51 protein-coding genes and 3 pseudogenes (2 of these 54 cut by a window edge) are annotated in these 57671 nt (G+C 40.7%); 21 read left to right on the top strand and 33 right to left on the bottom strand.

The annotated features are described in order from the left end of the window. Together glgP and malQ are read right to left on the bottom strand one after the other, a co-directional pair. Positions 1-1541 carry the 5' portion of a glycogen/starch/alpha-glucan family phosphorylase gene (gene glgP / locus D8791_RS00560; protein WP_125445910.1) on the bottom strand. It extends 721 nt beyond the left edge of the window, so 1541 of the gene's 2262 nt are visible here — the first part of the coding sequence; the start codon lies at positions 1539-1541; its stop codon lies beyond the left edge, outside the window. Positions 1542-1579: 38 nt separating this feature from the next. Next, positions 1580-3097 carry a 4-alpha-glucanotransferase gene (malQ, locus tag D8791_RS00555; protein ID WP_260470224.1) on the bottom strand — a complete coding sequence of 506 codons (1518 nt, stop codon included), beginning with the start codon at positions 3095-3097 and terminating at the stop codon, positions 1580-1582. A 319-nt stretch (positions 3098-3416) separates the two neighbouring features. On the opposite strand from malQ, the gene D8791_RS00550 reads away from it, so the two are divergent. The 6 genes from D8791_RS00550 (at position 3417) to pulA (ending at position 10956) form a co-directional block, all read left to right on the top strand. Beyond that, positions 3417-4676 (top strand): extracellular solute-binding protein, encoded by a 1260-nt coding sequence (locus D8791_RS00550; protein WP_005591470.1) that lies wholly within the window; start codon positions 3417-3419, stop codon positions 4674-4676. Positions 4677-4821: 145 nt separating this feature from the next. After that, entirely contained in the window at positions 4822-6111 is a 1290-nt protein-coding gene (locus tag D8791_RS00545) for a carbohydrate ABC transporter permease (protein ID WP_125445909.1), read from the top strand. 1 nt (position 6112) lies between these two features. Further along, complete coding sequence (locus D8791_RS00540; RefSeq protein WP_005592080.1) at positions 6113-6955, top strand: sugar ABC transporter permease; 843 nt, start codon at positions 6113-6115, stop codon at positions 6953-6955. 104 nt (positions 6956-7059) lie between these two features. Next, positions 7060-7872, top strand: a complete 813-nt coding sequence (locus D8791_RS00535; RefSeq protein WP_125445908.1) for a DUF1189 family protein — start codon at positions 7060-7062, stop codon at positions 7870-7872. 9 nt (positions 7873-7881) lie between these two features. Then, positions 7882-8865, top strand: coding sequence for a LacI family DNA-binding transcriptional regulator (locus D8791_RS00530; protein WP_125445907.1), 984 nt, complete (start codon positions 7882-7884; stop codon positions 8863-8865). Positions 8866-8880: 15 nt separating this feature from the next. Beyond that, positions 8881-10956: a type I pullulanase gene (gene pulA / locus D8791_RS00525; protein WP_125445906.1), complete on the top strand. Its 2076-nt coding sequence runs from the start codon at positions 8881-8883 to the stop codon at positions 10954-10956. Positions 10957-11086: 130 nt separating this feature from the next. Here pulA and D8791_RS00520 read toward each other — a convergent pair whose 3' ends face one another. The 4 genes from D8791_RS00520 to hisS all read right to left on the bottom strand — a co-directional run bounded on the left by D8791_RS00520 (position 11087) and on the right by hisS (position 15855). Further along, positions 11087-12022 carry a YitT family protein gene (locus tag D8791_RS00520; protein ID WP_125370803.1) on the bottom strand — a complete coding sequence of 312 codons (936 nt, stop codon included), beginning with the start codon at positions 12020-12022 and terminating at the stop codon, positions 11087-11089. Beyond that, positions 12009-13763 carry an aspartate--tRNA ligase gene (aspS, locus tag D8791_RS00515; protein ID WP_125445905.1) on the bottom strand — a complete coding sequence of 585 codons (1755 nt, stop codon included), beginning with the start codon at positions 13761-13763 and terminating at the stop codon, positions 12009-12011. The genes D8791_RS00520 and aspS overlap by 14 nt, the downstream gene beginning before the upstream one ends. A gap of 166 nt (positions 13764-13929) precedes the next feature. Then, positions 13930-14142: a hypothetical protein gene (locus D8791_RS00510; protein WP_125445904.1), complete on the bottom strand. Its 213-nt coding sequence runs from the start codon at positions 14140-14142 to the stop codon at positions 13930-13932. Positions 14143-14574: 432 nt separating this feature from the next. Next, positions 14575-15855, bottom strand: coding sequence for a histidine--tRNA ligase (hisS, locus tag D8791_RS00505; protein WP_125445903.1), 1281 nt, complete (start codon positions 15853-15855; stop codon positions 14575-14577). A gap of 184 nt (positions 15856-16039) precedes the next feature. Between hisS and D8791_RS00500 the strand changes: the two genes are divergently transcribed. Continuing rightward, positions 16040-16381: a metal-sulfur cluster assembly factor gene (locus tag D8791_RS00500; RefSeq protein WP_125445902.1), complete on the top strand. Its 342-nt coding sequence runs from the start codon at positions 16040-16042 to the stop codon at positions 16379-16381. 82 nt (positions 16382-16463) lie between these two features. Here D8791_RS00500 and ilvD read toward each other — a convergent pair whose 3' ends face one another. Then, on the bottom strand, positions 16464-18185 hold the full coding sequence (ilvD, locus tag D8791_RS00495; protein WP_376739476.1) for a dihydroxy-acid dehydratase: 1722 nt from the start codon (positions 18183-18185) through the stop codon (positions 16464-16466). 252 nt (positions 18186-18437) lie between these two features. Between ilvD and rpmF the strand changes: the two genes are divergently transcribed. Continuing rightward, the gene (gene rpmF, locus D8791_RS00490) at positions 18438-18620 is read left to right on the top strand and encodes a 50S ribosomal protein L32 (protein WP_008809991.1); all 183 of its coding nucleotides are present in this window, start codon (positions 18438-18440) and stop codon (positions 18618-18620) included. A gap of 15 nt (positions 18621-18635) precedes the next feature. After that, complete coding sequence (gene rpmG, locus D8791_RS00485; RefSeq protein WP_001265622.1) at positions 18636-18785, top strand: 50S ribosomal protein L33; 150 nt, start codon at positions 18636-18638, stop codon at positions 18783-18785. Between the two features lie 285 nt (positions 18786-19070). Here the strand turns inward: rpmG and D8791_RS00480 are convergent, their stop codons facing one another. Together D8791_RS00480 and D8791_RS10555 are read right to left on the bottom strand one after the other, a co-directional pair. Then, entirely contained in the window at positions 19071-19688 is a 618-nt protein-coding gene (locus tag D8791_RS00480) for an SAP domain-containing protein (protein ID WP_125445901.1), read from the bottom strand. A gap of 27 nt (positions 19689-19715) precedes the next feature. Then, positions 19716-19989 (bottom strand): annotated as a pseudogene (locus D8791_RS10555) (phosphomethylpyrimidine kinase); the annotation flags it as partial. Positions 19990-20248: 259 nt separating this feature from the next. Between D8791_RS10555 and D8791_RS00470 the strand changes: the two are divergent. Continuing rightward, the gene (locus tag D8791_RS00470) at positions 20249-22855 is read left to right on the top strand and encodes a serine-rich family protein (RefSeq protein WP_260473495.1); all 2607 of its coding nucleotides are present in this window, start codon (positions 20249-20251) and stop codon (positions 22853-22855) included. Positions 22856-22895: 40 nt separating this feature from the next. Beyond that, positions 22896-24068: a family 1 glycosylhydrolase gene (locus D8791_RS00465; RefSeq protein ID WP_125445899.1), complete on the top strand. Its 1173-nt coding sequence runs from the start codon at positions 22896-22898 to the stop codon at positions 24066-24068. 99 nt (positions 24069-24167) lie between these two features. Here the strand turns inward: D8791_RS00465 and D8791_RS00460 are convergent, their stop codons facing one another. The 4 genes from D8791_RS00460 to D8791_RS00445 form a co-directional block, all read right to left on the bottom strand. Then, positions 24168-24815, bottom strand: a complete 648-nt coding sequence (locus D8791_RS00460) for a Maf family protein (protein WP_125445898.1) — start codon at positions 24813-24815, stop codon at positions 24168-24170. After that, the gene (locus D8791_RS00455) at positions 24812-25039 is read right to left on the bottom strand and encodes a helix-turn-helix transcriptional regulator (RefSeq protein WP_125373146.1); all 228 of its coding nucleotides are present in this window, start codon (positions 25037-25039) and stop codon (positions 24812-24814) included. The genes D8791_RS00460 and D8791_RS00455 overlap by 4 nt, the downstream gene beginning before the upstream one ends. Positions 25040-25041: 2 nt before the next feature. Further along, complete coding sequence (locus D8791_RS00450) at positions 25042-25641, bottom strand: DUF3796 domain-containing protein (RefSeq protein WP_125445897.1); 600 nt, start codon at positions 25639-25641, stop codon at positions 25042-25044. A gap of 146 nt (positions 25642-25787) precedes the next feature. Beyond that, positions 25788-26648, bottom strand: coding sequence for a cation diffusion facilitator family transporter (locus D8791_RS00445; RefSeq protein ID WP_125445896.1), 861 nt, complete (start codon positions 26646-26648; stop codon positions 25788-25790). Between the two features lie 169 nt (positions 26649-26817). On the opposite strand from D8791_RS00445, the gene D8791_RS00440 reads away from it, so the two are divergent. The 5 genes and pseudogenes from D8791_RS00440 to D8791_RS00420 all read left to right on the top strand — a co-directional run bounded on the left by D8791_RS00440 (position 26818) and on the right by D8791_RS00420 (position 31824). Beyond that, positions 26818-27339, top strand: coding sequence for a TetR/AcrR family transcriptional regulator (locus tag D8791_RS00440; RefSeq protein ID WP_125406478.1), 522 nt, complete (start codon positions 26818-26820; stop codon positions 27337-27339). A 76-nt stretch (positions 27340-27415) separates the two neighbouring features. Beyond that, positions 27416-28588 (top strand): CynX/NimT family MFS transporter, encoded by a 1173-nt coding sequence (locus tag D8791_RS00435; protein WP_125445895.1) that lies wholly within the window; start codon positions 27416-27418, stop codon positions 28586-28588. 232 nt (positions 28589-28820) lie between these two features. Beyond that, the gene (locus D8791_RS00430) at positions 28821-29567 is read left to right on the top strand and encodes a DeoR/GlpR family DNA-binding transcription regulator (RefSeq protein WP_125445894.1); all 747 of its coding nucleotides are present in this window, start codon (positions 28821-28823) and stop codon (positions 29565-29567) included. 41 nt (positions 29568-29608) lie between these two features. Beyond that, positions 29609-30436: pseudogene (locus tag D8791_RS00425) on the top strand (Cof-type HAD-IIB family hydrolase). A 133-nt stretch (positions 30437-30569) separates the two neighbouring features. Further along, positions 30570-31824: pseudogene (locus D8791_RS00420) on the top strand (ISL3 family transposase). 172 nt (positions 31825-31996) lie between these two features. Here D8791_RS00420 and esaA read toward each other — a convergent pair. The 18 genes from esaA to D8791_RS00330 form a co-directional block, all read right to left on the bottom strand. Beyond that, positions 31997-34840 (bottom strand): type VII secretion protein EsaA, encoded by a 2844-nt coding sequence (gene esaA / locus D8791_RS00415; RefSeq protein WP_125445893.1) that lies wholly within the window; start codon positions 34838-34840, stop codon positions 31997-31999. Positions 34841-34992: 152 nt separating this feature from the next. Continuing rightward, a complete protein-coding gene (locus tag D8791_RS00410) occupies positions 34993-35304 on the bottom strand; it encodes a DUF4176 domain-containing protein (protein ID WP_125445892.1) in 312 nt (103 codons plus the stop codon). Continuing rightward, positions 35304-36119, bottom strand: coding sequence for a hypothetical protein (locus D8791_RS00405; protein ID WP_223368135.1), 816 nt, complete (start codon positions 36117-36119; stop codon positions 35304-35306). Before D8791_RS00405 ends, D8791_RS00410 begins: the two co-directional genes overlap by 1 nt. A 3-nt stretch (positions 36120-36122) precedes the next feature. Then, positions 36123-37598: a hypothetical protein gene (locus tag D8791_RS00400; RefSeq protein WP_125445891.1), complete on the bottom strand. Its 1476-nt coding sequence runs from the start codon at positions 37596-37598 to the stop codon at positions 36123-36125. Next, positions 37595-38245, bottom strand: coding sequence for a DUF4176 domain-containing protein (locus D8791_RS00395; RefSeq protein WP_125445890.1), 651 nt, complete (start codon positions 38243-38245; stop codon positions 37595-37597). The genes D8791_RS00400 and D8791_RS00395 overlap by 4 nt, the downstream gene beginning before the upstream one ends. A gap of 1 nt (position 38246) precedes the next feature. Then, entirely contained in the window at positions 38247-38522 is a 276-nt protein-coding gene (locus D8791_RS00390; RefSeq protein WP_125445889.1) for a hypothetical protein, read from the bottom strand. 11 nt (positions 38523-38533) lie between these two features. Beyond that, positions 38534-38941: a YwqH-like family protein gene (locus tag D8791_RS00385; protein WP_125445888.1), complete on the bottom strand. Its 408-nt coding sequence runs from the start codon at positions 38939-38941 to the stop codon at positions 38534-38536. A gap of 46 nt (positions 38942-38987) precedes the next feature. Beyond that, positions 38988-43436 carry a type VII secretion protein EssC gene (gene essC / locus D8791_RS00380; protein ID WP_125445887.1) on the bottom strand — a complete coding sequence of 1483 codons (4449 nt, stop codon included), beginning with the start codon at positions 43434-43436 and terminating at the stop codon, positions 38988-38990. Positions 43437-43439: 3 nt separating this feature from the next. Further along, on the bottom strand, positions 43440-44615 hold the full coding sequence (gene essB / locus D8791_RS00375) for a type VII secretion protein EssB (protein WP_125445886.1): 1176 nt from the start codon (positions 44613-44615) through the stop codon (positions 43440-43442). Positions 44616-44643: 28 nt separating this feature from the next. Beyond that, positions 44644-44895 (bottom strand): EsaB/YukD family protein, encoded by a 252-nt coding sequence (locus tag D8791_RS00370; RefSeq protein ID WP_061421942.1) that lies wholly within the window; start codon positions 44893-44895, stop codon positions 44644-44646. Further along, complete coding sequence (locus D8791_RS00365) at positions 44858-45349, bottom strand: type VII secretion EssA family protein (protein ID WP_125445885.1); 492 nt, start codon at positions 45347-45349, stop codon at positions 44858-44860. The genes D8791_RS00370 and D8791_RS00365 overlap by 38 nt, the downstream gene beginning before the upstream one ends. Before the next feature lie 44 nt (positions 45350-45393). Continuing rightward, a complete protein-coding gene (locus D8791_RS00360; RefSeq protein ID WP_061421940.1) occupies positions 45394-45684 on the bottom strand; it encodes a WXG100 family type VII secretion target in 291 nt (96 codons plus the stop codon). A 705-nt stretch (positions 45685-46389) separates the two neighbouring features. Continuing rightward, positions 46390-46869: a GNAT family N-acetyltransferase gene (locus D8791_RS00355; RefSeq protein WP_125445884.1), complete on the bottom strand. Its 480-nt coding sequence runs from the start codon at positions 46867-46869 to the stop codon at positions 46390-46392. A gap of 24 nt (positions 46870-46893) precedes the next feature. Further along, on the bottom strand, positions 46894-48165 hold the full coding sequence (gene dltD / locus D8791_RS00350; protein WP_125445883.1) for a D-alanyl-lipoteichoic acid biosynthesis protein DltD: 1272 nt from the start codon (positions 48163-48165) through the stop codon (positions 46894-46896). Then, complete coding sequence (dltC, locus tag D8791_RS00345) at positions 48158-48397, bottom strand: D-alanine--poly(phosphoribitol) ligase subunit DltC (RefSeq protein ID WP_005591431.1); 240 nt, start codon at positions 48395-48397, stop codon at positions 48158-48160. The genes dltD and dltC overlap by 8 nt, the downstream gene beginning before the upstream one ends. A gap of 21 nt (positions 48398-48418) precedes the next feature. After that, positions 48419-49663 (bottom strand): D-alanyl-lipoteichoic acid biosynthesis protein DltB, encoded by a 1245-nt coding sequence (gene dltB, locus D8791_RS00340; RefSeq protein WP_125445882.1) that lies wholly within the window; start codon positions 49661-49663, stop codon positions 48419-48421. Next, positions 49660-51210 carry a D-alanine--poly(phosphoribitol) ligase subunit DltA gene (dltA, locus tag D8791_RS00335; RefSeq protein ID WP_125445881.1) on the bottom strand — a complete coding sequence of 517 codons (1551 nt, stop codon included), beginning with the start codon at positions 51208-51210 and terminating at the stop codon, positions 49660-49662. The genes dltB and dltA overlap by 4 nt, the downstream gene beginning before the upstream one ends. 20 nt (positions 51211-51230) lie before the next feature. Continuing rightward, positions 51231-51362 (bottom strand): teichoic acid D-Ala incorporation-associated protein DltX, encoded by a 132-nt coding sequence (locus tag D8791_RS00330; protein ID WP_005591428.1) that lies wholly within the window; start codon positions 51360-51362, stop codon positions 51231-51233. A gap of 265 nt (positions 51363-51627) precedes the next feature. Between D8791_RS00330 and D8791_RS00325 the strand changes: the two genes are divergently transcribed. From D8791_RS00325 to D8791_RS00305, 5 genes are all read left to right on the top strand, one after another. Further along, the gene (locus D8791_RS00325) at positions 51628-51954 is read left to right on the top strand and encodes a PadR family transcriptional regulator (RefSeq protein WP_125445880.1); all 327 of its coding nucleotides are present in this window, start codon (positions 51628-51630) and stop codon (positions 51952-51954) included. Then, positions 51941-52540, top strand: coding sequence for a DUF1700 domain-containing protein (locus tag D8791_RS00320; RefSeq protein ID WP_125445879.1), 600 nt, complete (start codon positions 51941-51943; stop codon positions 52538-52540). Before D8791_RS00325 ends, D8791_RS00320 begins: the two co-directional genes overlap by 14 nt. Then, the gene (locus D8791_RS00315; protein WP_125445878.1) at positions 52533-53432 is read left to right on the top strand and encodes a DUF4097 family beta strand repeat-containing protein; all 900 of its coding nucleotides are present in this window, start codon (positions 52533-52535) and stop codon (positions 53430-53432) included. The genes D8791_RS00320 and D8791_RS00315 overlap by 8 nt, the downstream gene beginning before the upstream one ends. A 73-nt stretch (positions 53433-53505) precedes the next feature. Further along, positions 53506-54120: an HAD family hydrolase gene (locus D8791_RS00310; RefSeq protein ID WP_125445877.1), complete on the top strand. Its 615-nt coding sequence runs from the start codon at positions 53506-53508 to the stop codon at positions 54118-54120. Positions 54121-54188: 68 nt separating this feature from the next. Beyond that, positions 54189-55142, top strand: coding sequence for a S66 family peptidase (locus D8791_RS00305; RefSeq protein WP_125445876.1), 954 nt, complete (start codon positions 54189-54191; stop codon positions 55140-55142). A 39-nt stretch (positions 55143-55181) separates the two neighbouring features. Here D8791_RS00305 and D8791_RS00300 read toward each other — a convergent pair whose 3' ends face one another. Together D8791_RS00300 and D8791_RS00295 are read right to left on the bottom strand one after the other, a co-directional pair. After that, on the bottom strand, positions 55182-56432 hold the full coding sequence (locus tag D8791_RS00300; protein WP_125445875.1) for a S41 family peptidase: 1251 nt from the start codon (positions 56430-56432) through the stop codon (positions 55182-55184). Between the two features lie 105 nt (positions 56433-56537). Continuing rightward, on the bottom strand, positions 56538-57671 hold the 3' portion of the coding sequence (locus tag D8791_RS00295; RefSeq protein ID WP_125445874.1) for a carbohydrate-binding domain-containing protein. 117 nt of this gene lie beyond the right edge of the window; only the last 1134 of its 1251 coding nucleotides appear in the window; its start codon lies beyond the right edge, outside the window; the stop codon is at positions 56538-56540.

Raw genomic sequence — 57671 nt, 5'->3', positions numbered from 1 at the left:
ATGTCCAAGTATTTGTGGATCACATACAAAGCGTTCATTTGTTGGCGTTTGTACTCGTGTAGACGCTTGATTTGGATATCAAAGATAGAATCTGGATTGATTTCCACACCTTGAGCTTCCTTCAAGTGACGAGCCAATTTACGCTTATTGTGAGACTTAATGCCTTCCAACTTTTCTTTCACTTCTTGCTTACCAGCAAAGTCAAGTAGGCCTTCCAACTTAGCAGCATCATGGTGCCAGTCGCGACCAAGAAGTTCATCTAAGTAGCTAGACAAACGTGGGTTAGCGTGCATAAGCCAACGACGGAATGTAATACCGTTTGTCTTGTTGTTGAATTTCTCTGGATAAATATCGTAGAAAGCTTTCAACTCAGAGTTCTTCAAGATTTCAGTGTGGAGTGCTGCAACCCCGTTAACGCTGTATCCATAGTGGATATCCATGTGTGCCATGTGAACACGGCCGCTCTCGTCAATGATTTGAACAGCTGGATCTTTGTATTCTGCTTTGACACGACGATCCAATTCTTTGATGATTGGTACCAAGTGAGGAACCACTTCTTGCAAGAATTCAAGAGGCCATTTTTCAAGGGCTTCAGCAAGGATAGTGTGGTTTGTGTAGGCAGTCATGCTACGAACGATTGAGATCGCTTCATCAAGCTCGATACCACGCGCAGTCAAGAGACGGATCAATTCAGGAATAACCAGTGATGGGTGAGTGTCGTTGATTTGTACAACTGCATAGTCTGCAAGGTCATGCAAGTTGCTTCCTTTTTCGATCGCTTCGTCGATGATCAATTGTGCACCGTTTGAAACCATGAAGTATTGTTGGAAAATACGGAGCAATTCACCTTGCTTGTCGCTATCATCTGGATAAAGGAAAAGAGTCAAGTTGTGAGCGATATCTGTCTTGTCAAATTCGATTCCCTCTTTGATGATGGAAGAATCAACTGAATCCAAGTCAAACAAACGCAAACGGTTTTTAGTAGCTGTCTTGTAACCAGGAACATCAATATCGTAAAGAGTTGATGTCAAGGTGAAGTGTGCAAATGGCACTTGGTAGCTACGGCTTGAGCGAACCAACCAGTTTTGCTCAGTCAACCAGAAATTTGGAATAGTTGTTTGTTCATTGTTTTTAAGGACTTGTTGGAAAAGACCAAAGTGGTAGTTTAGTCCAACACCGTCACCATTAAGACCCAAGGTTGCGATAGAGTCCAAGAAGCAGGCTGCCAAACGGCCCAAACCACCATTACCAAGAGATGGTTCCAATTCTACTTCTTCAACTTCGATCAAGTCTTTACCGGCAGTGGCAAGTTCTTTTTTCACATCGTCATAAAGACCCAAGTTAATCAAGTTGTTTGACAAGAGTTTTCCGATAAGAAACTCAGCTGAGATGTAGTAGAGCTTCTTTTTACCAGTATTGACTGGTTTTTGAGCACTAGCCAATTTTGTGTAGTTCAAGAGAGCCAAGTAAAGCTCTTCATTGCTACAATCAGCAATTTGCTTTTGATAAGTATTTTGGATATATGTTTGTAAGTTTGACATGATTTCTCCTAGTTTAGAAAGTATTGAAATTTATTGTCTTATGAAAGTAAGTCCGTATTCAGACGACGATAGACCTTAGTCAAATGATAAAGCTGACCTTCTACAATCGGGTTAAGCTCTTCAGCCGTCATCCGCCATGCCCAGTTACCACCAATTGTAGAAGGCAGGTTCATGCGGGCAGAGCCATCTAGCTCTAGCAAATCTTGCATCGTTGCGATAGCCATGTAGCTAACGGAAGCAAAGATTGTACGAAGCATTGCATGTGGCACCGTTTCGTATTCTTTGCGGTTAGTGTACTGAGCCATGTATTCACGGGTTGGATCATCGATCTCATCCTTATACCAGCCCAACACAGTATTATTGTCGTGAGTACCAGTGTACATCACAGAATTATGTGGCGCCAAGTGTGGACTATCGATGCTTTCATCATCTGGATTGAAAGCGAATTGCAGAATCTTCATACCTGGGAAGCCAGTTCGTTCACGCAATTCAATGACTTCATCCGTCATGAAGCCAAGGTCCTCTGCAATGATGTTCAAATCACCTAAAGCTTCTTTCACTGCGGCAAACAACTTATAACCTGGACCTTTGACCCAGTGACCAGTAGCTGCTGTGTCAGACTCAGCTGGCACTTCCCAATAAGACTCAAAGCCACGGAAGTGGTCGATCCGAACAATGTCGTAAATCTTAAAGCTTTCGCGCAGGCGCTCAATCCACCAAGCATAGCCATCTTGATCCATGGCATCCCAATTATAAATTGGGTTACCCCACAATTGGCCAGTCTCTGAAAATTCATCTGGTGGGCAGCCAGCAACCTTGACTGGGCGACCTTGCTTATCTGTCTTGAAGAAGTGAGGCTGAGCCCAGACATCTGCACTGTCAGCAGCTACATAGATTGGCATGTCTCCAACGATTTCGATGTGATGGTCATTGGCATATTTCTTGAGTTCTAGCCATTGTTTAAAGAAGAGATATTGAGTTACACGATGGTACTCCAGCTTGTCTGCCAATTTCTCACGATAGCTAGCCAAGCTTTCTGGTTGGCGACGACGAATTGCTTCATCTGGCCATTCTGTCCAAGCTTTCAGATCAAAATGCTCTTTAACAGCCATGTATTCCGCAAAAAGCTCCAACCAAGCTGCATTTTCCGCAACAAAGTGACGGAATTTGTCAAGATCGCCAACTTTAAGGAAACGAGCAACCGCTTTTTCCAAAAGAGGACGACGTGCTTCAAATACTTTTGCATAATCCACAGCTTTTGGATCATCACCAAAATCAACACCTTTTAGATCTTCTTCTGCCAACAGGCCTTCGTCAATCAAGAAATCCAAATCAATAAAGTGAGTATTCCCTGCAAAGGCTGAGAAAGACTGGTAAGGAGAGTCCCCGTAACTAGTCGTTCCCAAAGGCAAGATTTGCCAATAACGTTGCTTCGTTCTAACTAAGAAATCCACAAAATCATAAGCAGACTGACCAAAAGAACCAATCCCGTACTTGCCTGGCAAAGAGGAAATGTGCATCAATACACCACTTTGTCTCGCTTTCATATGTAACACCTCAAAAATTTTTTCATGCTTGTTTCCTACTTTATTTAGCGAAAACGTTTGCGTTGCTTGAATTATAACCTATTTTTTTTTCAAGTGCAAGCTTTTTAAAAAACTTTTTTTATTTATTATACCATAGATTTCCATTTTCTTTCCTTATATATCATCTAAATTAACACTCTTTCCTTAAAAATTTTTTAAAATTTTCTTAAAAACGCTTGCAAGCGTTTACCTTTTGTGCTAAAATTATTTTAAGTTCAAGAAAACGTTTGCGCTATGCAAGCGTGTTCTTAGATGGTATTATATTTTTTATTCTTTAGGAGGAATAATCATGAAAAACAAAATGTTGAAGAGCGTTGCTGTTCTCGGTACTGTTGCTTTAGCAGGTTTTATTTTGACAGCCTGCGGTAGCAAATCTTCTAAAAAAGAAACTGCTGCAAGCAACGAATTGACTGCTTATGTAGACCCAGGCTACAAGAGCTACATGGAAGAAGCTGCCAAAGCTTACGAAAAAGAAACCGGAACAAAGGTCACTATCAAAACTGGTGATGCTCTTACAGGTCTTGATAACCTTTCACTTGACAACCAATCTGGTAAATCTCCAGATGTCATGATGGCACCATACGACCGCGTAGGAAGCCTAGGTGCTGACGGACAACTTTCAGAAGTTGAGTTAGGTAAAGATGCAAAAGCTGACGATACTACTAAATCTTTGGTATCAATCGACGGTACTACTTACGGTGCTCCTGCTGTTATCGAGACCTTAGTAATGTACTATAACAAAGACCTGATCCAAAAAGCTCCTACAACATTTGCTGAACTTGAAGAATTGGCTAAAGATAGCAAGTACGCTTTTGAAGGAGAAGACGGTAAAACAACTGCTTTCCTTGCTGACTGGACAAACTTCTACTATGCTTACGGTCTCCTTTCTGGAAACGGCGCTTATGTCTTCGGTAAAGACGGTACAGATCCTAAAGATGTAGGTTTGGCTAACGAAGGTGCTATCAAAGGAATTGAGTACGCTAAAACTTGGTATGCAAAATGGCCTAAAGGTATGCAAGATACAGAAGGTGCTCCTAACTTGATCCAAACTCAATTCCAAGGTGGAAAAACTGCAGCAATCATCGACGGTCCTTGGAAAGCTGCATCTCTTAAAGAAGCTAAAGTAAACTACGGTGTAGCAACTATCCCAACACTTCCAAACGGCAAAGAATACAAAGCCTTTGGTGGTGGTAAAGCTTGGGTCATCCCTGCTGGTTCTAAGAACGTTGACGGCGCACAAAAATTCGTTAACTTCCTTGCATCAACTGCACAACAAAAAGCTCTTTACGATGCAACAAACGAAGTTCCTGCTAACACAGAAGCACGTGAATACGCTGTAAGCAAGAAAGATGAATTGACAGATGCGGTTGTTAAACAGTTCAAATCTGCAGAACCAATGCCAAACATCTCTGAAATGAGTACTGTTTGGGATCCAGCTAAGAACATGCTCTTCGATGCTGTAAGCGGCAAGAAAGATGCTAAAACTTCAGCTGAAGATGCTGTTAAATTGATCAAAGAAACTATCGATCAAAAATTCGGCAACAAATAAGCAAGTTTAAATAAAGGGGTGGGAATTTTCCCTACCCCTTGTTTGATAGAATGAGGATTTATTCTATCTTCTAATAAGAAAAACTCAGATTAGGACTTGTACTTACTGCAATTCCTCAATCTTTCTCGTATCTAAGGAGACTACAATGACAAAAAAAGATCCCAAACAAGCCATGTTGCGCTCCCTCATTCCAGGGTTGGGGCAAATCTATAATGATCAAAAAGCCAAAGGATACATCTTTCTTGGGGTTACAGTTGCATTTTTAGCTTATTTCGCAGCTATTGCCCTACCAGAAATTGAAAATCTCATCACTCTTGGTGAAGTCCGTGGGGACAACTCACTCTTCATGCTGATCCGTGGTGCCTTCCACCTCATCCTTGTAGCTTTTTTCCTGATTTTCTATGGATTTAACTTGAAGGATGCTCGGACGGTTGCTAAACAGTGGAACAATGATTATCCTGTTCACACTACCTTGAAGGAAATGTTTGATGGAATCTATGAAAATGGCTTCCCTTACTTACTCATCATCCCTTCTTATCTGGCAATGACCTTTGCTATCATTTTCCCCGTATTGGTAACGCTCTTGATCGCCTTTACCAACTATGATTTCAAACACTTGCCACCAAATAAACTCTTGGATTGGGTTGGCTTTACCAACTTTGCCAATATTTGGCAATTGAGTACCTTCCGTGCGGCCTTTGGTTCTGTCTTGACTTGGACTATCATCTGGGCACTAGCAGCCTCTACTTTGCAAATCGTAATCGGTATTTTCACTGCTATTATTGCCAACCAACCATTCATCAAAGGAAAACGCATCTTCGGTGTTATCTTCCTGCTTCCTTGGGCAGTTCCAGCCTTTATCACTATCCTGACTTTCTCAAATATGTTCAACGATAGTATCGGTGCCATCAACACTCAAGTCATCCCGCTTCTCAGCAAGGTTCTTCCCTTCCTAGATGGACAGCTGATTCCGTGGAAGACTGATCCGACTTGGACTAAGATTGCTCTGATTATGATGCAAGGTTGGCTTGGATTCCCTTATATCTATGTCCTGACCTTAGGTATCTTGCAGTCTATTCCAAATGACCTTTACGAAGCTGCCTACATCGACGGAGCCAATGCTTGGCAGAAATTCCGCAGCATCACTTTCCCAATGATCTTGGCAGTTGCGGCACCAACTTTGATCAGTCAATACACCTTTAACTTTAATAACTTCTCAATCATCTACCTCTTCAATGCAGGTGGTCCTGGTAGTGTCGGTGGAGGAGCCGGCTCAACTGATATCCTGATCTCTTGGATTTATCGTTTGACCACAGGTACAGCACCGCAATATTCAATGGCGGCGGCCGTTACCCTCATCATCTCCATCATCGTCATCTCTATCTCTATGATTGCCTTCAAGAAACTACACGCATTTGATATGGAGGATGTATAAGATGAATAGTTCTGTTAAATTTAAACGTTTTATCAACCACAGTTTGACCTATCTCTACCTTGTAGTGCTTTCTATTATCATTCTCTACCCACTCTTGATCACGATCATGTCTGCTTTCAAGACGGGGAATGTCGTGGCCTTCAAGCTAGACACAGACATCAACTTCAGTCTGGAAAACTTCTCTCGTCTCTTCTCAGAGACTCTATATGGTACTTGGTACTTTAACACCATTATCATTGCCGTCTTGACAATGATTGTCCAAACCAGTATAGTGGTACTTGCAGGTTATGCATACAGCCGTTACAATTTCATCGCAAGAAAGCAAAGTTTGGTTTTCTTCTTGATTATCCAAATGGTGCCAACTATTGCAGCTCTGACCGCCTTCTTCGTTATGGCGCTGATGCTCAATGCCCTCAACCAAAGCTGGTTCCTCATCTTCCTTTATGTGGGTGGTGGTATTCCAATGAATGCTTGGTTGATGAAAGGATACTTCGATACCGTTCCTATGTCTCTAGATGAGTCAGCTAAATTAGACGGTGCTGGTCATTTCAGACGTTTCTGGCAGATTGTCCTGCCCCTCGTTCGTCCAATGATTGCTGTGCAAGCTCTCTGGGCCTTCATGGGACCTTTCGGAGACTATATCCTCTCCAGCTTCCTTCTTCGTGAAAAAGAATTTTATACGGTTGCAGTTGGTCTTCGTACCTTCGTCAGCGATGTCAAGAATCAAAAAATTGCCTTCTTTGCTGCCGGTGCGATTCTCACTGCCCTTCCAATCTGTATTCTCTTCTTCTTCCTGCAAAAGAATTTTGTATCTGGTTTAACAAGTGGTGGAGACAAGGGATAATCTTGTCCCACCCTGTTTTTGATTTAAAGACAATTATAGTTATATGGCAGCCAATAAGTTCTTTATTGGCCACCACCTGATTATAATTTTAGAAAGAGGCAGCTATGTTACCTTATCCTTTTAATTATTTTTCGAGCTTGATTGGTTTTAGAAAAACTTTCGCCAATCGTCGGATGCTTAGCTGGTTCCAGCTCATCTTTACCAGCATCTTTTTGATTTCTCTGTCTTTGATTCCCGTGGCCGTTCAAACAGCATCTTTGACGAGCTATGCTCTGGATACTTTTGTTGATAAGGCATTTGACACTCTGGATGAAGACGTGATGATTGACTTTGACCATCATGCCCAGATAAAAGACCATATACTGACCACTGAAAATCCTGAAGGCATTCATCACAATGCCGCTGGGACTGTCATTATCGGCCATCATGAGGAGCTCAAATTAGGCAAGGAGTTGACGCTTTACTTCAACAAAGAAAATCTCAAAATCACTAAAGAAGGAAAAGAACTGGCCAATATCCGCTACCAAGCCATTGACCAGAAGGCTCTGAAAAGTAAAGAAGCCCTTACCAAAGCTATTTCTAAAGACTGGTTCCAACAAAACCGCTTGGTGATCAGCCTCTTTCTAGTCCTCTCCGCAGGCTTCCTCTTTAGCATCAACTTTGCCTTTCTAGCACTCGGTGCTTCCTTCCTGCTCTATCTGACCAAGAAATCACGGTTATTTTCTTTTAAAACCTTTAAAGAATGCTATCATTTTATCCTCAACTGCCTAGGATTACCAACGATTATCGGCCTTATCTGCGGCTTATTTGGGCAAAGCCTGCCTACGATTATCACCGTTCAAAATATCTTGTTTGTTCTTTATTTGGTGATTATTTTCTACAAAACACATTTTCGTGATGAGGATTTCAGAAATTAGGAGGTTATTATGCGCGTTACGATTAAAGAAGTAGCGAAACTAGCGGGTGTGTCTCCCTCAACTGTGACACGCGTCGTACAAAACAAGTCAACTATCAGCGATGAAACTAAAAAACGGGTTCGTGCTGCCATGAAAGAGCTGGACTATCATCCAAATCTCAACGCCAGAAGTCTGGTCAGCCAATCAACCCAAGTCATCGGTCTAGTTCTACCCGATGATTCGGATCTTTTTTACCAAAACCCATTCTTCCCAACTGTCTTGCGGGGGATTTCGCGCATCGCATCTGAACATGACTATGCCATTCAGATTAGCACCGGACAGGACGAAGAGCGTCGTTTAGAAAATATTAAACAAATGATTTTCGGAAAACGCGTCGATGGTTTGATTTTTCTCTATTCTAAGCCAAACGATCCGCTGGTTGACTTTGCGATTAAAAACCAGTTTCCTTTCTTGATTTTAGGGAAAGCAGTGTCACCATTTGTTTCTTTGGTCGATAATGATAATATCAAGGCTGGCTACGATGCAACCAAATATTTCCTAGATCAAGGTTATAAAAAAATCGCCTTTCTGGCTGGGAATAAAGAGCTTGTCGTATCCCAAGACCGCTTTACCGGCTACAAACAAGCCTTGGAAGAGGCAGGCATCCCTCTCGATGAAAACATCGTCAAATTTTCTTTCGGTTTCCTCTTGGAAGATAGCAGTTATAAGATTATGGAAAAGATGCCTATTCAGGAAATTGAAGCCTTTGTGACATCGGATAGTATGGTTGCCGAAGGGGCTCTCCACTATCTCAAAGACATTGACTACCGCTTCCCGATTATCACTTTTGACTCTATCAAGCCACGCATCGACGTAGATGCCTATATTAATATCAACACCCTCGAGTTGGGGAGGGAATCTTTCCGTACCTTGCTCCAAATCATTAAAGATAATAAGGATGACAAGCATACTTGCTATCGCCAAGTCATCCCACACAGTATTCTTACTCGTTAGTTAAGGAGAAATTTCATGGTTTATCGTATTTTCCAAGCCTACTTAGATGATGAAAATAGCATCACTATCGAATTGGAAAAGTCCTTTAATGCTTATTCTATCCATTTCACTCTAGAGGACAAACATAGCTCTAGTCCTTTGACCATCAAAAAAATTGAGAATCAAGAACATCAGATTGTCTACACCCTTTCAGTCAATGACCCGATTGATTTGACTGAATCCTACACAGTCTATGATCAGGATCGCAACCACACCATTCTCCAGTATCGTCACATTGTCCAAAAGCCAATTTTTGATGAATTATTTAGCTACCAAGAAAGAGATTTGGGAGCTAGCTATAGCCCTCAGGCAACAGATTTCAAACTTTGGGCGCCTATTTCGGAAAAAGTCTTGCTGCATCTGGAAGATCAGGTCATCTCCCTCCAAAGGCAAGATAGGGGCGTCTGGCATACGCAGGTCCTTGGAGACTTAGAAGGCAAGGCCTACTACTATATCCATAAGGTGAACGGAAAATGGGTAGAAGTACATGACCCCTACGCCCTCTCTTCAGATGCCAACTCTGGTCATAGTTATGTCATTGATCGCAAAAAGATTAGCAAACCTATTCATCGGGCTGCCAGCCAAGTAAAACCAACAGAAGCCGTTATCTATGAAATGAGCGTGCGTGATTTCTCCATGCAAAAGGAAGCTGGTTTTTCACAACCTGGTAAATTTGCTTCTCTGTCCGAATCTCCAACCGTACACGGCCAGACCTTTGGTCTAAAATACTTGCAGGATTTAGGCATTACACACGTTCAGCTTATGCCAGTCTATGACTTTGGTAGCGTTGACGAAAAACACCCCGAGCTCGTTTATAATTGGGGCTATGATCCCGTCCAGTATAATGTTCCTGAAGGCAGCTTCTCAAGCGACCCACACGATCCCTATAGCCGTATCTTTGAACTACAAGACGCGATTGCAGCTTATCACAAGGCTAATATGAGCGTCATCATGGATGTTGTCTACAATCACGTCTATGAGGCAGATGCCTATGCTTTTGAAAAGATTGTCCCAGGCTACTTCTATCGTCTCGATGAGCAAGGCCTACGGACAAATGGTACCTTCTGCGGAAATGATGTAGCTAGTGAAAAAGCTATGGTGCGCCATTATATCCAACAATCCGTCCAGCAATGGGTTAGCCTCTACGGCTTTGATGGTTTTCGCTTTGACCTGATGGGCATTCTCGATATAACCACCATGAAGCAAATCGCTCAGGAACTAAAAGCCATTCATCCCAACATCTACCTTTACGGAGAAGGTTGGCAGATGCCTACTGGTCTTGATAGTGACCTTCTAGCTCATCAGTTCAACGCTGAACAACTACCTGAATATGGATTCTTCAGCGATCATTTCCGTGATACGATCAAGCAAACCATCGTCCAAGGTAGCAGACTGGACAAAGAGCATGCGACCAGCTGGCTAGAAAATGTCCTGACAGCCAATGTCGGCTTGACAGGAGAGCAACATTTCCTAGCGCCTCATCAGGCGATCAACTATGTAGAATGCCATGACAACGCAACGGTGTTTGATTATTTTGATATTCAAAATCCAAATATCAGCCTCCGTCAACGCCTAGCTAACTCTCGTCTAGCACTGCATATCGTTCTCTTAGCGCAAGGAGTTCCTTTCCTCCACAGCGGGCAGGAATTTTATCGGACCAAGAATCTGATTGACAACACCTATAACCTGCCTGATGATGTCAACAAGCTAGACTGGCTGCGCTCACTTCACTACACTGAAGACATTGAATTTTTAAAGCAACTCATTGCCTTTAGAAAGGCTCACCCGCTTTTGACTCTGACAACTAGCTCTGCTATTCAAAAAGCTTGTCAGGTCAAATGGCTCAGCCCTAGCCTCCTTGAATATAAGATTCAAAAAGACAAACAAGCGCTGACCATTTTGATTAACTTTGGTACTGAAGCAGTAACTTATGAAAATAAAATGAAGCAAAGTATTCACCTTCAGTATCCGCACATTAACGCTAAAAAACCAATCGCCCCGCTAGCAGACTCTTATACGGTTCCTGCTAAGCAAGTCTTGGTTTTGAAATAAAGCAATAACTAAAAAAAAGAACAGGTTCATTTTGGATGGGAAAACATCCAGCTGAACTTGTTCTTTTTTTTATGTATAAATGTATGCACTGAGTTTGAGTAAGATTCACTAGCAATGTCGATAATCGAGACTACTCTTCTACAAATCTTCCTAAAATATGTACATTGTCAGATACGGAGACAAAGGCTGTCGGATCTGTCTGCTTCATGATGTACTTAAATTCACCAAATTCAGCACGCGTAATGACTGTAATCAGCACCGCCTTTTGCTCGTGATTGTAAGTTCCCTCCGCTCCATTGATAATGGTTGCACCGCGGTGGAGTTTGTGGTGAATCTTGTTAATCACCTCTTCAGGATGACTGGTGATAATCATGGCCTGCATCCGCTTTTGCTTGGTAAAGACAGCGTCCGTTACACGGCTCGATACAAAGATGGTAATCATCGAGTAGAGAGCGTATTCCCAACCGAAGGTCAGACCAGCAATCAGCATAATAATACCATTTACAATCAGGGAGATACTGCCTACATTACGGCCTGTTTTCTTGCGAATGGTCAAGCTAACAATATCTGTCCCTCCACTTGAAATGCTTGACTTGAGGGCAAAGCCGATCCCTGTCCCCATGACAACTCCCCCAAACAAGGCATTGATAATAGGATTGGTCGTCAATGTCACTTCTGGCACAAAATGGATAAAAAGCGAGCTCATCGAAACAGTGATAAAAGTAAAAACAGTAAACTTATGCCCGATTTGGTACCAAGCCAAAATCATCAGTGGAATATTGATCGCATAAAAAGTAATGGAAACTGGAATGGTAAAGCCGATAAAACGACCACTCAAAGCCGAGACAATCTGCGCCAAGCCCGTTGCACCACTTGAGTAGACATGGCCCGGCTGAAAGAAGAAATTGACCGCTACTGCTGAGAGAAATCCATATACCAGAGAGGCCGAAAATTTCTCATCATATTTTTCACGCGAAATACTTTTCAGAACTTCTAGCAACTTGACATGATAGGCAAAGCGATGAAGATAATAGCGAAAAAGTTTCCGCAAACTAGTCTTTTTCATGTGATTCTACTTGTAAACTTAATTCCTCTAATTGTGCAGGAGCAACCAAGCTTGGTGCTTGCGTCATTGGGTCAGAAGCCTTGTTATTCTTAGGAAAAGCAATGACTTCACGGATATTTTCTTCACCAGCCAAAAGCATGACGAAGCGATCCAGACCCAAAGCCAGACCTCCATGTGGTGGGAAACCATAATCCATGGCTTCTAGAAGGAAGCCGAACTGGTCTTGCGCTTCTTCAGCTGAGAAGCCTAAAGCCTTAAACATCCGTTCCTGCAGATCTTTTTGGTTGATCCGTAGGCTACCACCACCTAGTTCATAGCCATTGAGTACGATATCATAGGCAACTGCACGAACCTTGCTCAAGTCTCCTTCCAGCTCCTGCTCAGAATCCTTTTGAGGCAGAGTGAATGGATGGTGAGCACTCATATAGCGGCCTTCTTCTTCAGACCACTCAAACATTGGCCAATCTACCACCCACAAGTAGTTAAACTTAGCAGGGTCAATCAAACCTAATTCCTTACCTAGGCGAACACGAAGAGCCCCCAAAGCTGCGTTGGCAACATCCAATGTATCTGCTACAAAGAGAACCAAGTCGTTTTCTTCTAATTGTAAAGCAGTTGTCAACTCACTTGACAGGTCTGTCAAGAACTTGGCAACAGGACCAGTCAGCTCTCCACCAGCAAATTTGATCCAAGCAAGTCCCTTAGCTCCGTGCTGCTTAGCTTGCTCTGTCAGCTTATCAATGTCTTTACGCGAGTATTTGTCAGCAGCATTTTTCACTACAATCGCCTTGACAGCTGGTGCCTCAGAAAAGACCTTAAAGTCAACACCCTTGACAAGCTCTGTCAAGTCCTGCAATAACATGTCAAAGCGAGTATCTGGCTTGTCGCTACCATAGAGAGCCATAGCATCGTCATATTTCATCCGTGGGAAAGGCAAGGTCACTTCAATACCCTTGGTTTCCTTCATGACACGGGCAATCAAACCTTCTGTGATGTCTTGGATTTCTTTCTCAGATAGGAAAGAAGTTTCCAAGTCCACCTGTGTAAACTCTGGTTGACGGTCTCCACGCAAGTCCTCGTCTCGGAAACACTTGACAATCTGGTAATAACGGTCAAAGCCAGCATTCATCAAAAGCTGCTTGGTAATCTGTGGGCTTTGAGGCAGGGCATAAAAATGACCTTGGTTGACCCGGCTCGGCACCAAATAATCACGCGCCCCTTCAGGCGTTGACTTGGTCAAAAATGGTGTCTCCACATCGATAAACTCCAGCTCATCCAAATAATTGCGGATGGAATGGGTCACTTTGGCACGTAACTTGAGATTTTCTAGCATTTCTGGGCGACGCAGATCCAGATAACGGTAACGCAAGCGCGTATCATCATTGGCTTCGATCCCATCCTTAATCTCAAAAGGAGTGGTTTTAGCAGTATTCAGTACTGTCAGACTGTCCACGTGAAGCTCTACACTTCCTGTGGCCAGCTTATCATTGGCCTGCTCACGCGCGGCTACCTTACCAGTCACCTCAATGACAAACTCGCTGCGCAGGCTCTCAGCTGTCTTCATGACCTCATCTGAAACACTCTCAGGGTTAATAACTAGCTGCATAATACCTTCGCGGTCACGCAAATCAATAAAAATCAAGCCTCCCAAATCGCGACGGCGGGCAACCCAACCTTTCAAAGTAATTTCCTGACCGACATGCTCACTACGAACACGTCCCGCATACATTGAACGTTTCATCTTTACTCTCCAAAATTTTAATTCTGTTACTATTTTACCACAAAGAGCCTAGGAAAGCCCCCCTACCTGTCCTTTTTCTGAAAAAAATTAAAAACCTTCATTTACATTGCCCACTTTTATAAAAAAGCCTGGAGGCAATATCCCCAGACCTGCTAATTTATATAGATTATTCCTTTTTCTTCCCATCCTCATAAAGACTGGGAGCCAACGTTTTTGTCACCATGGCTGTCAAGAAGCGAAAGGCCCCAGCTGCCAGACCAAAAATCGGCGCCAAAGCACGGAAGAAAAAATCCCCTCGGATAAAATAACAGAGCAGACCCGTTATCACAAATAAGGCCACTCCCTGAACCACAACCACTAATAATATTTTCTTCATCATTCCCTCGACTTTCTATAGACTATTATAGCATAGACGAGATACAAACGATACTTATATCAACAATTTCTTCGATCGTAGTCCCCTATCTTTCACCAAGCCATAAAATCCAACATACACTTCCTCTTCATAGAGTCAGCATAAATCCGCGCCGTACGGAACCTCAAAAATTTTCAGCATAACTGGGGCAATCTTACTATATTATTGTTCCTAAGATTATGCTTTAATTTTACAACTCAAACCTTAAAACGAATAACAGCAATACAGTCCTAACAATTAATATCTATAATTTCAAGTATTTAGATAAAAATAAATACATTTTTGTATAAATACTAATCATCTACAGATAATTTAAAGGCTAATTGTAACTTGATTTACTGGGTTCAGCTTAGTTTTTCAGCTTTAATAAATTGGTTATTTAAATCTAAAAGTCTATTAACAACCCAATTCTTCGAGAACAGCCTGATAGTTTTCTTGAACTTGATCCAGTCCAACCACCACTTCTTGACGAGTTTCATTATTCTTCACAGTGACTTGGTTGCTTTCGATCTCACTTTCACCTAAAGTAATGATGGTCTTCGCTCTGAAAGCATCTGCTGACTTGAATTGTGCCTTAAGCTTGCGGTCCAAATAGTCTCGCTCGGCCGCAAATCCTTGATTCCGAAGGGCTTGCACCAATTCCAAAGCGCTGCGATTGGCAGCTTCACCCAAAACAGCAATATAGGCATCCAAGCCTGTCTCAAGTGGCAGAGCTGCTCCCTGTTTTTCTAAAATCAAGAGGAGACGCTCCATTCCCATACCAAAACCAAAGGCAGGGGTTTCTGGTCCACCGAAATAGTCAACCAAGCCATCATAACGGCCACCCGCACAGATAGTCAGTTCGCTGCCTGCCACATCAGTCGTAAACTCAAAAATCGTGTGATTGTAGTAGTCCAGACCGCGCACCATATTGGTGTTAATGACATAAGGAACGTCCAAAGACTCTAGCATTGAGCGGACAGCCGCAAAATGCTCCTGGCTCTCCTCGTCCAAAAAGTCCAAAATCGAAGGAGCCTGCGCAACAGCTGCCTTATCTTCTTTTTCCTTCGAATCCAGCACCCGCAGCGGATTTTCCTCCAAACGACGCTGACTATCCTTAGAAAGACTGTCTTTCAGCGGAGTCAAATAATCAATCAAGGCCTGACGATAGGCAGCGCGACTTGCTGCATTGCCCAAACTATTCAGCTGCAGCGTCACCTGCCCAATTCCAATTTCCTTGAAGAACTGAGCCGCCATAGCAATCGTTTCTACATCTGTCGCTGGATTTTCAGAGCCAAAGCACTCCACCCCGATTTGGTGAAATTCGCGCAAGCGACCAGCCTGAGGCCGCTCATAGCGGAACATAGAGCCCATATAATAAAGCTTAACTGGCTTTTGAACCTCTGGCGCAAAGAGCTTGTTTTCGACATAAGAACGAACGACTGGCGCAGTTCCTTCTGGCCGTAGCGTAATATGACGGTCCCCTTTATCGTAGAAATCATACATTTCCTTGGTCACGATGTCTGTCGTATCCCCAACAGAACGACTGATGACCTCATAGTGCTCAAAAATCGGTGTCCGAATTTCCGCATAGTTGTATTTTTTAAACGTCTTACGAGCAAACTCCTCCAGATACTGCCATTTAGCAGATTCCTGAGGGAGAATATCCTGAGTTCCTTTAGGTTTTTGTAATTTCATTTTCTAATCCTCTGCAACTATATAATATCTATTATTTTACCATAAATCAGATGTTTTGAGGAGTTAGAGCAGAAAAATTCCCTCCGAGAGACTAAATCCGTTTTCATTCGCCAGAATTTCTTGAAAAATTGTCAGAATTATGAGAAAATAAGACCACTATTCTATAAAGGAAGAAGGACAGAAGATGAGAGACGATATCAAAATCAATGACCGAGCAGCTGCAATTCAGGATAAATTGGTGGAGAAGCTCGAGCGTATTTACGATCCGGATGTAGAGCTGGATGTCTATAACTTAGGGCTGATTTATGAAATTAACTTAGACGAAAATGCCCACTGCAAGGTTGTTATGACCTTTACTGATACAGCCTGTGACTGTGCTGAGAGTCTGCCCATCGCCATTATGGACTCTCTGAAAAAAATAGATGAGATTGAAAGTGCCTCTGTTGAGGTTACTTGGTCTCCTGCTTGGAAAATCACTCGTATCAGCCGCTTCGGCCGCATTGCTTTGGGAATCAGTCCTAGATAAGAAGATGATTCGTTTATCAGCATTTAAAACAAAAACATCAAACCCGCTAGAAAAACTAGCGGGTTCTTTTGTCATATATAGGCTATTTCTTGCCGGTTTCTTCTGGTTTCCAGAAGTCAGTAACAGCACCTTTAGCAGCAGAAGATACCATGTGGGCATATTTACCAAGTACCCCGCGACTATAAAGCGGTGGAATAGTCGTTTCTGCCTTACGTTTCGCCAGTTCTTCATCAGATACCGCCATGGAAATTTCCTTGGTGTCTTGGTCAACCGTGACCATATCGCCTGTACGAAGATAGGCAATCGGGCCACCATCCTGGGCTTCTGGAGCAATGTGTCCGACAACCAAGCCGTAAGTACCGCCTGAGAAGCGACCATCGGTCAGAAGGGCTACCTTGTCTCCTTGACCTTTCCCTACGATGATAGACGAAAGTGACAGCATTTCTGGCATACCAGGGCCACCCTTTGGTCCAACGTAGCGAACTACAACCACATCGCCATCGACCACTTCATCGGCCAGTACCGCATCAATAGCGGCTTCTTCTGAGTCAAAGACCTTAGCTGGTCCAACGTGACGGCGTACCTTGACACCTGATACCTTGGCAACCGCGCCATCTGGTGCCAGATTACCATGCAAGATAATCAATGGACCATCCGCACGTTTTGGATTTTCAAGCGGCATAATGACCTTCTGACCTGGCGTCAAGTCAGCAAAGTTAGCCAAGTTTTCCGCCACCGTCTTACCTGTACAAGTGATGCGATCCCCGTGCAAGAAGCCGTTAGCCAAAAGATATTTCATAACGGCAGGCACACCACCGACATTGTATAGGTCTTGGAAGACATACTGACCAGATGGTTTCAAATCCGCCAAATGCGGCACGCGCTCTTGAATAACATTAAAGTCATCCAAGGTCAGCTCCACATTGGCCGCATGGGCAATGGCCAACAAGTGCAGAGTGGCATTGGTAGAGCCGCCCAGAGCCATGGTCACTGTGATCGCATCTTCGAAGGCTTCGCGAGTCAGAATGTCAGACGGCTTGAGCCCCATTTCCAGCATTCGGACAACAGCTCGACCAGCTTCCATGATATCATCCCTCTTATCTTGAGATTCTGCTGGGTGAGAAGAAGAGCCTGGCAAGCTCATACCTAGAACTTCAATAGCTGTCGCCATAGTATTAGCCGTATACATACCGCCACAGCCACCAGGGCCAGGGCAGGCATTACACTCGATGCGGCGTACTTCCTCAGCAGTCAAATCGCCATGGTTCCACTTCCCGATTCCTTCAAAGACGGAAACCAAGTCAATGTCTTTTCCATCAAGATTCCCGGGTGCAATAGTTCCGCCGTAGGCAAAGATAGCAGGAATATCCATGTTAGCAATAGCAATCATGGAGCCAGGCATATTCTTATCACAGCCGCCGATAGCGACGAAGGCATCCACATTATGTCCGCCCATGGCAGCTTCGATAGAGTCTGCGATGATGTCGCGTGAAGTCAGAGAGAAGCGCATGCCCGGTGTTCCCATGGCAATCCCGTCTGCTACGGTAATTGTACCGAACTGAACAGGCCAAGCACCTTGTTCTTTTACTCCTTCCTTGGCTAGTTTACCAAAATCATGTAGGTGAATATTACAAGGCGTATTTTCTGCCCAAGTCGAAATCACTCCGACAATCGGAGTCTCAAAGTCCTTGTCTGTCATCCCTGTCGCGCGAAGCATGGCGCGGTTAGGAGATTTGACCATACTATCATAAATCTTACTTCTGTGGCGTGTATCTAATTTATCTGTCATGTCTTTCCCTTTCATTGTAGTCATCTTTGTGCTTTATTATACCACACTTATGCTCTGTTGGATAGAAGAAAATTTTTAAATTTTCAGAATATTGGAATAATAATCCAAAAAATAGATGCAACTGCTAAAAAGCTTTGCTATTGTCCAAAAGAAAATCAAAAAATTCTGTCAAGTAACTTTACTTTACAAAAAAGTTTTGTTATACTGTTAAAGTTGATGAAAATCATGAGATTGCATCGAATTACATTCTAAAAGGAGAAACAAACAATGGCAGTACCTGCACGTCGCACTTCAAAAGCGAAGAAAAACAAACGTCGTACACACTATAAAGTAACAGCTCCATCTGTAACTTTTGACGAAACTACTGGAGATTACTCACGTTCTCACCGTGTATCACTTAAAGGATACTACAAAGGACGTAAAATCGCTAAAGCTGCTGCAGCTGAATAATAGAAGGGAGATACCATGCGCGTAAATATTACACTTGAACACAAAGAATCTGGTGAACGCTTGTACCTTACTTCTAAAAACAAACGTAACACTCCAGACCGTCTTCAATTGAAGAAATACTCACCAAAACTTCGCAAGCACGTTGTGTTTACAGAAGTGAAGTAAGCATTCACTACGAATCAATACAGAAGAAAAACGCTGATTTCAAGCGTTTTTTCTTTTTCTTGAATTCAGTACATTGCAGTATAAATCATTTGAATCACTACTTTTTTCACTACCTTTATTTGAAATGAGAATATCGATTCGGACAATCAAAAGTAAGAGGAACTTCATTATGAGGCTCCTCTTTTTCTATGCTTGCTCCAGCATCTATTTTACCATTGTATTATAATAAAACAGCTTATAAATTTATGTGCTCAGCTTTATTCAGCTCGATAAGCTGGAATCTGTTTACTTACGGTACTCCTCTACTTTAGATTCATACTTTTTTAAAAGTTCCCGTGAGTAAACTTTTTCATGTATCGAGTTTCTAACTTCTTTCCAGAGAATAGCTGCAACTTTTAACTTGTTAGAATAACAATCGCTCAATTCATCTAAACAAAAGTCTTTTAGAAACTGATTCCATTGGCAAGCCGAACTATCATACTTGGCATAATCTGACTCACCATAATATATTTTAATCATATCTTGAATAGTGAATGTTATATCTTTATCCCTTTTTACTTTTCGCCAAGCCGTTGCCATATCAGCACTAAATTTAAAGGGACTAATCCCTGTTATAGCTGAAAAATAATCTCGAAATTTTTGGTTAAAAGAAAAACCACAGTTAAGTAACGGAGTCTCCAAAGTTATCACTTCGACTTGACTTTTGTTTCCTTTACTCAAAAATTTTTCTACTTTATTTCCCCTAAAATATTGTTCGATAATATAGTTCAATTCTTGCTTCGTACATCTATACTCTAATCCAAGCGACTTACAAATTTGTGAAAGTTCTTCTCGATACCAATAGTATCTATTAAATTCTTCAAATGATTTTATATCTCGAAAATCAGGTCTTTTTTCTCCCATATGCACACCTTAATAAATTAAAATTTGTCATACAATCAATCTATTTACCAACTTGTAAACCCGTCTTATCACTTTACTTTCTAAGTTCCAGCTATCGAGCTCAATTTTAAGCAACTCTGGAAATTTCTTACTAACATCCCCTAAAGTATTTCCAACCGATTTTCTCACATATTCGCTTGCATCTTCTTTTAAGTTTGCAATCTTTCAATAGCTTCATTCGGATTTCCTTAAACTATGATCTACTCGTCTATATTCTTAACCCCTCTATAACTGCTCTCCTTGTATTAGGATTGAATAACCAGAATACAATCATAACTGTTCATATTATATCATTATTTCTAAGATATTATTTCTATCAACTTCAAATCCTTCAAAAAAGAGAAGAGAAATGGATAAAATTCGGAGAAAAACTCTTATAAAATTCCAAGAAAACCCTTACTTTTGAAAATATTCATTTTAATGCAATAAACTTTGACAGATGCCCTACTAGCCTTTATAATAGTATTATTACTAAAATTAGGGAGAGTATGTCCATGCCAAATAATGAAGAGAACAAAGGTATGTTTCGTAATTTTTTAGGTGGCTTTAAGCGTCTTATAAAAGGAGAAGAGGACGAATCATCCACTTCTGCGGTTCATAACAATGAAGGAAGTACCCCACAAGTCAATGTGAACCCAGAAGATAGAGAAAATTTCCTCATTGAGAAAGCTTTGGAATCGATCCAATACTACGACCGCTTGGATGTTATGAATATCGGTGGAGAAGAGGATCCAGACGAATCTCAAGCTGTAGAAAGTGAAGCTAGTCTGGAGCAAGAAAAAATGGTAGCGAAAAGCCAGGCAGCTAGCACGACAGAATCTGCTGAGACAAGCATTTCTTCAGATTCTATGAAAAAGAGGGGCTTGAAGAGCACTGCTGATTCAATATCTCTATCATTAAGTATAGAAAGTAAAAAGGCTTCTCGTAGTTTGGAAGTAACCGAATCACAGACACACAGTTTGGAAGTTGGGCAATCTGACAGCAAAGAAACGGATACTTCTGCTAGCTTGTCAATTGCGCAAAATCATGCCTTCGAGCAATCAATCCTTGAAGAAAATAGAGCGTCGCTGAGCTTATCAATTTTCGAATCTGTTTCTCAAAGCATGGCCGCTGAAGAGTCTCTCAGTGCGGACAACGAAGCATCGCTAAGCTTGTCGATTGCTGAGTCTGTGGCGCAAAGCATTGCAATTCAAGAATCTATCAGCGCGGAATTCGAAGCATCTCTTAGCCTGTCAGCAGCAGAATCTGTTTCTCAAAGCATTGCTATCCAAGAATCGATCAGTGCAGAAATCGAAGCATCTACTAGCTTGTCTGTGGCAGAATCTATTTCTCAAAGCATTGTCATCCAAGAATCAATCAGTGCGGAGGCGGAAGCGTCGCTTAGCCTGTCCGTTGCTGAGTCTGTTTCTCAAAGCATTGCCATTCAAGAATCAATCAGTGCGGAATTGGAAGCATCTACTAGCTTGTCCGTTGCTGAGTCTATTTCGCAAAGCATTGCCATTCAAGAATCAATCAGTGCAGAAACAGAAGCATCACTGAGCCTGTCGGTGGCAGAATCCGTAGCGCAAAGCATCGCCATCCAAGAATCTATCAGTGCGGAGGCGGAAGCGTCGCTTAGCCTGTCCATAGCAGAGTCTGTTTCTCAAAGCATCGCCATCCAAGAATCTATCAGCGCGGAAATCGAAGCGTCTGCTAGCCTGTCTGTAGCTGAATCTGTGTCTCAAAGCATTGCCATTCAAGAATCGATCAGCGCGGAAATCGAAGCGTCTAAGAGCTTATCTGTAGCCGAGTCTGTGTCTCAAAGCATTGCTATCCAAGAATCTATCAGTGCGGAAATCGAAGCATCTACTAGTCTGTCGATAGCTGAGTCTGTGTCTCAAAGCATCGCCATCCAAGAATCTATCAGTGCGGAAATCGAAGCATCTACTAGTCTGTCGATAGCTGAGTCTGTGTCTCAAAGCATCGCCATCCAAGAATCAATCAGCGCGGAAATCGAAGCATCTACTAGCTTGTCCGTTGCTGAATCTATTTCTCAAAGCATTGCAGTCCAAGAATCGATCAGTGCGGAAATCGAAGCATCTACAAGCTTATCTGTAGCTGAGTCCGTTTCGCAAAGCATTGCCATTCAAGAATCGATCAGCGCAGAAATCGAAGCATCTACCAGCTTGTCTGTAGAAGAATCCCAAGTCTTAGATAGAGCTATTGAACAGTCTATTATCACGGAAAACGAAGTGTCTACTAGCTTATCTATCGTAGAGTCTGAAGCACTAAGTAAAGCGATCAAGTTATCAATTAGTGCAGAAAATGAAGCGTCTATCGGCCTGTCTGTGGCGGAATCTGCAGCCTTAAGTCGAGCAATTGAACAATCTATTAGCGTGGAGAATGAGGCCTCGCTAAGCCTATCTGTTACTGAAAATGAAATTCAAAGCATCGCAATTGAACAGTCTATCAGCCTAGAAAATGAAGTATCTACTAACCTGTCTATGGCGGAATCCGAAGCGAAAAGCGTGGCCGTAGAGCAGTCTATCAGCTTGGAACAAGAACAGTCACGCAGCCTGTCTATCGCGGAATCACAATCACAACATGCGGCGGTAGAACAATCTCGCAATCTGGAACAGGAATATTCATACAGTTTGACAGCTGCGGAATCTAGAGCGAAAAGAGATACTATTGAGCAGTCTACCAGCTTGGAGCAAGAACAATCATTTAGTTTATCTACTGCAGAATCTAAAGTCCTCAGTAGAGCCGTTGAACAATCAATTAGCGTCGAACAGGATCATTCATTCAGCATTTACCTTGCCCAATCTGAAGCCCAAAGTAAGATCATTGAGCAGTCTATCAGCCTAGAGCAAGAACAGTCACGCAGCCTATCTGTTGTGGAATCACAATCACAAAGCATCGCTATTGAACAATCAATGAGCGTGGAAAGAGAGCGTTCAATCAGTCTATCTATTGCTGAATCACAGTCACAAAGAATGATTATTGAACAATCAATCAGTGCAGAGAGAGCCCATTCGATCAGTCTGTCTGCTGCCGTATATCAATCGCAAAGCATGGCTTCTGAGTTTACTACTGTCACACAGAATCTATCAACCTTGGCCATGATTACTAAAAGACAGAAAAAATAAGCTCAGAACAAGCAGCGAATGAATACTGAAAGGAACTAATATGATTAGAAATATTCTATCAAGTAATGGTAAAAGTCTAGGAATCACCGACATCCTGCCCCAGTATGGTGAAGACTATCGTCTCTCTGTCATGGACGGAACAGTTGACTATCGAACAATTCCCCTAGGAGCCTACGATTTATTCAAACAAGGCTATAGTAAACAGGATTATCTGGCAGATATTGAAAAAATTAAAACAATGGGCTTCAATACCTACCAGCTGTCCTTTTCATGGACTCGCCTCTTCCCGACCGGAGAAGAGCGAAGACCCGATGCTAAGGTCCTTGCTTTCTATGAGTCAATTATCGATGCACTGCTCGAAAATGACATTGAACCAATTGTGACCCTGTCTCATTTTGACTTCCCTCTTCATTTGTATGAAAAATACGGCGCATGGAAAAGCCGGCAAATGATTGCCATGTATGAAAAGTATTGCGAAGCCGTTTTGACCCACTTTAAAGAAAAAGTCACTTACTGGATTACCTTTAAAGAAATGAGCGCTCTTTCCTATTTGCCATTCTTAGGCGCTGGACTACACTTTGACAGCACGGAAAACCAAGAGCAACAAATTTGGCTGGCTGCTCATCATCAGCTAATCGCATCTGCAAATGTGGTTAAGCTCGGCCAAACCATCAATCCAACCTTCCAATTTGGTAGCTTGATTACCATCAATAGTGATTCCCATCAAGAAAATCACTCAGCTACCGATGCCTTGGGCCATGAGCTGAACAGACGTAAAAACTACATTTTTACAGATGTGCAGACCAAGGGCCACTATCCAAACCACTTCCTTCGCTACATTGAGCGAAATCAGCTGGATCTGGGCATTACGGAAGAGGATGTCTTCGCCTTAAGAGAAGGCATCGTGGATTTTGTTGCCTTCTCACATTATGCGGCGGAAAATATCCAAGATTTGTTTACCAACAAATATGTCCGCAAAAATGTAGAAACTTGTCTTGCACAACCTGTTCTTCTTCGCATTGCCATGTCTGAGCTATACGAGCGCTACCACAAACCTCTATTGGTCATTGAGACTTGTTCTGAGGTCTCTGACCACCCGCAATTAGCTAAGAACATTCAAGACAACGTTCAAGAAATTATTAAATCCGTTGAGATTGACGGGATTGAGTTGCTTGGCTACACACCATTTAGCTGGAGCGATGTAAACATCTAGGATCCAGTCCCATTTCAAAACATAGAAAAAATCTCCCTAAGAAAGTGGACAACCACTTGTGGGGAGATTTTTTGATGTTTTAGGATAGAGATCAAAGCCTTACTCTTTTCCTTTGCTACCTCTAAAAATCCGATAGCTGGTCTCAGCGACAGACAGGCCGATGATGGTGTGCATATCACCTGTAATTGAGCGGATAAAGCGAGGATCCAGCTCCTGAAAGCCATAAGCACCCGCCTTGTCTAGCGGACGCTTGTCATGCAGATAGGCCCCGATGACAGCCTCTAATTCTGGGTAATAATCCACAAAGTCCACCTGCGCCACGGTGTAAAAAACTTCTAGAAAATCCTGCATACGTAGGCAGACCGAGGTCACTACATGGTGACTCTTATCAAAGTAAGAGCGAAACATCCGACTGGCTTCAGCTAAATCCTGTGGTTTATTGTAAATCTGATCATCCACTACGACGATGGTATCAGCCGAAATATAAAGAGTCTCGGCTTCTAAGTCCAAATCAGACTTGGCCTTGGAAATCTCACAGCAAATCTTGGCTGCCTTGGTCAGAAAGTCCTGATCATCGATGCTTGCCATACAATGCTCTTCGATAGCTCGCTCGTCCACTTCTACAGCCTGAATCTCTGGATTCAAAAAGCTCAGCAATTCCTTGCGTCTGGGCGACGTAGATAGCAGGACAAAGCGGCGAATCTCTCCTTTTTCACCTTCCCTTTGGTAGTCAAAAACCGTCTTCATGATTGTCCTCCTGTGTCCTTTAATTGAAAGAGTTCTTCCACCCGCAAATCAAAAACCTGAGCGATTTTTAAAGCCATCTCTAGCGAGGGATTGTAGCGATTATTTTCTAAGTGCAAGATCGTTTCGCGCCGCATTCCAATGCGGTCAGCTAACTCCTGCTGGGTCATGCCTCTGGATTCGCGGACAGATTTGAGATTGGTGATAATATTGCTTTCCTTGGCCATTTTTAACCTCTCTTTTCAAATAAAAAGAAGACAAAACCAAAGAGCAAAACTAAGACACCAATCATGATGAAAAATATTCCGACATTGACTGTGATGGATCCTATATTAGCACTAATCCCTGCAAGCACCAGTAAAATTGCTATACAGACGGCAAACATCAAAGTCGCTGCTTTTGCTAGATTGGCATAAAAGCGCTCGTCTGCTCTCTCCTTGACCTTTTTCAAGGCAAAAAATAAAAGAAAGAGAAACTGGATAGCGAGGAGGCTTCCCAAAGCAATGTGCTTTATAATGGGCGGATTGGTGCTCGGAGTCCACAACCAGATTCCGACAGTATAGATAGAGGTTGCCGTAAGATTCAACAGATTATAAAATTTCATGGTCAGATCATAGACCTGCTTTTCTTGAATCTCTTTCATCTTCTTAGGCCATGGTTTCATGTGAAACCAAGACCAGATGCTTATAAGCTGACCTATACTTACCAGACCGACAATCATCCACTTGGCTGACCAGCTGAGATTGCTGGGTGCAAGGAAAACAGTAAAATCAATAAAGAGAGCGGTGGCGACCAAAATGAGGCCACCCATTTTTTGACTTTTTTTCATGATAGGCTCCTTTCGTAGTGTTATAAATATTTAACATCTTTATGTTATAAATATATCACACACAAGAATAAAAGGCAAGCATTTATGTGCTGTTTGGGAAAATTTTTCCGCAAACAAAAACCCCAGAATTTCTCTGGGGAGCTGGCTTATTCTTTACCAATACAATATTCTTGGTGTTCCTGCAAGCTTTCATCGGTCTGAATGGTCACTTTGGCAATGCCATAAACCAAAAGCCTTTGGCGCAGGACAGCCTGCGTTTCAGCCAGCAAATTTGGATTTTTCAGACAGATATGAAGCATGGCAAATTTTTCCAAGCCATCTGTTGTCCAGACATTGAGCTGGGTGATGGCTCGCACATTTTCCAGCGCTGCTATTTCCTGATAAAGCTGACTAAGATCCACATCGCTGGGCACATGGTCTAGGAAAATCTGGATATTCTCCCAAAATTTTGGCAGAGCCTTGCTGAGAATAAAGCCTGCGATGACGAGAGAAAGCAGCGGATCCAGGAAATACCAATCGGTGAAGCGCAAAATGAGAGATACGAGAATAACCGCTAGCCAGCCCAAGATATCCTCAAGAAAATGCAAGCTAAGAATGGATTCATTGTGACTGTGGCCATGGCTGACGACTCTGCTAGCTGCTGTATTAACGGCAATAGCGACAATTCCCAAAACCAGCATGCCATCATAATTCACCTTCTCAGGAGCAAATAATTTAGGGACATTTTCCACGATTACCAAGGTCGAACCGACCAGCAAAATCACCGAAGTCAAGAGGGCACCCAGCAGGCTGTAGCGTTTATATCCTAGGGTATATTCTCGGTCTTCTTTTTTTGTGGAAATCTTCTCAAAAAGAGTCGATAGGCCAATAGCCAAGGCATCTCCCGTATCATGAACCGCATCGGCTAAGACAGCGCTAGAATGAAAGAGAAGCCCAAAGATAAACTCAATAATAGCAAAAGAAAAGTTCAAGAGAAAAGCGATTGTCATATTTTTACTGGATTTCATGTGAACCTCCTTATTTATTTTCCCAAAGGAATAATACTTATGGTATAATCTAATCAATACCGAACACTCTGTTCAATTATATTATCTCCTATTATTAGAAAGGAAACAAGAGCCAGTTCATGCCCTTTGTCTCTTAGCAGACAAAAAGCTCTTTTTGTACGGAATTTCCATGGATAGACGAGTAAAAAAATCACGCGCAGCCATTTACCAAGCCTTTATCAGCCTGCTCAATCAGAAAAGTTACGAAAGCATCACCGTTCAGGAAATCATTGACCTAGCAGATGTAGGTCGCTCCACCTTCTATAGCCACTTTGAGACCAAGGAAACCCTGCTGGAGGAACTCTGCCAAGAGCTCTTTCAGCATACCTTTATCGAGCGCTCTGAAGGACGCGATTTATTTGAAGCGACGGCCCATATTTTCCATCACTTTCGGAAAAATCAGGATCGGATAGCCACCCTTCTCCTAGCTAAAAATACTTATTTCATCAACCGCTTGAAAATCGAGCTAGAGCGCTATCTCTTTCCCATGATTGAGCAGACATTATTGCAGAAAAAAAGCCATCTGCCAGACAACTTTTTAAAAAATTATGTGACGTCAACTTTTGTGGAGACGGTCAGCTGGTGGCTGCAGCAACGAAATCAGGTTGACGAAGACACGATTTCTCGTTATTTTCTGGACTTGATGGACTAAGCCGCAATTCACCTATCATTTTCTAAAAAGATATGGTATAATCGTTCCTTGACGTACGAAAGGAGATTGACTATTTATGAAAAAAGAACACTCACCATTTTTAATTCCAGGTATAGTGATGATCGGGATAGCACTGCGGGCTCCTTTTACTGTTTTGCCTATCGTTCTGACAGACATTGCGGAGGGGCTACAGGTTCCAGTTAGTTCCCTAGGCCTCTTGACCAGTCTGCCTTTGATTATGTTTGCCCTCTGCTCAGTCTTTGCTCCGCGCTTGGCGCAAAAGATGAGCTTGGAAAAACTGTTTGCTATTGTTTTACTCGTGCTAACTCTAGGCTCGCTGATTCGCGTATTTAATCTTCCCTTACTCTATACGGGGACTATTATTTTAGGAGCGGCTATTGCTGTCTTAAACGTCCTTCTTCCGAGCTTGATTCAGGCCAATCAGCCGCATCGTGTCGGTCTTTTGACAACTCTCTATATCACATCGATGGGACTGTCGATCACGATTTTGTCTGCTTTGGCTGTTCCCATCGTTCAAATGAGCTCTTGGCAAGGTCTCATTTGGATATCAACCCTGATTTGCTTTGTGATTCTCCTGGTTTGGTTGCCCAATGTCAAATATAGCCATCGCTTGGCAGCTAAACAGCAAGGAAAGCAAGAGCAAGGAGCTCTTCTAAAAAATCCAAGAGTCTGGGCCTTAATTTTATTTGGTGGCTTACAGTCACTACTCTTTTATACCAGTATGACTTGGTTGCCAACCTTGGGGCAGCAAGCTGGCCTTTCTACTGATACGACCGGACTACTAGCAGCGGTCTTTTCTCTGATTAGCCTGCCCTTTTCGATGACAATTCCTAGCTTGACAGCGCGCTTGAAGGCTCGTCAACGTCTAATTATGATTAGCTTGGTTTCTGCGGCAGGTCTGATCGGCATTACCATGCTCTTGATTCAGACAGATTCCTTTGCTTATTGGCTGATTCTTAATCTGCTCATTGGTATGTCTGTCAGTGCTCTCTTCCCCTATCTCATGGTGACCTTCTCCCTCAAGACCTCTACGCCTGCACAAACGGCTCAACTATCCGGACTGGCTCAAACTGGAGGATACGTCCTAGCCGCCTTCGGCCCGAGCCTCTTTGGCTACAGCTTTGATTTGTTCCACTCTTGGACACCAGCCATCCTCATCCTCCTCGGACTGACCGTCATCATGACTATGAGCCTCTTTTACATAGAAAAATTTGATAAGATTCTATAAAACTTCTGATTCTCCATCAGGAGTTTTTTGCTGCCAAGTTTCTTGTAATTTTCAAAATTCGCTTGAAATCATCTTGCCTTCATCTTACCTGCTTGATTTTTTGATTATAACATAATTTCAAAAGGATTTTTCATATTTTTGACAAAAATACTTATATTTCATTATAAATACTTGCATATACTTAAACAATAGATTATAATGAACTTATAAAGAAGCAGAAAGGATGGGAAAGATGTATCAAGAGCAACGGCTTTCAAAAATGCTGGAACTTTTGGAGGATAAAAAACAGCTGGCAGCCAAGGACATGGTGGACTATTTTCAGGTTTCAAAGGACACTATTCGCCGTGATTTCTCAATTTTGAGCGAGCGAAAACTAGTTCAGCGCACCCATGGCGGGATTATTCCTTTGGAAACTAGTCGGCAAATTCCTTCTTTCAACGACCGTGTCAGCCAACTAAACCAAGAAAAAAAGGCCATTGCTCAGAAGGCTCTGGACTTTCTCAAACCCAATCAGGTCAATTTCTTTGATGTATCGACGGTGGTTCTCAAGCTGGCTCAGCAAGTTCAGCAACCGATGACGATTTTTTCTCATTCTTTGGACAATGCCATCATGCTGAGCGATCAGGAGCAGGTTGCTTTCCATCTTTTAGGTGGGAAGTTCTACTCTAGAAATCGTTTTTACTACGCCCTCAATGAAGCCGAGCTGCTCAGAGAAATTTCTTTTGATCTAGCCTTCATCGGAGCTGCAGGTCTGAAAAATGGCCAAATCAGCTTTGAAGATCAGGAAGATGCCTATCTAAAGAAGCTAGCTCTCAAGCGGGCCAAGACAAAGATTCTGCTGGCTGAGCAGGCTAAAGTTAAGAAAGAGTCAACCTATATTTTAGGAAATATCAGCGATTTTGACTACTGGATCACCGATCAAAAACCTAGCCCTGAGCTAGAAGCCCTTCTGACTGGAAAAGTCACCATTATTTACTAGCTCGATAAGATTTCATTTTGTAGCTTATGGAGGAAGCAACCATGACCAATCAAGATATTCGCTTGATTATCAGCGACATTGACGGCACAATCCTTGATGACCAGCACCAAGTAGATTCGCAACTGAGGGAGCAGATTCCCTTGCTAAAAAAAGAAAACATTCCCTTTGTCCTAGCTTCTGCCCGCTCTCCTCTGGGCATGGAGCCAATTGCGCGTGAGCTGGGACTGGGTGATAACCCACTAGCCTGCTACAACGGTGCTCTGGTCATCAAGGGTGACCCGCAAGATTACAAGACCATTATCGAGCATCCATTGGATAAAAAAGAAATCCGCACTTTTCTGGAACTGGTCAAAACTAAGTTTCCTAGTGTTTCCATCAATCTCTACTCTGGTAAAGATTGGATTGCTGATCATTTGGACAAGTGGGTACAAATTGAAGCCGATATTACAGGTGAGCAGCCTATTATTCAAAATATTCTGCTGCCCGTTCTAGATATGCTCATTTCAGCCCATAAGCTGCTGTTGATTGATGAGACAGCTGTTATCCAGCAACTCCATGCCTACTTGCAAACGATGGATTTTCCAAATACGGCCTTCTACCTGTCCAAGGACAACTATTTGGAAGTCACACATAAAGAGGTGTCAAAAGAGCTGGCTCTTCTGGAAGTGGCCAAGTACTACCAGATTTCGCTGGAGTAGGTCATGACAGTTGGAGACAACTTCAATGACCTTCCGATGCTACGACTGGCTGGTCTGGGAGTCGCCATGGGCAATGCTCCTGAAACAGTTAAAGCTGAGGCAACAGTCGTCACTAAAAGCAACAACCAACATGGGGTCGCCAAAGCTATTGAGGAATATGTTTTACTATAATGCAAAAAAATGGCTCTATAATTTCTGTAGTGGGTAAACCACTGTAAGAGTTATGAAGCCTCTTTTGTTGTAGAAAAAAAGTCCCATAAGACCTATAATGAAAAGCGACCAAACCATCATTAGAAAGAATCTTATGGAACAATTAAATTTTATCACAAACTTACTCGGAATAAAAGACCCTGATATTACTATCTTAGATGCTCTAGATGCGGGTACACATAAAGAAATCATCGCTAAGCTAGATTATTCTGCTCCTGAATGCTCCCACTGTCAAGGACAAATGGCTAAGTATGACTTCCAGAAAGAATCCAAAATCCCCTATCTAGAGTGTGCGGGATACAAAACGCTAATTCGGTTGAAGAAACGACGTTTTCGTTGTAAATTCTGCGGGAAAATGGCTGTCGCAGAAACTTCCTTAGTCAAGAAAAACCACCAAATCGCAACCATCGTCAAGCAGAAAATCGCTCAAAAACTGATCGAGAAAGTCCTATGACGGCCATCGCCGTAAGTTTATCTGTATCTACTTCCACCGTCATTCGTAAGTTGAAAGAATTCAAATTCAAGACAGATTTATCTTTCCTCCCAACTCACATGTCTTGGGATGAGTACGGCTTCAAGAAAGGAAAGATGAGCTTTTTTGCTCAAGATTTCAATTCAAGAAGGATTATAGTTATCTTAGATGGGCGGACACAAGTGACGATTCGCAATCACTTCCTTCGTTATTCCAGACAGGTGAGAAGTCTCGTCAAGGTCATTACCATGGACATGTTTAGCTCCTACTACGATATTGCCAAAAAACTATTTCCATGCTCTAAAATCGTCCTCGACCGCTTTCACATTGTACAGCATCTCAATCGGACTATGGACCGCCTCCGCATCCAAATCATGAATCAGTTTGATAGGAAATCACACGAATATAAAGCACTCAAACGCTACTGGAAACTCATTCAACAGGATAGTCGGAAACTAAGTCACAAACGATTTTATCGTCCAACTTTTCGGTTGCACTTGACCAATAGAGAGATTCTAGAGAAGCTACTTTCTTACTCTCCAGAACTCCGAGAACACTATGAACTCTACCAACTCTTGCTTTTTCATTTTCAAGAGAAACAGGCTGATCATTTCTTTGATCTCATTGAAGATATCATTTCTTGTGTAAATCCCATCTTTCTAACTGTTTTTAAGACCTTTTTGAAAGATAAGGACAAAATCCTGAACGCACTGGAACTTCCCTACTCAAATGTAAAACTAGAAGCTACGAATAACCTCATCAAAATCATCAAGCGCAATGCTTTGGCTTTCGGAACTTTGACAATTTTAAAACTAGAATTCTCATCGCTTTGAACATCAAAAAGGAGAGAACCAATTTGGTCCTCTCTAGGTTGTAACTTTTCAACAACCCACTACAGTTGACAAAGAGCCAAAATAATCACTGTTAATAATATTCTTCAGTTAAAGACATATAGAACATTATCACTGTGCACTATTTCATGATTTTACCACTATTCAAGCCTTTCATAAAGACCAATTCAACTAATGTAATTTTATAAAATAGAACGATTAGTTTTTATACTTTGCTTTTGTCAACCAAAAAGTAATTAGAATAGAAAATACACTTGATCCAATAATAGCAAGAATAATCCAAAACTGATTATTTTCTGGTGAGATGGCAATCGTCTTAGATTCCTTTTTAACTTCAATTGGTTGAGACAAGAAATTCATAACATTTTGATTCGTTATGCCGCCATTTCGAGCATTCTTCATCAATTCTTTAAAGTTATTTGAATAAAGCCGATTCTCTTGAATAACTGTTGCTTCATTTACAATTAATTCATTTGTTGTAGATGCTGTTTTATCAATATTCTCTTTTACAGCCTGAACTTGACTTAAAAGATGTTCAAATTGTGGTTTAATTGTTCCAAGCGCTTCATGATTTTTAGAAGTCTCTTTAGCGCTATTTTGAGTAGTAGTCACTAGAGCCTCAATTGAAGTATAAATTTGATTTGAAGCTTTCTCACTATTTTCCAACGCTACTCCATTAGCAGTTTCCTTATTAACTATGTTTGTGGACTGTTTCGTCTGAAGATCCTTCCAACTTTGATATTCAGATTCAAGGGAGCCTTTGGCGTTAGTATACCAATCTGACAAAGCAGTTAATCTATCTTTAAAATAGTTATTGGGAAGGTATAAGTTTTCATCTTTATCTTCAGATGCCCCTAGCTTAGGCATGTCTGTCAAACTTTTTTCTTGTTTAGAAATGGTTAAATCAATCTCTTCTAATAATTTCTTACCAGATTCTTTGAAACTCTCAACTTGCGTATCAAGTAATTGACTAGCAATATCGTTGCGACTAATATTCCCATACATTGAGTAAACTGAGGTTGAAGCAGGAGAAGCGATATTGACTGTCATATTTCCTAAATTACTAGGTGCTCCATAGATTGCCTGCACCATAGAAGAAGCTCGTTCAATTCTCCCTAAATATTGTAAAATCGTCTTCAAATCTTTTTTGACAAGCTCATATTCTTCCTCCTTGTTACTTACATATATAGTTTTAGTAATCGGAATTTTAGTATCACCAATGTGTAAAGTAAAGGAGATGGTATTCTCACCATATTTAGGCGTAAAACTATAAGATATCCTTAACTGATGAGGAGCTGCATCACTAATTTCTTGTGCTCCCCCATCTAAAGCCAGAGATAAGTCAGAAGTATTAGTAGCAATATCTGTAATAAAGACTTGTGCCTTTGGAGTTTCATACTGTACTGTGCCACTTGTTGAAGAAGCTACAGTTTGTCCACTAACAGAGTTTGTTGTAACTGCAGTGCTACTGCTTGCCCCTGAAGCTGTCTGAGATGAGCCGCTAGGAGCTACAGAGGAACTACTTCCAGGTGTTACTGCGGGAGAAGATGTTTTAATTGTTGGTTGAGGAAGTTGCACCGTGATTGGAATATCACCATTTTTTTGTGTCAACTGATCATTTGTTACCTTTACAAATTCGAATGCAGGTGCTTGATTTGTTGTTGCACCATTAATTCGAGCATAATCTGCTAGTAGGCTCATCTGAGCTTTATATGTATTTATTTCAGCATCCGATAATGCATTTATAGTCTTAAGCTTATCAAATAAAGGTTCGTAGCTAGCAGGATCAATATTCGTTCCAGCTAACTCATTATTAATCATATTGGTAAACTCTTTTGGTAAATTATTCTTTCTCAAACTATTATCAATCTGATTAGCTAAGACTTTTTTAGCCTGTGCTATTAAAAATTTATCATCATTCAGTTTATCCTTAGGAAGTTCCTGACCAAAATAGTTATTAGATATGGTTTTCCGCTCTTCTTTAAGCTCTGCGACTCTCTCTTCTAATTCTTTTTTTCTAGCTTCAATATTATTTTTGTAATCACCCACTGTACGATTGTAGTCTTTTACAAGATTAGCAAGCTTATCAAGTTCTGATTCCGATTTCGATTCTTCATTCAATTTCAAGTCCGTTGAATTGTCAAGTGACACAGATAGAGGGCCTAGTTTATTCATATCTTCTAAAATTTTCTGATTAAATATACTAGCTTGTATATCATTTTCCTTCTGTTGTGCCTTTAATATTTCAAGCATTTCCGAAATGTTCTTTGCATCTACCTCCTTTTTGGCATCAAAGTGACTTTTCACTTCAGTCATTTGCTTATTCAAGTCTGTTCCAGTGGTATCTAGCAGCGATACAACCGAATCAGAAAACTGCTTTTGGGCTTCTTCAAATGAATTATTGTTCTTTTGCAAAGATGTAGTAAAATCTGCAACTCCTACAATAGATTGCATAGCATCGCTTGAATAAGGATAAATAGTCTGAGAAATTTTTGTATATGCACCTGATTGCTCGTTAACAACGTTCTCAACATTTCTTTTGGCATCATCTAGATTATTGATAACACTAGAGAAATACATTTTAATGACATTCTGATTAATCAGATTGAGATATTCTCCAACTTTAAGCTCAACATTTTTTGCCTTGGCTGAATCTAAATTAGATTTTGTTTTGTACGTAATCTTAGCTTTGCTTGGGTTAAAACTTTCTAATTGAACAATTTTTTCAGAAAACTGTTGCTCAATATAAACAATAACATCTACCGACCCATCTTCAAATCGATTTTCAGCAATATTTCTTGACATAACAGTCCATTGATTAGTTGAATCTTTAGACAAGAGGGTCGTAAAATCGCTTCCGAAGTTATAGCTCTCTCCTTGTAGCTTTCCTCCCATATCTTCGTTAACCAAAGCAATGTTTAGTTTGCGATCATTCACTTTATTAGTTACTGAAACTTCTTGATTTTTAAAATGAATAAAGGTGATTGATGAAACTGTCAACAAGCTAATAAATAAGCTGACAGCAATTATGACTTTTTTCATATTATTCTCCTTTGAATTGTACTCTTCTAGTATAGCAATATTAGCATGTTTTTTCAAATACTTATTATCAATTACTTACAAATAATTAACGATCTAAGCGCATTTTATCAGTCTATAAAAAATCCCAAGAGAAAACTCTCGGGATTCCTACTCTATTTATTAAACTCTTCTACTGTAAATCTGTCATAAGAAATCTTACCAACTTCTTCGTCATAGCGAGACAGAAACTCCTGAAACCGACGGTCAATATAGCCAATAAACAGCACTTCATCTATATCTTCTTTATTGAAAAAGATAATATTTTGATTCACTAAGCCAAGTGGCAGAGTGACAGCTCCAAAGTCAAAGTAACCTTGCGCACCGTCTTTTTCTGTAACTGGGCACTGATTGATGATCATAAACGGCTCTGCGCTATCCTTTACTCGGACAACACTTCCAATCGGTAAAGCAGTACGTTTTGACATTATTCTACTCCTTCTAAATACTTCTTCGCTTCCTGAACATAGAAAAGCTCAGGATTTTCACTAGAGATGCTTTCAAATAGACTACGTGCACGGGGTTCATCGCCTTTTAACTGGGCGTTGAGCGCACCGTAATAAGAAAACATAATTTTAGACAGTTTGTTTTGAGGTGCTGTTGTATCAAAATAATCATTCACTTCCTGATTGAACACGATATCCTTGATTGCCTCTGCTTGAGAAACCAAGGTTCCTTTAGTATTTTTCCAATCAGATGCTTTCAATAATTTTTCTTCAAAGTGGACTATTGCCCTTTCGTCTTGTAAATGAATAGAGATGAGAAGCTGATAATATGATTGAATTAATTGATGACTCAGTTTGTATTGCCTAGTAACCTTTTGAATATCTGACTGATCAAACTCAGCCTGTGCCAAAGAAAATTCTCCTTGTAAAAAATAAATTTGCCCTTTAACATGATGTAGAGTTTGAATATAATGTGGTTGATCATATTTAATGGAATGATCTGCTGCATACTCGTAAAAACTTTGATATTTTCCTAGATTAACTAATTCATTTTTTAAATAATTCATAGCTCCATTGAATAAATATTTTACTCGATAAACAATGAATAATATTAGCCAAAGCAAAATAGCCATGCTACATACCATCGAAAATTTAGTTTTATCAAATAGGAAAAATAAACCCAGCACCCCCAAAAATGTAGCGATAGAAACCAAAACTTTCATTAAGATATCTACTACAAAAAACAGTCTATAATTTTCTAACTTAGAAAAAAATATTATAGATTTACTTATTTTCATTTGTTAACCTTTCTTGTCACCATTAAAAATTGCAATAATTCCCACAAATATTGCTGCTGCTGTAGAAAAAGTTACAGTTACAGGAGCAGTAAGCGCAGCGGCCACTAATCCTGCAGCAAGTGCAACACCAACAGATAGCACTCCCACATTCTCTGCCACCCACTCAAGCGCATTTCCCATATGATCCACATTCCTCTGTCCAATTTCATCAGTGGCTGTCAATGTTGCGAAGTCCTGCTTCACTGTGGCTGTCTCCTTTACATAAGAAACTCGATAGCCATCTTCAGCCTTGTTCCCAACCTCAAAAGAGTGGTTCTTATAACCAAAAGTCATTGATAAACTAGGGTTAAGGTCATTAAAGTCTGAGTCTAACTTGCCTGAGGTATTAAAGCCACTGCTTAAATAAAAATCTCCAAATGCGACTTTGTTACTGTACTTATAATCATACTTGCCTTGAAAAGGATCAGTCGTCAAGCCACCAAAAGCCATATCACCAGTAACACTGGTCTTACCGTTCTTGTATTTCCCTTTAAAAGTGATAACAGAATCCTTTTTAGTTTGCGCTGTAAAAGTAATTTTACTCTTAAAATATTGAACCCCTGTGTCATAAACAGTAATTTCTTTCTCAAAAGTAACCTGATGACCTTCAAGAAAGCGAATCAACTCTTTCGGCTTCTTACCGCCATTAGAATATGAAACCAAAGAGATTGAACGGCCAAGTGTCTGTAACTCATCTTCACTCATCTTACTTAGATCAAATGTAATCTCAGGATTGTAATGCTGTAAATTATTGATTAGTTCCTGACGAAGGGTCTTATGATTCTGGTCCTGCTTCTTCTTCAGTTCAGTATCATTAAATATAGCTAATGCCTTCACATTATGATAAGGATCCTTCATGCTGACAGCTTTTCGAACTTTGCTCAGACCTGTTTCTATTGTCGAAAGAGTATCTGTTACTCCCTTCCCCAAAAGTTCCCCATTAAAACTCTGCATCGCTTTTTCAGTTGTATTCAGAGAATTAACTGCCTCACCTTTTTTACTTGCAATATCTGCACTAGAAGGATTACTCACAGAAACCATTCCTACTATAGCAGAGTAAGCTATAGATAGATCAGGATGAGCAATTAGGTTTAGAATATCTTGTGTCGGTTGCTCCACCGATTTTTTTAAACCTGCAAATTCAGATGTGTCAATAATTGCAGAAGAACTTGTCTCTTTCACTACTTCTTGGAAACGGAGAATCAGACGATCTAGTTCATTATATAAACCATTCACTAAGTCGCGATAACTCTGTAAAAGAGGAACATTATAGTTACTCAACTCAGCATTAATTGCGTCTTTAGTAGTCGAAACAAAACTTTCTGTTTGAATCAAATGATATGTACTCTTATAGGCACTAAGTAACTGATTTTCAAATGAACTTTTCGCTTTATATAAGTTCTCTCGCATTACAAGTAATTCTGTATATTTATATTTCATTCATTCTCCTCCCAGTGACGACTTTGAAAGGCATAGGAATCAACATCCAGTGCTAAAAGTTTTCGACGTAAGTTTAAAACATATTGATTCTCAATCTCATTGTTTTCTAACCCTCTAAAAAGAACCTTCTCAATCATATTCTCTGATATCACTACCGGATCCTGATTAGGAATAAGACCATTAGGCCAAAAATATCCCGTATAATCAAGATAAAACTTATTCTCAATACAAATACGTTGACCCGTAATCATCACATGAATGAGCAATTCATCATCAAACATAGAAAGAATGTCTTTAGGGAGTTTATCTTTCGAAATTTGTACAACAGTTCCTAGAGGTAAAATTTCAGTGTAAATTTTATCAATTAAAACTAGTAATCGAACAAACTCTGCCCTGGAGAAACATTGTGTTTCCCCAAGACGAGTTACAGTTACTATTTGCTCTTCAAACTGGAAATCAATCGCTGCTCCAATTGTTGGAGCATAATGATAACTAATCTTACTTTGATATAGGCAATCATTCAAGACTCGAAATAAATCTGAACGATAAATAATACTCTTTGCAATTTGATCTACCAAAGATGTGGGATGAAACCCCAGATAAGACTCTGTGAAATACTGTGTCCATAACATTTCTTGAGAAATCATCCTATTCCCCTCCTGTAAAACCTCTAGCTCCTGCCGTATCATCCTTAATTTTGTTCTCTACAGCAGAACTCATATTTCTAGTCTGATCCACCGCACAACTCTTAAATTTTTTTAGAGAACTATTTAAGCTATCAACCATAGCATTAATTTTCAAAAATGGTTGCAGATTAGTATACTCCAAAGAAGGTTTTGAGACTTCTTTCAACCCATCAATAGTAGTAGAATACTTAATAAGCTCAATAGACCATGCACTATAATCTAATTTTATTTTATCCATAGCGAGTCCCTCTATTTGTTATTTTGATTTTGCATATAAACATAATAATTTAAAGTTTTATTAGCATAACTCATACCTATAGATAAATTCGAAGCTTCAGCTGTATAAGTAGCTATTTTTTGATTAATCAAATCTATATTATTTTGAGTACTATTAATCCAAGAAGTAACAGCACCTTTCAACAATTTCACTTTACTATCAAAATCATCTCTTCTAGTACCTATAAAATTTGAAGCAGCCTTATTTTTTATAGCATCATATGTTGCTAATTGCTCTGAAACTGCTTTTTTCTTACTTTCTATCTTACTTTTATTCTGCTTCAAAACACTAATTTTTTTTAATATTTCCGTTCTTTCCCTGGACATATCTGCAATCTGGTTTTGTAAAGAATATATTTCAGAACTATAATCATAACTCATTTAAATTCTCCTTTTGAATAGCTTAAACCTACCTATTAATATATCTTTATCCATTAGCTGTAACAAGACGCAAACGGTATCCTTTTCTGCCTACAAAAAAGTTAGTTTCATCCTCAGCTACCACTGACTCATTAAAACTAGTTTGGACTTTGGAGATGTTTTGATCTTGGAATCTCGTTCCTACGCATCCCGCAGGTACATTGGTTTTTAATGCCTTATCAGCTTCTAAATACCCGACACTAATCGGTTGCTGTTCCCCAATAAATATAAAGTGTATATGAACATTACCGCTATTTCTGATAATCTTTTTAATAGCATCTTCAGTTATTTTAAAATTAAGTAAACTTCCTAATAAATGTGCTTCTGGCACAAAGATATACATAACAGAATGATTTTTGCCCCTCTGACGACTTTCAATCTCTCCCTGAATATCATTAAAGAAACTCGCTATATCATCCTTATCAATTATTCTATCAAAAATATCTATTTTTTTATAGCTATTATTCGTATTTAATAAGATTTTTTCAATATTTACTAAGTGTTGCAAACCTAATAATAAACTATTTTCTCCATATTCTAATTGTTGTGGAGTATCATATAAGTATTCAAAATAGCCATCTCTATCAGGAACAAAACCTTGCGGTTCCGTTGTCTCCTTAGCAAATCCTAATGGCAATTGGCCTTTTGACCACATATCAATTACTTTTGGATGAGCTCTAAAATGAGCCATTGTAATCTCATTTGGCAACATTGGAATTGGCTCTGGACGTACCCCCGTCCACATATTTGATATCGTCTTAATTTCCTCTTCTAACTGATAGAGGCGCTCAATATCATTGTCACCACCTGTAGGTAAATAGACCTGAATAGCATAAGGGATATCTTCTTTAATTTGAGCACGTCCGAAAATTTCTTGCTGAATGAGGGCTTCGCGACCTACTATTTCTTTAGCAGCCCCTTCATCTACCATGAAGAAGGCCATCCGTGAAGTTATATTGCTTGACATACTAATTTTAAGACTATTCGAACGAAGAACTGTTAAAATCACATAACAGCCTAAACTAGCTCCCTCACGTAGAATTCGATTAACCAAATTTTCAATTGACTCTTCTAAAGGTGTATCCTTTATAGAATCAAATCCATCAAAAATGGTTAAAACTATCGGAAGCTTTTCACCAGATTTCTGCTCATATTGAGAAAGACTTGCTACATTGTAAGCCGCAAATTTCTCCTTGCGAGCTTTCAATTCATGATCAATTCTCTTTAAGAATTTAACTAGTTTTTCTTCTTCATCAAATCTTGTCAAATCAACTACATGAGGTAACTCCTTAAGCGGTAGCAGACCATTCGTACCAAAATCAAACAAATTAACATGGACTTGTTCTGGAGTATTTAGTCGAGCAAGATTCATCACCAAGGTTTGGAGTGCAACAGACTTACCAAAACCAGGGGAACCGTAAAAGACAGTATGACCCATCTTTTCTATGTCAAAGTTAAAATTAGTTTGTCTCTGCTCAGTAGGGATATCCATCTTAGCAAAAGGAACCGCCAAAACTTTTTTATCTGTCCAATGCACATCCGTTTCTGGTGATATAATCCTTGTCTCCAATGGCTCCAGCCAAGGTCTATCTGGCATAGTAATAGAAAAATGACTAGTAAATTCAGAAATATAATTCACAAGTGCATCAAGCTCAGTGATTTCTTCAGACTCTGTAGTTGTATAATCCTCATCAATTGATAAATCCTCAGATAGCAGCTCATATTGTCCTAAATCATTAATCAGCCAAATCCGTTCATCAACCGTCTCTTTTTTATCATCTCCCTGCGGAGCATAGGCTGCACCACTCCAAGCGGATTGGAATAATTCGTATATTTCATTATTTCCAACTTGTAGATAAGCACGTCCTGGTTCTTTGATACTTGCTGCATCTGGTGTTTTTATAATTTCAGACGAATCTGATGCATCTGAAACTTTTAAGGCTAATTTAAAGCGCGAGTTAGACCATATTTGGTCATTAACAACACCTGACGGTTTTTGAGTCGCGAGGATAAGGTGAACCCCAAGAGAGCGTCCAATACGAGCAGTTGATACAAGTTCTGTCATAAATTCTGGCTCATGCTGTTTCAACTCTGCAAATTCATCACTGATAAGAAATAGATGTGGTAAAGGCCTGCTTGGAAAAGAATCCTTATCAGCAGCCAACTGTCCTTCTTTATACATTTTAGTATAACCATTGATATGGTTCACTCCAAATTGACTAAACAATCTTTGACGCTTTTGCAGTTCCGCCTTAATAGAGGCTAAAGCACGTGCACTTGAAGCCCCATCTAAATTCGTAATTGCCCCAAGCATATGAGGAAGATTTTTGAAAAGATTGGCCATTCCTCCACCTTTAAAGTCAATGGTAAGAAATCCAACATCCTCTGGACTGAAATTTACTGCTAAAGATAGAATATAGGATTGAAGAATTTCTGATTTCCCTGAACCCGTGGTTCCGGCCACGAGTCCGTGCGGCCCATGAGCTCGCTCATGAAGGTTCAACTCAACAACATCATCTTTCCCACGCAGTCCTAAAGGAACTGCCAATGTCTTTGAAGTATCAGCCCTTCGCCAATTCGAACCTAAATCTATTTCTTCTACTGTTTTAACCTTATACAGCTCTAAGAAAGAAACAGACTTAGGAATCGTATTTTTTTCAACTTCCAGGTGTTCTAAATTTGCCAATGTCCGAACGCATTGTTCGTAAGTCGGCAAAGCTGAATATGGACAAAATGTCTGAGCGCTGTAATTTCGACCGTCATTGATAATCTGCCCAGCATTCTGATTTTTATATTCAATCAATGTTGTGACTGTTTCAGGCAATAAACGCTGAGCTTCTTTTACCCAAATAACAGTAACACCAAGTTCTGTCAAATCTTTTGCAAGATATTCGTTTAAACTATGACCTAAAAGATGTGAGTCATCTAAAATGGTTAAAACATAGTGAGGCTTAAATCGTGCATCTTTCTCACCCATCTCTTTTTTTAGCTGAGAGCGCTTTTGGATAATACGATAAAAAGAATTTAAAACTGCATCACGACTTCGAGCATCATGCACAAAACCTCGAATATTTCGTTCCTGCATTTTGAAATGAGGTAAAAAACGCCATTCTGACCAATCTTTCTCATAATCATGCTCATGAACCAAATTAATAAAGTTCACATCTAAATAACTATGAAAAATTGCCAACTGCAAGAGCAAATTATAAATAGCTGTCTTGGTAACTTCTTGATTACCAATCAATCCAACCGTCGCTTGTGCAATATTGACAGTAATAGGAACCTGTCTTTGCATCTGATATTTTTGAAGAACCTTTTGTGCAAATTTAGATGACTCATCTTTACTTTGAATATCAAAATTCGTTTGCAATTGGAGCTGACTTACTTTATTACCAAGCCCAAGAGAAAGTTGCAAAAAATCCTCATTGTAATCTAAGCGTTCGTAAATACGAGAATCATACTGAGCAATCATATCTGCTAAAACTTGAATTTCTGGTTGATTATACCTTAGAATCGCTGCCTCTTCTTGATAATATCGATTTAATTCTGAAACTTGCTTAAGCAAGTATTTTTCATAATCTTCTACCCGAATACGCTCCTGCTCTTTATTATCTTTTCTTTCTTCAAAATACTGGCTCATTGTTGTACCAGCAGTTAGCAGGCTAAACCCACCCATACCAATCATCATCAACGGGTTCCCTTTGAAAACAAAACTACTAAAAGCTGTAATTGCGAACATCCCCAGTGCAGGGACAATCGCTCTTACTAATGAATTTTTGGCTGGTTTTATCGGCAAAGGAGGTTGATTAATATGAATTTTTGAACTATAAATGGAGGGATTAATCCGAGGGCTTCTGCGATACTCTGGAAAATCTTGAGGATATTCGCTTGCACACTCTTCAACTAATATTTTCTCTAGATTAAAAATAGGAATTGAGTAGAGAGAAGAAATTTTCCATTGTAACTTTCGCTTTTCAATGAAATGCTGAGCAGTAGCAATCATATCTCCTATTTCAAATGGAAATAACCCACTTTCTTCAATTAGTTTATAATTAAGATAAACTGGCTTATCACCAATTTCAATCTGTACTTGTTTATCGGAGAAAATCAAAACTGTTGAAGAACTAATCTTCAGATCAGCTTCTCCCTGACTACTGCAAATGAAAAGCTCTGTCGGAGGAAAAATATAGGTCGTAAAGATTTCTTTTTCAGACTCTAATAAAGTGACTTTTTCCTCACCAAAAACTGTCTCTCCTAACTTTAAGATATCTCCATTTCGATAAACAGTCTGGTTCTCCAATTTATATGCACTACCATTCAGTAAAATAGACTGTGAATCCATTAGATTAGCAGTGAAGAGTTCTCTCGTTTCTATTAGTAACGTGTAGAGGGGATGATACTCTTCGAAAAGTTGATCACCTAGCTGGTGATAGTATACGTTCTTATTTTCTTCCATCAACTACTCACCATTTCCTTTTGATGAAGAAGTATCTTTAGAGTGACTACTGTCATCCGTACTTTTTTCACCAATTTCTGAGGATAATTCCTTTATTTTTTTCTCATATTCACTCAATTTTTTCTGTTTCTCTGAACCATTCATATTTACATTTGACCTGACTGATTCATAAAGATTTGTATAAGCATGCAGAATAAGTTGGGTATCTCCAATATTCTGGGCTACATCCAGTGCCTTTTCAAATTTTCCACGACCCAAATAAATCCAATAATTCAAAATAGTATCATCACTAGATTCCGTAATCGTATTTAATACTGTTTCTTTTTGCTTATCACTCAAACTATCTAAACGAACATAACTAGCTGCTAGAATGTATTTCGCCTCTTTAGGTAATGAATCTACACTATAAGCCTTTAGCGATTCGACTGTCTCAGAAAAATCTTTTCTCATAAAGTTTGATTGTGCCATGATGACTGCAGATTTTAAAGGTCCATCCTTGAACATAGATTGATAAGTTGTGAAACTAAGAACCGCAGAAACAACAGCTAGAACCGAAGTAGCAATCAATAGACCTTTCCATTTTTTAGTATTGACCAAAATATTCTCTATCGAACTCTTTTTTGACAATGTATAATATTTTTCAGAAACATACTGATTGATTTCTTCCAAAGTCCTTAAGGGAATAATATCCTGAGCAATTTTATCTTTAACAGCATCTAACCCACTAACAGCCAACTCAAAATCTACTTTTGGCACTAAAATAGATACCATCAATGCTTTGTAGGATGCTAGACAAAATTCTTCATCATATATCCGTGGAGACAATAACTTCTCAATCCCTAGATGAAGCATCTTCACTTTCCCACCTAAAATAACAATATTTTCTGGATGTATATAAGGAATTTTAAAATTATTTTCTCCTAATTCTATAGAAGTCATTTTTTGGGCTAGAGCAAATCGCTCCAATTCTGTCTTTAATGATAACAACTCCTCTGTAACTGTTTTAAAATATGCAGGTATTTCATAATCTAAATACAGCGAAACATCTTCTTGTCTTATCGCAACACGACAGTATTCTTTGATAGCATCTAGCCGTTCTCTGTCATATCCTGAAGAGGAAACTTGAACAGTAACTTTATTCTCCGCCTTCAAAAAAATTAGCTTATCCCCGTCAAACATATATTACTACCCTTCCTAATTCTTCTTTCTAACCGATAATTTCTAGTATATCTCCATTACTAATAGGATAATTGGCTAAAATATCATTTCCTTCTATATGAATATGTTTATTTTTTACTTTAAACCAAAATTGATCATCAACTGGCAACCCCAGTTTTGTTCTAATCACTCTATTATTCAATATCTTCTTAAAATTTATCCAAGTTAGAGACTTTGAAACTCTAATATCTAATTCTCTCTGTTTATATTCTATTGTTATCTCTACTTTTCCTAAGTCCATGCCATTTCCTTCCTAAAAATATTCCTGCAGTAGTCATAAAAATTAAAAAAACAGTAATCAATATATTAAATACTCCTTTTCCAATTTTTTTGTTATTATGTTTAGTTACAGAAAAACCTTCAGCTAATTTATAATCTGTAAATAGTGATTTTTTTAATTGAAGTGTATCTAATCCATAAATAGAAAAACTTTTCTCTTGCTTAAAATTATTTATTTCTGCTTCTTGCAGTAACTCTTTAGTTGTCCGATTTCTTTCATCTACCGCTTTTTTTGTTCGATTTAAGAACAAGTTAGGTGCATACTTTGATTCGATTAGATTGGCATTATTATTTTCCTGAGTACCATTTGTAATAATATCTGTGTCTAGCTTTAACTTCCCATCATCTGCAAACACTAATTGAGGTAGTAACAAACAACATATAAATAGAATCTGTAATTTTGCTTTTTTTTTCATAACAAAAATAAGCGTCAAGTTTCCCTGACGCCCCTCAATTCTTTTTACAAACCAAAACTTTGCGCATCATGTTGGTCGCGTTCAGCAACAGTTTGAGCATAGTTGTTCAATTGTTGATTAATACTTACTAAAAGTTCTTCAAATTTTTGAACATGAGTATATAGTTGATTATACTGTTCGAGGTAAGCATTAAAAGCTTGACCTTTCCACTGTGATGCAATTTCACCGTTTGTTTTATTAACAGTTTGAATTGCTTGTTCAATCTGATCTTTAGCACTAGTATAAATACGTGCTTGTTCTTTTAGCTGTTCTGGGGTTAAACTAATAACTGACATAGGTGTCTCCTTTTGTGTTTTTATTACTTCTTTAATTTATCATATTTATAAGAGTTTGTCAATTTTGAAGTACAAAGTACTGCTAAAAACAGATTCCCATGTTACTTATTAAATAATTAAACTATATCTATTATTTCTTAAGTCTCTTTTCGTACCTATCCTTAGACAGTAGAATCTATTTACCACTTTATACTTCCAGTAGAAACTTTCTTTTCATTTTATATAAGGCATTAAGGCAATAGTACGCCACATCCTACCTTTTCTCATAAATCAACATCCTTATGGTATCCTATAAAATCTTTACATATTAGGCGCCTTCTAAGCTAACGTAAATAGCATATTTGTCCAACTATTCAGCATATTTGAATTATAAATACTTATTGCAACAATTATCAGGAGATAATTCCATATGAGAAATTACTTATTCTTATAAAGACTATACAATCCATTTAAACTGTCGTCTATTGTCACTACTCTCATTAAATGAATCACAATTTTATCCACATCTATTTTTGCATTTCTATCAAGCGCTATAGCTATAGAACCTATCATCTCTATAACATAGAGGTATTGTGGAGTATTTTAGTATAAACAAAAGATCCTATACGAATTATAGTCTAATTGTGNCTATAACACATTAAAAAGAATCATATGGAACTAATTAATTCATTAAGAATCCTCGATAATCCCAATAAGCAGATTTTTTTATTGATGATAATCGTAGGCAAGTCGAGGGCTACCATCTGGCAAATAAATCGTGCCACACTGGCTAAAACCGTAGCGGCGAATGGCTGCTTGCATCGGATGGTTATCCGCATGCGTATCGATGCGGAGATAGGAAATCTGCTGCAAGCAAAAGTCAAAACACAGGTAAGCCAGACCCTTGACTTGTCCATTTGAAGCGATACGGTGGATTGTACCGTAAGGCTCTGAAAAATGCCAAGCACCTTCAATCTCTTGGTAGGTCGGATCTGGTCCGATGATGAACGCAAAGATTCCAACAACTTGTCCAGCCTCTTCAAAGACATAGCAGTGACCTGCCCGAATATCTTCCTCTACCAGCTGACGATTCGGATAGGAAGCTGACCACTGATTTGGATTCCCCGTATTCCGCATAAACTCCCTAGCCTGACCAAAAATTGCTAAAATCGCTGGGATATCCTGCATTTCCGCCAAGCGAATCATGTCGCCTCCTTCCAGCCTATTACCTTATTTGACAAATTCCTCGTAGTTCCCCGTGTAATTAGCCCACTCCTTACTGAAGAATTTTTCATTGATCTGATAATTTGGAGCAGGTTGAGGATTAGACACAAAAGGATCGACAGCCTTGTCGAAAGCCAGCCAGCCATTCCAACCCATGTGGATCGTGTCCTGCATAAAGTAAGGCTTATCGCCGTCCTTAGAAAAATCAGCAATATTTGTAAAGCCTTGACTTTCCAGCTGGAACTTAATCTTCTCAACTGTCCGCTGGTACATCTCTTCACTCAATCCAGTATAGGCCATCCATTTGGCATTGACTGGTGGAATGACAAAGATGACATTCGTATGAGATTTGGCAAATTGTTCCAAAACTAGCTGCAAATCATTGTACTCAGGAGACTTTTCGTAAGACTGTTTGGATTGGAAGCCTTTGAACTTCTTGATTTTTCTAGCCAAACGCTTCTTATAAAAGTCGTTATCGATCCCTAAATCATTGTTATTAGTCTGCTTGACAGCATCTGCCGTAGCCAGTTTTTCCAATTCTTCATAGGAGAATTCATCTGGAAGACGGGAAAGCTGAGGTAAAACCTTCGTGTCATAGTTGCCATTATTACCAGCAGCAAATGTACTGAAAAAAGCATCCTCCCGCTGATAAATCCGGCTCATAGTATTAATATACTGCTGCTCAAAAGAAGTTAGTTGGCTTCCATCGGCCACTTTCCTGACAATATCCCCCATAGCAATGTTGGGATAGAGCTGCAAAAGTCGCTGGGCTGCATACTGAGCGCCTACACCACCGTCCTGCCAGCTAAGAAAACCAGCTAGCTGGTCGCTATTGAAATACTGCTGAAAAGCCGCCGCGTCATAGCCCTTTTTGGTAAACCATTGCGGAGAAACGACATAAACAGCCGTCTTATTTTCCAGCTCAGAGGTCATCTGCTGCATTCCAAAATATTGGTTGAGCGAAGCCGCCCCCCGCTGCCCTAGAAAATAAGGTCGGTAATTGCGGTCATACTTCTCAGCCAAAACAGCTGGGTGCATGCTGTCAAAGCGCAGCCATTCGCTGGAGCCAAAGTAAGGCACAAAACGGGTATCTTGATCTGTCAGGGCCGTCATTTTTTTGCTACGGCTTTTGAACGTTTCTGCTGTAAGGGTCACAGCCGCCCGCTTCTCTGTTTCCACATCATGCTTTTTCTCAAGCGGATAGAAGAAAAAGAGCAAGACGACCATGACCAAGGCGCAGAAGACTGGCCCCAGAATCAGCCAGAGTCGTTTAAGCATTACGAAGCTCCGTTACGCCTTCAACGATTTTATTGGCTGTATTCCAGTCATCGCGGCCAAATTCTGATACTGGCACACGGATGTCAAAACGGTTTTCCAGCTCAACAATCAGCTCTACTGTTCCCATACTGTCCAAAACACCAGCATCAAACAAATCCTCGTCCATCATGTCTGAAACATCTTCCATAAATAATTCGTCAATAATTTCAATTACTTCTGCTTTTACATCCATTATAGTTTCCTCGTTTACATTTTATTTTTTAAACCAAAGGTCATTCAAAAATCCTGAGAAGATCAAGAATGAGAACATGACAACATGGAAGGTGATAACAACCCCCAGCGCTTGGGTCCACTTGTTGTCAGGCAGGGCTGGCAGTCCCTTGCTTTTACGCTCTTTATTGATAGTCTTTTTCTTACGGAGCCAAGCGTCATTGACCACCAAGCCCAGACCGTGGAAAAGACCATAGGCGATATAATACCAGGTCACACCATGCCAGAAGCCCATGACCAACATATTGATCAGATAGGCCACACTGGAAGTCGTATTGCGGTTTTTAAAGACCTTGTTGCGCATGAGCACCATGACCAGCCGCATAAAGACAAAGTCGCGGAACCAGAAGGATAGGCTCATGTGCCAGCGATTCCAGAATTCCTTCAAATCGCGTGAAACAAAAGGCTTGTCAAAGTTGATAGGGCTCTTGATGCCCATGAGATTGGAAATGGCCACCGCAAACATCGAATAACCGGCAAAGTCAAAGAAGAGATCCAGTCCAAAGACATACATGACACCTAGCGTTCCCAGATTGAAGAAACCGCCAGTATAGAGAGCATAGGTCTTGACATGCCCTAAAATCATGTGGCCAAAGATATGAGCTAGGACAAACTTATAGAGAAAGCCCAGCATGATATACTTGACCGACTGCTCCAGCATATCTAGAAGCTCATCGCGCTCTGGAATTTGGAGATAATTTTCATTGAAACGCTTGAAACGATCAATGGGACCACTAGAAAAAGTGGGCATAAAGAGCATAAAGCGGAGGAATTCCCAGAGATTGAAATCAGTCAGCACGCCATCCCTCAGCTCAATGATCATACCAACTGAGCGGAAGGTCAAATAGGAAATTCCCAAAAAGCCAAAGAGTGATTGGTGGCCACTGATAGCTGGCTCGACCTTAACCCAGAATAGGGGCAGAATCGCCAATGCTGTATGCAAATAAAATATCCACTTGCTGTCCCGCTTTTTGCGGTAGAATTTATAAGAATAAACCCAGATCGTCTGCCAGACGACATAAAAGAGCAGGGCATAAAGCTGCGCCAGACTAGGGCCCGTCAGCATCAAGACGATAAAGGCCAAGCTGACTAAGGCTTCATAGACCGGGAAGCGTTTTTTAAAGAAAAGTCCGATAAAGATTGGCAAAACAGCCAAGATAAGATAAAGGAAATACTGTGGGTCTCCGTAAGGCTCCAGATGAGGAAGCTGTTTCAAGAAATCCATCATGACTTGTTGACCTCACTAATCAGCCCCTTGATATCAATCTTACCGTTTGGTGTTAGGGGCAGAGATTCCCGATAGAGGAACTTAGATGGCATCATATAAGACATCATGATATCCTGTAGATCCTCTTTGATAGCCTTGGTAATATCGATTTCGCGGTCAAATTGCTCTGCAACACCGTCCTTCAAAATAACGTAGGCCAATAAGTTTTGAACCTTGTGGTCCTTATTGTAGCGTGGCACTGCTACTGCCGCCTCGATATACTTGGATTTGTTGAGGTTTTGAGACACATCCTCTAGCTCGATGCGATAGCCGTTAAACTTAATCTGGAAGTCCATACGACCGCCGTAGAGTAGGAGACCTTCATCAGTCATCGTACCAACATCACCTGTATGATAGGCTGGTAGCCCTTCAAATTCAAAGAAAGCTTCAGCTGTCTTTTCAGGATTGTTGAGGTAGCCCTTGGATACGGCTGGTCCACAGACAATGATTTCACCCTGCTGACCATTCGACAACTTTTGCCCATTCTCATCAATGACAAAGGTTGGTGAATCCGCCTTGGTATAGCCGATTGGCAAGCGCTTGAGGGTAGCTAACATCTCATCTGTGACAGCAACTGCAGACAGAGCCACCGTTGCTTCGGTTGGGCCGTAAGCATTGATAATACGAGCCTCAGGGAAACGCTCCCGCAATTTCTGAGCTGTCTTGACCGTCAACTCCTCCCCATCAAAGTAAAAATGCGTAATGCCTGGCATTTTTTTGCTGTTAAAATCTTCCGAAAGCATGGCCATATCCGCAAAGGACGGTGTAGAAGTCCAGATTGCTACAGGCAGGCTGAGAATCGCTTCAAATAGCTGCTTGAAGTCCTGAGTCAGACTAGAAGGCAAGGCATAGAGAGTGCCCCCCAGCGCCAAAGTCGGTGCCCAGTACATAACTGACAAGTCAAAAGAATAAGGCGGTTGCGCCAGCATTTGCGGACGGCTCGGTGTCGCAAATTCCTTGTCTGTAATCATCCAGTTGGTAAAGCTGAGCAAATTATCATGAGAAATTTGCACACCTTTGGGTTTGCCAGTCGTACCAGAAGTAAAGATGATGTAGTAATTGTCATCACCCTTGACAGGATGGCTCATCTCATAGGCAGTCTTTTCTGCGTAAGCCGCTCGAACCTCTTCCAGACTGAGAATATCTGCATCTGTATCAGCCAACGGAAAATCCGCAATGGCAATAATCAGGCTTGGTTCAGCTACTTCCAAAATAGCAGTCACGCGCTCCAAGGCTGAATGACTATCAATAGGAATATAAGCATGACCAGCCTTGGTCAAGGCCACAAAAGTAGCCAGCATTTCGTACTCCTGACCACCGTAAACAACGACTGGTGACTTGGGAGCCAGCCCCAAGCTATCAATCTTGGCTGCCAATGCATCGGAATCGGCCTTTAGATCTCCGTAGGTATGGACTTGTCCGAGGACATTGTAGACAGGGAAATCTGGCTGCGTCTGAGCAAAGTGCTCAATCGCTTCAATCATATCTGTAATTGCTGTATTTGACATGTGTATAGTACTCTCTTACATTAAAATTCATTGTAGATAAAGCCACCTTGACCTTGACCAAGATAACTAAAGAAATAAAGCAGGGCTACGAAAATCACAAAGTATAGCAATGTCTGCCCTACAAACTTATAAATCGTCTTATATTTTGTCATTTCATTCACTCTTATCTTTTTTAGATAGACATAGATTATTTTACCATTTTATAGAGAAAGATTTCAATATAAAAGCTATCAATTGTGTAAAATTCTTGTAAGGAAATAAAGCGAAAAAGAGTTACTTCCCTTATCTTTCAAGGGTGAAAACCTTTTCAAAATCTATAAGTAAAATTTCTATATATTACTTGACTTTTAGTTCGAAAGAGGATATTCTATATGTAGAAAGTTTATATATAATATTTTTATATATAGGAGGTAGTGCATGTATTTCCCTACATCTTCTACCCTGATAGAATTTCTGATTTTAGCGATTTTAGATAAAGAAGATTCCTATGGCTACGAGATTAGCCAGACTATCAAGCTCATTGCCGATATTAAGGAGTCCACGCTTTATCCTATCCTGAAAAAATTGGAAAAGAGTCAGTATTTAGCGACTTACTCTCAGGAATATCAAGGTCGAAAACGAAAATATTACTCTCTGACCCCAACAGGTCAGAAACAACTGGTCAGCCTCAAAAATGAATGGGAGCTTTATACCAGCATGATTAAGGGCATTATCGAAGGGAGTGTTCGCCATGACAAGAACTGAATATCTAGCCCAGCTAGAAAAATATTTAAAAAAGTTGCCAGCAAAAGACTATCAAGAAGCCATGGACTACTTCACCGAGTACTTTGACGAGGTCGGTCCAGAGGGAGAGGCAGCAGCTATAGCTGAACTGGGCAATCCTAAGGAAGCGGCTCACGAGATTATCATCAATCTTCTGGACAAGAAAATAGAAGAAGACAGTCAAGAAGCTGGCTCTGTCAAAAATAGCAAGCAGATCGTCCAGATTGCCATTCTGTCCATCTTGGCGGCTCCACTAGCAATTCCTCTATTAATTTTGGCTTTGACCTTGATTTTTACTTTCTTCCTCCTCGTCAGTGTCCTTGCTTTTGTTATGGCCGTCTTTACCTTTGCTATGCTTCTCCTAGGGGCTAGTCTGATTTGGGACAGCCTGACTCTCGGCATGGCTACTTCGATTCCTGCTTTTGCCCTCAGTTTGGGAATGAGCCTCTTAGCCTTAGGCTTGGCTGGACTCTTCTATCTCAGCATTGGTCCTATCCTTCGCTTTATCAAACTCAGCTTTGTCAAACTCGCCCAAGCCTTGGCACGGAAAGGAGGCCGTCATGTTTAAAGTAAGAAAAACCGTGTTCAGCATTGCGATTGTTGTCTGTCTGCTGGGTCTAGGCCTCATACTGGCAGGGCTAGCAAGTGGTGGTCTGCAGGATCTGGTGAGAAGCTCCGTTTCCAGCGCTAAGATGGCCAAGCAAGAAGAAACCTATGGCAATATCCATTCCTTAAATCTAGAGCTGAGCAACCGCTCGGTTATTATCGAAGAATCGCCCGATGATAAGGTTCACTTGACCTATTATCAAGGAGATGGCAAGACATCTGAAAAAGTAACCACTAAAGCTGAAAACGGAAGTTTATACATTAACGAATCAAGCTTTTTTATCAACATTAACAGCGGTCTGCGCTCTCTACTGGGCTTGATAAATGGAGATTTGGAAAGGACTCAACAAATCACTCTAAGCCTACCTAAGGGAAAGAGCTTGGAAGAGGTTAAGGCCAGTTTAGCTAACGGCAGCCTATCAATCAATGACCTGACAATCAAAAAATTAAAAGCCGATCTCAGTAATGGTTCGATCGAACTCAGTCAGAGCCAAATTAAGAGCGGTAGCATTGAAAGTGCTAATGGCAGCATCGAGCTAGTCCAAACCAGCCTGACCGATACTCAAATCAGTCTCGCCAACGGTAGTATCACTAGTGATAAACTAACCCTCAAGGGCAATATCAACATGTCCAGCGGCAATGGTTCCATTGATCTCCACCTCGCCGAAGAGACCTACAAAGCCATCTCACTGGATCTCCAAACAGATCTAGGTGACATTGAACTGCCCAAGGACATGCAGACCAGCCACGACCAAGAGGACTTCATAGGCGATCGGGTCATTCATACCAATGAACAGGCTCAAGCCAAGCTGACCGCCCGCACCAGCACCGGCAGTATTGAGATTAGTCATTAAAAATAGAACGGAGCCTGATTGGTTCCGTTTTTTAAAGTTCAAAATGGTAAAATAAAATAAAGAGGTGTTTCGAATGACAAATTATAAATGGCTATTTTTTGATATTGGTTCTACTTTAATCAATGAAGAGAAAGCTTATCAGGATAGGATTGAACAAGCAATCGCAGAAACAAATATCACTTATGATACATTTTATCAGAGAATGCTAGTTTTATTTCAAGAGGGGCTAAAGGGAGATTTAATAGCGCTACAAGAGTATGGTTTAGAACGACCAAAGTGGAAATCTGAGCTAGAAATACTTTATCCAGATGCAAAAATAGTTTTAGAAACTTTGCATAATCGCTATAAAATAGGTGTTATTGCTAATCAGCTACCTAACTTAGAAAAGCGGTTAGAAAACTTTGGTATCAGACAATGGATTGACCTGATTATCTCATCAGCTGATTGTGGATTTTCTAAACCTAGTTCTAAAATTTTTCAACTAGCCCTTCAACAAGCTTCATGTTCTGCTTCATCTGCGACTTTGATTGGTGACAGACTTGATAATGATATTGCGCCAGCTAAGGCATTAGGCATGAAAACTATTTGGATAAAACAAGGATTTAGTGCATATAGTCCAATCCAATCATCCTCAGAAGAACCCGATTTTACTGTAAATTCCTTATCGGACTTACTAAAAGTTCTCTAACCCCACCTTTACTTCCTATAGCCTTTATGTTATGATACTCTATAAAAATTTATCATAAGGAGGTCCCTATGAAAAAACTCACATCTGGCATGCACATTCGGGTCGTCAGTCCCTCGTCGTCAATCGAACGTCTTGGCGGCTTTGAGGCCAATCTAGCCGCCAAGGAGCGCTTGGAAAAGTTAGGATTTACCGTGTCTTTTTCGGAGCATTATCTGGAAAATGATATGTTAGGTTCTGCCTCCATCGAAAGCCGGGTGGCAGACATTCATGCTGCCTTCTCAGATGACTCCGTTGATGCTATTCTGGCCACCATCGGAGGTTTTAACTGCAATGAGCTCCTGCCCTATCTGGACTTTGAATTGATTGCTAGAAATCCTAAGATTTTCTGCGGCTACTCAGACACAACAGCCGTGCTCAACGCTATCTATAGTAAGACTGGTATGAAAACCTACATGGGACCGTCCTACTCTAGCTTTAAGATGGATGCCCTGCAGGACTATCAGACCGAGAGCTGGCTCAAGGCCGTCAGCCAGACTTCTTATGAATTGACTCCTAGTGAAAAATGGGGCAGTAATGCTTGGTATCTTCCAGATGCGCCACTGACTTTCCATGAGACAGAGTGGAAAGTCTACAACCATGGAAAAGCCCAAGCCACTGCTATCGGCGGCAATCTCTCTACCTTCTCACTTCTGCGCGGGACACCCTATGCCCCGACAGATGAAAACTATGTCCTCTTTGTTGAAGAGGCAGAGGAAGATGATTATGTAGAGTTTGACCGCAATCTTGCCGCCCTCCTTCAGGCCTATCCTAACCCACAGGCCCTTCTCGTCGGTCGCTTTCCAAAAGAATGCCAGATGACAGAGGAGTTGCTCCTTTACATCTTGGATAAACATCCAATTCTCAAGACTATTCCCGTCCTCTATGACTTGGACTTTGCCCATACTCAGCCGCTCTTTACCATTACCATCGGTGCTCAAATGACCGTGGATACGGAAAAAATGGCCATCAGAATTGATGAATAAACATGAAACGACCTCCAAACAAAAGGTCGTTTTTGATATCTAAAAGTCATGAATCATCGCTAAACAGCGCTCCAAATCCACATCCCGCTCCAGATGCTCAACTGTCCAAGGAATAAGGATGTCTGGTTCAATCCCCTTGTCTGTCATCCCCTGTCCCTTATCAAGTGCTAGAGCGCGTGAAGTTGGAAAGTTCAAACTATAGTCACCATAATCTACCTGACAGCAGTTGGAATAATCTAGTATTCCAAGAGTCGGGCGCCCCAGAACCGTCACCTTAGGAAACCATTTCATCATCTGGACAAAATTGTCTCCCGACGAAGCACAGTAAACATCTGCCAAGACAAAAATCTTCTCAGGATGGCTTCCTCCTTTCACATTAGGAAACATTTCCCTGTCCTCGCCTCCAAATTTGACATAGCCTTTGCCCCGATTGGCCTGCAGGTCTTGCATGATTATCTCCAACAAATCCTTCGTCTCCTGGTTAATCCCTTCCTGTTGCACGTAGGCTTCAAAATCTTTCAAACGCAGGTCGACATTCCGCTCTGTGTAGAGAATTTCCATCCCTTCATCAGTCCAGTCCAAGTCAGAATAGCTTTGCCCCTCAGAAAGAGCATAGTGGAGCAGGGGAAAATACAGCGAGTCCATCCCGCCAGTATTCTGACGGACATCAATCACCAGACAAGCAGCCCTCTTGATAGTATCTTGTGCTTCCTGATAGAGTTTGTTGATGGCTTTCTCGTTCCTAAAGTCATCCAAACGGAGATAAATAACACCCTTTTCTAACTCTTTCCATTCAAATCGGCTCTCTATAGGATTCTGGCTAGGCTCAACTGAAAGGATTTGCTCTGCTCCTGCTCGCAAAACAGTCACTTGCCTAGCTTTTGAAATCAATTCGCTCCACTCACGGTAGTTTCGCTCGGGTGTTGAACTGGTAAAATACGCTCGGTGCATCCTATAAAATTCTTCTAGATGCTGTCCATCCAGTTTCACAATTTGATCGCCCGCCTGTAAATTCGTATCTGCATTAGCCTGCTCAACATAAAGTCCTTGGATTATTGAACGTAGAACAAAACCTTTTGGCTTAGCATATTTCTCCCGAAAAGCTACGTGGCCGATAACTCCGAAGCTAGCTAGATAAGTCTGAACCTGATAAAGAAAGTCCTTTTCACTCATATCGTCTGAAATACATTCGCGAAAACCAGTCGGATCCGCACCGGCAATATCCTTTTTAGTTGCCGAATCTTGGGTCATAATCGAAACAACATCTTCAAAAATAGCCGTTTTTCTCATCGTATTACTCCTTGTCATTATTGAGACTAGTATATCATTTTTGTACATTTTATGCCGATTTAAACAAAAAAATCTAAGCACAATCTCTGCTTAGATTTTTTCTAATCAATGCCCGCCGGGACCGCCACCTTGGCCGCCTGGGGCACCGCCACCACCAGGGCCATCTGCTGTGATTTCGGTTCGATTTTGCCCATTAACCGTGATAGTCCCGCCCGTATAGGTAGCCTTACCATCAAAGTCAAAGGCAGATACAGTGGATGTGATGGCTAGGTTTCCGCCTGTCATGATGATATCGCCATTGGAGTCAAGAGCATCTGTATCGCCTTGGCCGACCTCAACCTTGATATCACCACCAGTAATCTTGATAAAAATCTCAGCCCCAGTCGCCGTACTGGCTGCATTGATCCCATCATCCGTCGCATAAAGATCAAGTGTACCGCTGTTAATCGTGACATTTGTTCCCTCTAAAGCTTCGACACTGGACTTGACTGTGATGGTGCCACCGTCAATCACCGCTGCATTGCTGGCATGAAGGCCGTCATCTCCAGCATTAATCGTAATGGTGCCAGACTGGATATAGAGATTTCCAAGCGAAGTATCCTCGTCATTATCTGCGTGGATCGCATCCTCCGTCGCGGTAATATCCAGACTAGCTTCCTTGATGTTGATGGCATCATTGGCTGATAAGCCATTCTTGTAGCCTTTAATCGTATAAGTCCCGCCTGTGATGCGCAGGTCATCATTAGACTCGACTGCGTTACCGTATTTTCCTTCGATGGTCAGACTGCCTGAGCCGTTGAAAGTCAAGTCGTCTTTACTGTAAATGGCCGCATCGTAGTCAGTATTGGTGTGATTGGCTGAGTCAGAAATGCTATTTTTGCTGCCTTCAGCTAGGGTAATGAAGGTTTTATCCGCATTTTCTACCACAATGGCTGCATCCGTCCCTGTCATAGTCACGCCATCCAAGACGATTTGCACCTTGTCTTGATCGCCAGCCTTGACGACAATCTGCACATTTTCACTGCTGCCAGAGAGGACATAAGTCCCGGCTGCCGTAATGGTCACCGTTGAGCCAGAAACGCTCGCTCCGTCACCGGATACCTTGGCTGTAGAGCCGCTCAAGCTAATCTTGGTTGCTGTCGACTCATCATAAGAAGCATCCTGATCACGATCCGTAAAATAGCTAGATGTATCTGTCTTTGTCGTACTGATAGCCGTTTGAGTGGTCGTGGTACTAGC

It is taken from the genome of Streptococcus cristatus, assembly GCF_003943515.1.
GTDB classification, from domain to species: domain Bacteria; phylum Bacillota; class Bacilli; order Lactobacillales; family Streptococcaceae; genus Streptococcus; species Streptococcus cristatus_D.
Note: the sequence above shows the minus strand (reverse complement) of the source record. Positions and strands in the feature narration are given on the sequence as shown.

Excerpts from the sequence above, each read along its gene's own strand:
- D8791_RS00550 (WP_005591470.1), top strand. The coding sequence starts at position 3,417 with ATGAAAAACAAAATGTTGAAGAGCGTTGCTGTTCTCGGTACTGTTGCT.
- D8791_RS00545 (WP_125445909.1), top strand. The coding sequence starts at position 4,822 with ATGACAAAAAAAGATCCCAAACAAGCCATGTTGCGCTCCCTCATTCCA.
- D8791_RS00540 (WP_005592080.1), top strand. The coding sequence starts at position 6,113 with ATGAATAGTTCTGTTAAATTTAAACGTTTTATCAACCACAGTTTGACC.
- D8791_RS00535 (WP_125445908.1), top strand. The coding sequence starts at position 7,060 with ATGTTACCTTATCCTTTTAATTATTTTTCGAGCTTGATTGGTTTTAGA.
- D8791_RS00530 (WP_125445907.1), top strand. The coding sequence starts at position 7,882 with ATGCGCGTTACGATTAAAGAAGTAGCGAAACTAGCGGGTGTGTCTCCC.
- pulA (WP_125445906.1), top strand. The coding sequence starts at position 8,881 with ATGGTTTATCGTATTTTCCAAGCCTACTTAGATGATGAAAATAGCATC.
- D8791_RS00520 (WP_125370803.1), bottom strand. The coding sequence starts at position 12,022 with ATGAAAAAGACTAGTTTGCGGAAACTTTTTCGCTATTATCTTCATCGC.
- aspS (WP_125445905.1), bottom strand. The coding sequence starts at position 13,763 with ATGAAACGTTCAATGTATGCGGGACGTGTTCGTAGTGAGCATGTCGGT.
- D8791_RS00510 (WP_125445904.1), bottom strand. The coding sequence starts at position 14,142 with ATGATGAAGAAAATATTATTAGTGGTTGTGGTTCAGGGAGTGGCCTTA.
- hisS (WP_125445903.1), bottom strand. The coding sequence starts at position 15,855 with ATGAAATTACAAAAACCTAAAGGAACTCAGGATATTCTCCCTCAGGAA.
- D8791_RS00500 (WP_125445902.1), top strand. The coding sequence starts at position 16,040 with ATGAGAGACGATATCAAAATCAATGACCGAGCAGCTGCAATTCAGGAT.
- ilvD (WP_376739476.1), bottom strand. The coding sequence starts at position 18,185 with ATGAAAGGGAAAGACATGACAGATAAATTAGATACACGCCACAGAAGT.
- rpmF (WP_008809991.1), top strand. The coding sequence starts at position 18,438 with ATGGCAGTACCTGCACGTCGCACTTCAAAAGCGAAGAAAAACAAACGT.
- rpmG (WP_001265622.1), top strand. The coding sequence starts at position 18,636 with ATGCGCGTAAATATTACACTTGAACACAAAGAATCTGGTGAACGCTTG.
- D8791_RS00480 (WP_125445901.1), bottom strand. The coding sequence starts at position 19,688 with ATGGGAGAAAAAAGACCTGATTTTCGAGATATAAAATCATTTGAAGAA.
- D8791_RS00470 (WP_260473495.1), top strand. The coding sequence starts at position 20,249 with ATGTTTCGTAATTTTTTAGGTGGCTTTAAGCGTCTTATAAAAGGAGAA.
- D8791_RS00465 (WP_125445899.1), top strand. The coding sequence starts at position 22,896 with ATGATTAGAAATATTCTATCAAGTAATGGTAAAAGTCTAGGAATCACC.
- D8791_RS00460 (WP_125445898.1), bottom strand. The coding sequence starts at position 24,815 with ATGAAGACGGTTTTTGACTACCAAAGGGAAGGTGAAAAAGGAGAGATT.
- D8791_RS00455 (WP_125373146.1), bottom strand. The coding sequence starts at position 25,039 with ATGGCCAAGGAAAGCAATATTATCACCAATCTCAAATCTGTCCGCGAA.
- D8791_RS00450 (WP_125445897.1), bottom strand. The coding sequence starts at position 25,641 with ATGAAAAAAAGTCAAAAAATGGGTGGCCTCATTTTGGTCGCCACCGCT.
- D8791_RS00445 (WP_125445896.1), bottom strand. The coding sequence starts at position 26,648 with ATGAAATCCAGTAAAAATATGACAATCGCTTTTCTCTTGAACTTTTCT.
- D8791_RS00440 (WP_125406478.1), top strand. The coding sequence starts at position 26,818 with ATGGATAGACGAGTAAAAAAATCACGCGCAGCCATTTACCAAGCCTTT.
- D8791_RS00435 (WP_125445895.1), top strand. The coding sequence starts at position 27,416 with ATGAAAAAAGAACACTCACCATTTTTAATTCCAGGTATAGTGATGATC.
- D8791_RS00430 (WP_125445894.1), top strand. The coding sequence starts at position 28,821 with ATGTATCAAGAGCAACGGCTTTCAAAAATGCTGGAACTTTTGGAGGAT.
- esaA (WP_125445893.1), bottom strand. The coding sequence starts at position 34,840 with ATGAAAAAAGTCATAATTGCTGTCAGCTTATTTATTAGCTTGTTGACA.
- D8791_RS00410 (WP_125445892.1), bottom strand. The coding sequence starts at position 35,304 with ATGTCAAAACGTACTGCTTTACCGATTGGAAGTGTTGTCCGAGTAAAG.
- D8791_RS00405 (WP_223368135.1), bottom strand. The coding sequence starts at position 36,119 with ATGAAAATAAGTAAATCTATAATATTTTTTTCTAAGTTAGAAAATTAT.
- D8791_RS00400 (WP_125445891.1), bottom strand. The coding sequence starts at position 37,598 with ATGAAATATAAATATACAGAATTACTTGTAATGCGAGAGAACTTATAT.
- D8791_RS00395 (WP_125445890.1), bottom strand. The coding sequence starts at position 38,245 with ATGATTTCTCAAGAAATGTTATGGACACAGTATTTCACAGAGTCTTAT.
- D8791_RS00390 (WP_125445889.1), bottom strand. The coding sequence starts at position 38,522 with ATGGATAAAATAAAATTAGATTATAGTGCATGGTCTATTGAGCTTATT.
- D8791_RS00385 (WP_125445888.1), bottom strand. The coding sequence starts at position 38,941 with ATGAGTTATGATTATAGTTCTGAAATATATTCTTTACAAAACCAGATT.
- essC (WP_125445887.1), bottom strand. The coding sequence starts at position 43,436 with ATGGAAGAAAATAAGAACGTATACTATCACCAGCTAGGTGATCAACTT.
- essB (WP_125445886.1), bottom strand. The coding sequence starts at position 44,615 with ATGTTTGACGGGGATAAGCTAATTTTTTTGAAGGCGGAGAATAAAGTT.
- D8791_RS00370 (WP_061421942.1), bottom strand. The coding sequence starts at position 44,895 with ATGGACTTAGGAAAAGTAGAGATAACAATAGAATATAAACAGAGAGAA.
- D8791_RS00365 (WP_125445885.1), bottom strand. The coding sequence starts at position 45,349 with ATGAAAAAAAAAGCAAAATTACAGATTCTATTTATATGTTGTTTGTTA.
- D8791_RS00360 (WP_061421940.1), bottom strand. The coding sequence starts at position 45,684 with ATGTCAGTTATTAGTTTAACCCCAGAACAGCTAAAAGAACAAGCACGT.
- D8791_RS00355 (WP_125445884.1), bottom strand. The coding sequence starts at position 46,869 with ATGATTCGCTTGGCGGAAATGCAGGATATCCCAGCGATTTTAGCAATT.
- dltD (WP_125445883.1), bottom strand. The coding sequence starts at position 48,165 with ATGCTTAAACGACTCTGGCTGATTCTGGGGCCAGTCTTCTGCGCCTTG.
- dltC (WP_005591431.1), bottom strand. The coding sequence starts at position 48,397 with ATGGATGTAAAAGCAGAAGTAATTGAAATTATTGACGAATTATTTATG.
- dltB (WP_125445882.1), bottom strand. The coding sequence starts at position 49,663 with ATGATGGATTTCTTGAAACAGCTTCCTCATCTGGAGCCTTACGGAGAC.
- dltA (WP_125445881.1), bottom strand. The coding sequence starts at position 51,210 with ATGTCAAATACAGCAATTACAGATATGATTGAAGCGATTGAGCACTTT.
- D8791_RS00330 (WP_005591428.1), bottom strand. The coding sequence starts at position 51,362 with ATGACAAAATATAAGACGATTTATAAGTTTGTAGGGCAGACATTGCTA.
- D8791_RS00325 (WP_125445880.1), top strand. The coding sequence starts at position 51,628 with ATGTATTTCCCTACATCTTCTACCCTGATAGAATTTCTGATTTTAGCG.
- D8791_RS00320 (WP_125445879.1), top strand. The coding sequence starts at position 51,941 with ATGACAAGAACTGAATATCTAGCCCAGCTAGAAAAATATTTAAAAAAG.
- D8791_RS00315 (WP_125445878.1), top strand. The coding sequence starts at position 52,533 with ATGTTTAAAGTAAGAAAAACCGTGTTCAGCATTGCGATTGTTGTCTGT.
- D8791_RS00310 (WP_125445877.1), top strand. The coding sequence starts at position 53,506 with ATGACAAATTATAAATGGCTATTTTTTGATATTGGTTCTACTTTAATC.
- D8791_RS00305 (WP_125445876.1), top strand. The coding sequence starts at position 54,189 with ATGAAAAAACTCACATCTGGCATGCACATTCGGGTCGTCAGTCCCTCG.
- D8791_RS00300 (WP_125445875.1), bottom strand. The coding sequence starts at position 56,432 with ATGAGAAAAACGGCTATTTTTGAAGATGTTGTTTCGATTATGACCCAA.